The following is a 56,309-nucleotide window of genomic DNA, read 5'->3' as shown; positions in this document are numbered from 1 at the left end:
CGCCCGCCAGCAGCATCGTCTGGACCGGCGTAGCCAAGTTCAGCAGACGCAAGAGGTTCGATACGGCGCTGCGCGAGCGCCCCACCGACTCAGCCGCTTGCTCATGCGTGAAGTCGAACTCGTCGAGCAGACGCTGGATGCCCTGCGCCTCTTCCAGCGGATTGAGATCCTCGCGCTGAATGTTCTCGATCAGCGCCATCGCAGCGGCCGCCTGATCGGGCACGTTCTTCACGAGCACCGGCACCTCGTCGAGTCCGGCAATGCGCGCCGCGCGGAAACGTCGCTCGCCCGCGATGATTTCGTACTGCTCCGGCCCGATCAAGCGCACGAGAATCGGCTGCATCAGGCCCTGCGCGCGAATGCTTGCGGCGAGTTCCTGCAGCCCGCCCTCGTCCATACGCGTGCGCGGCTGATACTTGCCCGCCTGCAGCTTCGACAACGGCAGCACGCTCGGCACGCCTTCGCTGCGCACGGCCTCCGTGATGTCGACACTGCCGCCCAGCAACGCGTCGAGTCCGCGGCCCAAGCCCTTCTTTTTCATTACAGCGCTCATCTCGGTTCCTCCGGCAGCCTTTGCCGCGTCGATTGGGTGTGGGTCAGAGCGCGCGTACGCGCTCCATCATTTCAGTGCCGAACTGCATGTAGGCCTGCGCGCCGCGAGACGACTTGTCGAACACCACGCCCGGAAGGCCGTAACTCGGCGCTTCGGCGAGACGCACGTTGCGCGGAATAACCACGTCGAACACCTTGCCGCCGAAATGTTCCTTCAACTGATCGGAAACCTGTTGCTGTAGCGTGATCCGCGGATCGAACATGACCCGCAGCAGGCCGATCACTTTCAGGTCGCGGTTCAGATTGGCGTGAACCTGCTTGATGGTATTGACGAGATCCGACAGTCCTTCGAGCGCGAAATACTCGCACTGCATCGGAATGACCACGCCGTCTGCCGCGCACAGCCCGTTGAGCGTCAACAGGGAAAGTGCCGGCGGACAGTCGATCAGCACGAAATCGTAGTCTTCGATGACATCGGCCAGCGCCGCGCGCAGCACATGCTCGCGATTGTCGATGCCGACCAGTTCCACTTCCGCGCCGGCCAGTTCGCGATTGGCCGGCAGGACGTCGTAATTGACGGCTTCTGAACGCGTGCGCGCATCGCGCAACGTGACGCCGTCCACCAGCACTTCATAAACCGTGTTTTCGCACGCTGACTTGTCGATACCGCTGCCCATCGTGGCATTGCCCTGCGGGTCCAGATCGATCAACAGAACCCGCTGATCGAGCGCCGCAAGGCTCGCTGCGAGATTGACCGCTGTCGTCGTCTTTCCAACGCCGCCCTTCTGATTCGCGACGCAGAAGATTTTTGCCATCGTTTAGTGTCCTCGTTTCTTCGCTGCCAGAAGATCAGCGTTGTTTCGGCGTGCGTGGAGTATTTCAATACCGTTTGCGGCACTCATTGCGGTGCGACAGCGATTTCAACCAGATGCCGTTCCGCGTCGAGCATCGGTACGTTCAACCGCTCGATGTCGAGCACGGTTGCGCCTTCCGGAAGTCGCGCGATTTCGGCTTCCGGTCGGATGCCTTTCATCGCGAAGATGCGGCCTTCGTCGGCAACCAGGTGACGCGCAAGTGTAACGAAATCGGTGAGCTCTGCGAACGCGCGCGACACGATTACATCGAATTTCCCAGGCACTTCGACCCCGGGCCGCAAATTCTCGACGCGGCCGGTGACCACGGAGAGATTTGTCAGACCAAGCTGCACCTTCACTTGCGACTGGAAGGCGGTTTTTTTATGAACGATGTCGTTCAACGTGACCCGCAAGTCGGGCAAGACGATCGCCATGACGATGCCCGGAAGGCCGCCGCCCGAACCGACGTCGAGCGCAGTCGACGGTCCACGCCTGGACAGCGCGGGAATAATCGCGAGCGAATCGAGAATGTGCTGGATCAGCATCTGGCGCGGATCGCGGATCGCCGTCAGGTTGTAGACGGCGTTCCACTTGGCCAGCATGGCGACGTAGTCGATCAGCTTCCGCTGCACGGCGTCGGACAACGAGAGCCCCAATTCGGCGGCGCCTTCCCGCAGGAGCGGTTGAAGGGCTTCCGCACCGGGCATTCCGCCCGTGCGACCCGTCATTGGGCCGCCGGCGCGTTACCGCTGCCGGTGTCCGTGCTGCCAGCCGCAGCGCGCCGTCCGAGGCCGCGCTTTAGATGAACCATGAGGAGTGAAATCGCGGCAGGCGTGATCCCCGAAATGCGCGAGGCCTGGCCTATCGTCTCCGGCCGATGCTGCGTGAGCTTTTGGCGGGCTTCGAACGACAATCCGCGCACCTCCGCATAGTCGATTCCTTCTGGAAGGCGCGTGTTTTCCTGCGAACCGTTTCGCTCGATCTCACCGGCTTGACGATCAATGTAGCCCTGATACTTCACGCCGATTTCGATTTGCTCCCTGATCTGCGCGAGCAATACCGGATCGTCAGCGAGAGCGGCTTCCGGGCCACATGTGCCGTCACGAAGTGCGCAAATTCCTTCATAAGAAACGCCCGGGCGGCGAAGTAACTCCGCAAGACTGTATTCGTGGTCGATTGGCTTTCCGAGGAGCGCGGTCGCCTCTTCCGGGGGAAGCTTTTTGGGGTTGACCCATGTCGTCCGGAGACGCTCTGTTTCACGTGAAACAGCCTCGCGCTTTCGACTGAACGCGTCCCAACGCACGTCATCGACAACGCCGAGCTTCCACCCGATCTCGGTCAATCGCATGTCGGCGTTGTCTTCTCGCAGCGAAAGGCGATACTCCGCGCGGCTAGTGAACATGCGGTATGGTTCGGAAACTCCACGCGTCACCAGATCGTCGACCAGCACGCCTAAGTAGGCTTCGTCACGACGCGGCGTCCACGCTTCCTTCCCTTGCGCTTGCAACCCTGCGTTGATCCCCGCCAACAAACCCTGTGCGGCCGCCTCTTCGTAGCCCGTGGTCCCGTTGATTTGTCCGGCGAAGAACAGACCACCGATCGCTTTGGTCTCGAGGGAGGCCTTCAGCGCCCGCGGATCGAAATAATCGTACTCGATGGCATAGCCCGGTCGCAGAATGTGTGCGTGTTCGAGTCCGACCATCGAGCGCACGAGTTCCAACTGGACGTCGAAGGGCAAACTTGTTGAAATGCCATTCGGATAAAACTCGTTCGTGGTGAGGCCTTCGGGTTCCAGGAAGATCTGATGCGCGTCTTTAGACGCAAAACGATGGATTTTGTCTTCGATGGACGGGCAATAACGCGGGCCCACCCCTTCGATCACGCCCGTATACATCGGTGAGCGATCCAGTCCTGCACGAATAATGTCGTGCGTGCGACCGTTCGTATGCGTAACCCAACACGGCATTTGCCGCGGATGCTGCGCCACTCGGCCCAAAAACGAGAAAACCGGGATCGGATCGAGATCACCGGGCTGCTCTTCGAGCTTCGAATAGTCGATTGTTCTACCGTCGATTCGCGGCGGTGTTCCCGTCTTGAGCCGTCCTTGCGGCAGCTTCAGCTCCTTCAGGCGAGCCGACAGAGAAACCGCAGCCGGATCGCCCGCTCGACCGCCCGTGTAGTTATTCAGACCAACGTGGATTTTTCCATCCAGAAACGTACCGGCGGTTAGCACAACGGCGGGCGCTCGGAATTGGACACCTACTTGGGTCACAGCGCCCACCACCCGATCGCCTTCCACGATCAGATCGTCGACAGCTTGCTGGAACAACCAAAGATTGGGCTGATTTTCGAGGCGATGCCGAATCGCTTGCTTGTACAGCAGACGGTCCGCTTGAGCACGCGTCGCCCGCACAGCCGGCCCCTTCGACGAGTTGAGGACGCGGAACTGTATGCCCGCCTCGTCCGTCGCGGCAGCCATCGCGCCGCCGAGGGCGTCGACTTCCTTGACCAGATGTCCCTTGCCGATGCCGCCAATCGACGGATTGCAGCTCATTTGGCCGAGCGTCTCGATATTATGGGTAAGCAGTAGTGTCTTGCAGCCCATTCGAGCCGAAGCCAACGCGGCTTCCGTGCCTGCGTGACCACCGCCAACGACGATCACGTCGAATTCTGTCGGAAAAAGCATGAGAATTTCGCGTGCGAATGACGCGAGCCTTGAGAGAAATATCTCGCGATTATATCGCTTATGCTTTGCACTCGAATTCAGGCCGGTCGGCTAACGATAAAAAAACGGCGTGTTTCACGTGAAACACGCCGTCAAAAATGGGCTTGCGCTGTCCTAAACGGCTTTCTTCGCAAGGCCAAGATAAGTTTCGATGACTCTCCGATTGTGCGCCAGATCGGTCGCCTGCCCTTCCATTGCGAATTCGCCGGTTTCCAACACGTAGCCGTAGTCGGAAATCTGCAGCGCGGCACGCGCGTTTTGCTCGATCAACAAGGTCGCGACGCCCGTTTCACGTAATGCACTGATGATATGGAAGATTTCCTTCACGATCAGCGGCGCCAGTCCAAGGCTCGGCTCATCGAGCATCAGCAGTTGCGGTTTTGCCATCAAGGCGCGTCCTACCGCAAGCATCTGGCGCTCGCCCCCCGAGAGCGTGCCCGAAGCCTGCTTCCTTCGCTCTTTCAGCCGCGGAAATAGTTCGAAGACATGCGGCAACTGATCGAGATAATTTCGCTCGCCGGCACGTTTTCGACGATACGCGCCGAGAACCAGATTGTCTTCTACGGTCATGCTGGCGAAGAGCTCGCGTTTCTCGGGCACCAGGCACATTCCGCGTGAAACACGGCGCTCGATTTCCAACGACGAAATGTCGTCGCCGAGATACCGGACTACGCCCTTGGCGTGTCCCGTCGACGGCAAAGCGCCCATGATCGCGTTGAGCAACGTGGATTTACCCGCCCCGTTCGGCCCGATCACCGAAACGATCTGCCCCGCGCCGACCGACAGCTTGCCTTGGTGCAATGCCTCGACTTTCCCGTACCGCACTGACAAGTCGCTGACCTGCAAAATCGGCTCGGTCGCGTTGATTGCTTGATTCATCTCACTCCACCCCACCCAGATACGCTTCGAGAACCGCCGGATCTTTCTGCACGTCTTGCGGCAGACCTTCTGCGATCCGCGTGCCAAACTCCATCACGACCAAGCGGTCCGTCAGATTCATCACGAAATCCATGTCGTGCTCGACAAGCAAAACGCTCATCCCTTCCGTCTTCAGTTTCCGAAGCAGCTCCGCAAGTTGAAGTTTCTCCTGATAACGAAGTCCTGCCGCCGGCTCATCGAGAAGCAACAGCGTCGGATCGCAACACAGCGCCCGCGCGATTTCCAGGATGCGCTGCTGACCCAGCGCCAAGCTGCCAGCTTCGTCGTATAGATGCTTTGCCAAACCGACGCGTGCAATTTGCTTCGCGGCCTCCGCCATGAGGCGCGCTTCCTCAGCTGCGTTCAGCTTCGCGATGCTTCTCCAGACGCCCGTATTGCCGCGCAAATGCGCCCCGATCGCGACGTTCTCCAGCACAGTCATGCCCGGCAGTAACTTCACGTGCTGAAACGTCCGCCCGATGCCGCGTTTCACGATTTCACGTGAAGTCAGCGAGTCGATTCGCTCGCCGTGGAAGGTAATCGAACCGCTCGTCGCCTGAAGCACGCCCGTGACGAGATTGAATGTCGTCGACTTTCCCGCGCCGTTCGGTCCGATCAGGCCGATGATCTCGCCCGCCTTGACCTCGAAACTCACGTCGTTGACCGCGACGAGGCCGCCGAACTCCTTGCGCGCCTTATCGACGACGAGAAGCCGCTCGCCCGTCGCCGGCTTGTTGCGCTGCGGCAGTGCCTCAGCGTGGTCCGGCACATGCGCGCGCGGCCCGCGCGGAAACAGCCGCGACACGAACGGCCAGACGCCTTGCCGCGCGTACTGGAGCAGCAGGACCATCAGCACGCCGAACACGATGATTTCGAAGTTGCCGTTCGCGCCAAGAAGCTTCGGAAGCAGCGTCTGGAGATAGTCCTGCAGAACGGTGAGAATCGTCGCACCGAGAACCGCACCCCACACATGCGACACCCCGCCCACGACCGCCATGAACAGGAATTCGATGCCGTGGTTCAGGCCGAACGGCGTCGGATTCACCGCACGCTGAAGATGCGCGTAAAGAAAACCTGAAATCGCCGCCAGCACCGCCGCATACACGAAGATCACGACGCGCATCCACGCCGTGTTCACGCCCATCGCTTCGGCCATCGTTCCGCCGCCACGCAGCGCGCGAATGGCGCGGCCCGGCCGACTATTAAGCAGATTCTGAACAGACACGACCGACAGCAGCACCACCACCCAGATCAGGTAGTAAATGCTGCGGCCCGATTCCAGATGCCACCCGAACAGGTTCAGCACAGGAATACCGTTGATGCCGTCGTACTTGCCGAGCAATTCGAGGTTGCCGAACAGGAAGAACAGCGACAGTCCCCAGGCAATCGTCCCGAGCGGCAGGAAGTGGCCGGACAGCCGCATCGTCACCATGCCGAGCAGCAGCGCGATGAACGCCGTGAGCACGATGCCGACGATCAATGCGAGCCACGGCGACACGCCGAACTGCGTCGTGAGGAAGGCCGTCGTGTAGGCGCCGACGCCCACGAATGCCGCCTGCCCGAAGCTCGTCATCCCGCCGATCCCGGTCAGCAGCACGAGGCCGATCGCGACGATGGAGTAGAGACCGATGTAGTTGAGCAGCGTCACCCAGTATTCGGGCACGCGGATCGGCTGCGGCAAGACCGGCAGCGCGAACACCACCAGCAGGAAAATCCAAAAGAACTTGTTCCGGATCAGGAATTTCATCGCTTCACTCCTCTTCTTCTTCCGAATGCGGACTTGCCAGACTCCGCCACAGCAGCACCGGAATGATCAGCGTGAAAACGATCACCTCCTTGTAAGCACTCGCCCAGAACGACGAATACGATTCCAGCAGGCCGACGAGTAGCGAACCCGCCGCCGCCAGCGGATAACTCACCAGACCGCCGACGATTGCCCCAACGAACCCCTTCAGGCCGATCAGGAAGCCCGAGTCGTAGTAAATCGTCGTAATCGGGGCCACCAGGACGCCGCAGAGCGCGCCGAGACCCGCTGCGAGCGTGAATGCCAGCCGCCCGGCCTGCGTCGTTCCTATGCCTACCAGAAGCGCGCCCAGCCGGTTCACCGACGTCGCCCTGAGCGCCTTGCCTGAAATCGAGCGATCGAAGTAGAGATACAGCGCGACGATCAGCACGACAGCCGTGCCGACCACCCACAGGCTCTGGCCCGAAACCATTACCGAGCCGAGCGTGAAGTTGACGTCCGAGAACGGCGTCGTGCGCGATCCTTCCGCGCCGAACATCACGAGTCCGAGTCCGACCATCGCGAAGTGCACCGCCACCGCGACGATCAGCAGCAAGAGCGTGCTCGCCTCCGCGATCGGTTCATAGGCGAGCCGATACACGAACGGCCCCATCGGCACGACGATCAGAAGCGTGAGCCCGATCTGCGCGACCATCGGCAGGGTCTGCATGAACACGCCCTGCGCGAGCGCGTAGACCGCGACCGGGAACAGCAGATATTTGCCCGCGAGCGCCACGAGCGTGCGCGCAATGTGCCGATAGCGCGACGGGTGTCGCACGATGCCGGCCAGTTCCGCGACGAAGCAGCCCGCACCCATTGCCAGCAGCAGATAGCACGTCGCGGGGAGTTTCTGGGTTTGCAGCGCGGCGAGCGTGAGCGCGCCATACGCGACGAACTCGCCCTGCGGAATGAAAATGACGCGTGTCACGGAAAAAACGAGCACCAGTGCGAGCGCGAGCAACGCGTAGATCGCGCCCGTGGTGATCCCGTCTTGCGCGAGAATCGCCGCAATCGATAAGTCCATACTTCCTCTTTGAAATCGGCTCGCCGCAGGAAAAAGCGCGGCAAAACATGGGAAAGCGGCGCGCCGATCCACCCGGCGCGCCGCTTTCGACAACGAGACGCGCCCGGTCAAAGGCGCATCGAAAACGCGTCAGTCGTTCTGCAGCTTCCACTTGCCGTCGACGATCTGCACCATCACGCGCGCGCGGTCGTCGAAGCCGTTGTGATCGGTCGGCGTCATGTTCATGATGCCGTGCGCGACCGGAAGATCCTTGAGACTTTCCAGCGACGCGCGCAACGCCTCGCGGAACGCTTCCGTACCCGGCTGGGCCTTCTTCAGCGCTTCGGGAATCGCGCGCTGGAGCATCTGGCCCGCATCCCACGCGTGACCGCCGAACGTCGAGAGCGAACCCGCGCCATAGGCTTTCTCGTAGGCATTCTTATAGGCGGCCGACGACTTCTTCACCGGGTTGCTGTCCGGCAACTGATCGGTCACGAGAACCGGACCGGCGGGCAGCAGCTCGCCTTCACAATCCTTGCCGCACACGCGCAGGAAGTCGTTGTTCGCGACGCCGTGCGTCTGATAGACCTTGCCCTTGAAGCCGCGCTCCTTGAGCACCTTCGCCGGCAGCGCGGAAGGCGTGCCCGCGCCCGCGATCAGCACCGCGTCCGGATTCGCGCCCATCGTCTTCAGCACCTGGCCGGTTACCGACGTATCGGTGCGGTTGTAGCGCTCGCTCGTGACGATCTTCAGCTTGTGCGCCGTGGCGGCCGCGCTGAACACGTTGTACCAGCCGTCGCCATAGGCATCCGCGAAACCGATGAAGCCGACCGTCTTCACGCCGTGCTTTTCCATATAGCTCGCGATGGCGTCGGCCATCAGCGCGTCGTTCTGCGGCGTCTTGAAGACCCAGGCCTTCTTCGCGTCCATCGGCGAGATGATCGCCGCCGACGCCGCCATCGAGATCATCGGCGTCTTCGCCGACGACGCCGCGTCGATCATCGCCAGCGAGTTCGGCGTAACGGTCGAGCCGATGATCGCGTCGACGTGGTCTTCGTCGATCAGCTTGCGGGTGTTCTGCACGGCGCGGCTCGTGTCGGAGCCGTCGTCGAGCACGATGTACTCGACCGACTTGCCGCCGATTTCCTTCGGCAACAATGCGATTGTATTTTTCTCGGGAATGCCAAGCGATGCCGCCGGCCCCGTCGCCGAAAGCGTGACGCCGATCTTCACCTGCGCGAACGCGGCGCTTGCGCCCGTGAGCGCGATGCCCGCGATTGCCAGTGCGATGCTCGTGCGTACCCAGTGTTTTGTGGTTTTCATGACCTGTCTCCAAACGCGAATTGCTGTCGCGCACCCCGACGGTGCGCTGCTGCGAGTTGTTATCGAGTTACCGCCGTTGCTGCTGCGTCAATCTATGTAGCGCATCAAAGCGTGCCTAGCATCGTTTTCCCTGACCGTGCACGCTTGCGATCACTGCCCTGCTCTCTTTTCACGGCCCGCTTTGCTCGATGCGTTCGGGCTTCTCGTTGCGCAGAAAAAAAAGGCGCGTATGAAGCAACGCGCCTTTGTTCTCCGGGTTCAATTCATGGTGTCGACGGTCAGTTGCTGACGAGCTTCCACTTCCCGCCGACGATCTCGACCATCACGCGCGCGCGCTGATCGAGGCCCGAGTGATCGTTCGCGCTCATGTTGACGATGCCATGCGACACGGCGAGATCCTTCGTGTTTTCGATGGCCGCGCGCAATGCCTCGCGAAACGCGGGCGTGCCCGGCTGGCCCTTCTTCAGCGCGAGCGGAATCGCGCGCTGCAGGATGAGACCCGCGTCCCATGCGTGACCGCCGAAGGTCGAGACCGAACCCGCGCCGTTCGCGGCTTCGTAGGCCTTCTTATAAGCAAGCGCAGCGCTCTTCACGGGATTCGAATCGGGCAGTTGCTCGGCGACCAGAAGCGGTCCCGCCGGCAGGAACGTGCCCTCGCAATCCTTGCCGCACACGCGCAGGAAGTCGTTGTTCGCGACGCCGTGCGTCTGATAGATCTTGCCCTTGTAGTTGCGCTCCTTGAGCGTCTTTTGCGGCAGCGCGGCCGGCGTGCCGGCGCCGGCGATTAGCACCGCATCGGGATTCTGCGAGACGATCTTCAGCACCTGCCCCGTCACCGACGCGTCGTTACGCGCGAAACGTTCGTTCGCCACGATCTTGATCTTCGCGAGATCGGCCGCCTTGCCGAACTCCTTGAACCAGCTCTCGCCATAGGCGTCGGAGAAGCCGATGAACGCCACCGTCTTCACGCCATGATTGGACATGTGCTGCGCGATGGCCGTCGCCATCAGGATATCGTTCTGCGGCGTCTTGAAGACCCACGCGCGCTTCGCGTCCATCGGCTCGACGATCGAAGCGGCCGCCGCCATCGAGATCATCGGCGTCGACGTTTCCGCGGCGACGTCGATCATCGCGAGCGAGTTGGGCACGACGGTCGAGCCGATCAGCGCGTCGACGTGATCTTCGCTCGTCAGCTTGCGTGCGTTCTTGACGGCCTGCGTGGAATCCGTGGCGTCGTCGAGCACGATGTATTGCACCTTTTGTCCCGCGATTTCCTTCGGCAATAATGCGACCGTATTTTTCTCCGGAATGCCGAGCGATGCAGCCGGACCCGTCGCGGAAACCGTTACGCCCACTTTGATGTCTGCGAAAACCGGCGTGCTGATGAAAACCGAACTACCCGCAGCGATCATCGCCGCCGCGGTCCAGCGCAATGCGAACTTCATGCGTTTCTGCCCCGTGATTATTCGTGTGATTACCGACGGATTGCGCAAATTGAATCACCGACCATTCGGTCGGCGAATGGCGAGTTTAGCGGAGGCGAGCTGCGCCTAGCAAGCATTTTGAAGGGGTATTGGCCGCTCGCCGCCGCTTTTGAAAATGCCGCGAAATCCGTCCAAAATGATAAGGGAAAACGCGCATTAATCGGCGTCGAATTCAGCCGACAAAAGACAAAACGATAGCGCGAAAAACAAATAAAAAAGCGCTGTTGGAATCATCCAACAGCGCTTTCGGTCGGGCACTTAGTGCCTCGTTGTCTCCTCGTTCTCCACCTCAAAAATTCGGTGCAGCAGAACTAGGACGCATAGTAAATGGCGAACCGGTCCGTCACAACCTAGCATTTACCCTAGTGGTGCATAAAAGCACCTTAAATGGGCGATGTTTTATCGACGTCCGCTAAACGCAGATAATCCTTTGCGGCAGTTGATTCGGATCGCCAAGCAATTCTGCCTATCCCTGCAACGGCCGCACACGCGCGATGATCTCGCCGACGATACCGCGCCGGAACGCGAGCACGCACGCGATAAAAATGAGCCCCGTCACGATGGTCACCGATTCGCCGAACGAATTGAACCAGTCGACGCCTGTGAGCCTCGCGAGCGCGCTGCCGATATCGCCGAGCCGGTTCTCCAGCGCCACGATAATCGCCGCACCCAAGAGCGGCCCGAACATCGTGCTCATGCCGCCGACGAGCGTCATCAGCACGACGAGGCCCGACATCGTCCAGTACGCGTCGCCGAGCGTCTCGAAACCGAGCACGACCACCTTCAGCGACCCGGCCAATCCCGCCAGCCCCGCCGACAGGATGAACGCCAGCAGCTTGAAGCGCGCGGTGTCGTAGCCGAGCGAGATCGCGCGCGGCTCGTTCTCCTTGATCGCGATCAGCACCTGCCCGAACGGCGAATGCACGATCCGCACGATCAGCGCGAATGCCAGCACCATCACGACGAGCAGCACGTAGTAGAGCGTGAGGTCGGAACCGAGGTCGATCGCGCCAAAGAGCTTGCCGCGCGGCACGCCTTGCAGGCCATCTTCGCCATGCGTGAACGGCGCCTGCAGGAACACGAAGTAGACCATCTGCGCGAGCGCGAGCGTGATCATCGCGAAGTAGATGCCCTGGCGCCGGATCGCGAACAGCCCGACGACGAGCCCGAGCAGCGTCGCGACCGCCGTCCCCGCGATCACGCCGACCTCGGGCGTGGAGCCGAGCGTCTGGATCACGTAGCCGGTCGTGTAGCCGGCGCTTGCGAGGAACATCGCGTGACCGAACGAGAGCAGCCCCGTGTAGCCGATGAGCAGGTTGAACGCCGCGGCGAAGAGCGCGAAACACAGCACCTTCATCATGAACACGGGATACACGCCCGCGAACGGCGCGGCGATCAGGCCGATCAGCAACAACGCGTATAGCGCTTTTCTCTGCATCATTTTTCCTTGCCGAAGAGTCCTGCCGGGCGCACCAGAAGGACGAGCGCCATGATGACGAAGACGACCGTCGCGGACGCTTCCGGATAGAACACGCGCGTCAGGCCCTCGATCACGCCGAGCAGCAGCCCGGTGAGGATCGAACCCATGATCGACCCCATGCCGCCGATCACGACGACCGCGAACACGGTGATGATCATCGACTGCCCCATCAGCGGCGAGACCTGGATCACCGGCGCCGCGAGCACGCCCGCGAACGCCGCGAGCGCCACGCCGAAGCCGTAGGTGAGCGTGACCATCAGCGGCACGTTGATGCCGAACGCTTCGACGAGCTTCGGGTTCTCCGTGCCCGCGCGCAGGTAGGCGCCGAGGCGCGTCTTTTCGATCACGAACCAGGTCGCGAAGCAGACGATGAGCGATGCCACCACCACCCACGCCCGATAGTTCGGCAGGAACATGAAGCCGAGATTGGTCGCCCCGGACAGGAGCGCCGGCACGTCGTAGGGCTGCCCGGAAGAGCCGTAGACGGAGCGGAACACGCCTTCGATCACAAGCGTGATGCCGAACGTGAGCAAAAGGCCATAGAGGTGATCGAGCTTGTAGAGCCAGCGCAGCATCGTGCGTTCGATCACCATGCCGAACACGCCGACGATCACCGGCGCGAGCAGCAGCATCGCCCAGTACGGCACGTTGAAGTACGAAAAGCCCATCCAGGTGAGCATGGCGCCCAGCATGAACAACGCGCCGTGCGCGAAGTTGATCACGTTGAGCAAGCCGAAGATCACCGCGAGCCCGAGACTCAGGATCGCGTAGAACGAGCCGTTGACCAGCCCGAGCAGCAACTGGCTCATCATCGCGGCGAGCGGAATGCCGAAAATTTCCATCGAATCTGCCGTCAGAGTGGTTTTGGCGCGGAAACGGCACGCGGCAACTACAGCCGCGCGCCGTTGCGTCCCGCTCGTGCACTACTCATGCAGAACTACTTCCAGAGCTTGCAACGCGACTCTGCCTTCGTCCCGAACGCCTGCTCGCCGGGAATCGTCGCGGTGACCTTGTAGTAGTCCCACGGCTCCTTCGATTCCGACGGCTTCTTCACTTCCATCAGGTACATGTCGTGGATCATGCTGCCGTCTTCGCGAATGTAGCCCTTCGCGTAGAAGTCGTTGATCTTCGCCTTGTGCAGTTGCTCCATGACCTTGTCGCTGTCGGTCGTGCCCGCTGCCTGCACCGCCTTCAGGTAGGTCGTGACCGCGGAGTAGTCGGCGGCCTGCAAGCTCGACGGCATCTTCTTCATCTTGCCGAAGTAGCGCTGCGCCCACTTGCGCGCTGCATCGTCCTTGTTCCAGTACCAGCTGTCGGTCGCGACGAGACCTTGCGTCGTCTCCAGTCCCAAGCTGTGGATGTCGTTGATAAAGATGAGCAGCGCGGCGAGCTTCATCGTCTTCGTGACGCCGAATTCCTTTGCGGCCTTGATCGAGTTGATCGTGTCGCCGCCCGCGTTCGCGAGGCCGAGCACTTGCGCCTTCGACCCTTGCGCCTGCAACAGGAACGACGAGAAATCCGACGCGGACAGCGGATGACGCACCGCGCCGAGCACCTGTCCGCCGTTGGCCTTCACCACGTCGGACGTGTTCTTTTCGAGCGCCTTGCCGAACGCGTAGTCGGCGGTGAGGAAGTACCACGACTTGCCGCCCTGCTTGGTCACGGCCGAGCCCGTGCCCTTCGCGAGCGCCATCGTGTCGTAGGCGTAGTGGACCGTGTACGGCGAACACTGCTCGTTGGTCAGGTTGTCCGCGCCCGCGCCGATGTTGATGTACGGCGTCTTCTTCTCTGCCGCGACCTGCGCGGTGGAAAGCGCCGTCGCCGAGTTTGTGCCGCCGATGATGACGTTCACGCCGTCGCGGTCGATCCATTCGCGCGAACGCGAGGCCGCGATGTCCGCCTTGTTCTGGTGATCCGCGTAGACGAGTTCGATCGGCTTGCCGTTGACCTTGCCGCCGAAGTCGGCGATCGCCATGCGGATCGCTTCGAGGCCACCTTGACCGTCGATGTCGGCATAGAGACCCGACAAGTCCGTGACGAAGCCGATCTTCACCGTATTGCCGTCGGCGGCCTGAGCGCTGCCCGCCGTCAATGCAACGCCCGCCGCCGCAGCCGCAAAGCAAAGGGAAGAGAGGCGCGCGAGAGTCTTCTTTTTCATTCCAGTCTCCATGGGTTTATGGTTGTTGCTTGTGCGCTTGCCGCGCATGCACGCGCGCGGCGCTGGTGCTGAGCCACTGCGAACCGTTGAACGGTCACACCCCGAGCAGTTCGTGCAGCACCGGCATCTTCGCTTCGAGTTCCCCTGCGTTGAAATGCTCGACGATATTCCCGTGCTCCATCACATAGAAGCGATCGGCGAGCGGCGCCGCAAAGCGAAAATTCTGTTCCACCATCACGATCGTGTAGCCGCGCGACTTGAGCATCAGGATCATGCGCGCGAGCGCCTGCACGATCACGGGCGCGAGCCCTTCCGAGATCTCGTCGAGCAGGAGCAGGTTCGCGCCGGTGCGCAGGATGCGCGCGACCGCGAGCATCTGCTGTTCGCCGCCCGAGAGCCGCGTGCCCTGGCTCGCGCGGCGTTCCGCGAGGTTCGGGAACATCGAATAGATCTCGTCGAGCGACATGCTGGCCTTCTCGTCGCCGACGAGCGGCGGCAGCATGAGGTTTTCCTCGCACGAGAGGCTCGAAAAGATTCCGCGCTCTTCCGGGCAATAGCCGATGCCGCAATGCGCGATCTTGTGCGTCGGCATGCCGATGGTTTCGCGCCCGCCGACGCGGATCGATCCGGTGCGGCGGCCGGTGAGGCCCATGATCGCGCGCAGCGTCGTGGTGCGTCCGGCGCCGTTGCGTCCGAGCAGCGTGACGACTTCTCCGCGATTCACCTTCAGGTCGACGCCATGAAGGATGTGCGATTCCCCGTACCACGCCTGGAGCCCGGCGATTTCGAGCGCGGGATCGTTGCCCGTTGCGCCGCGCTTGTCGAGCGGGCGTCGTTCCTCCACGATCGTGCTCATGCGTGCGCTCCTGTCAGCGCGGCGTCGGCGCTGCCCATGTAGGCTTCCATCACGAGCGGATTCTTCGACACTTCTGCGTAGTTGCCTTCGGCCAGCACTTCGCCGCGTTGAAGCACCGTGATGGTGTCGGAGATGCCGGCGATCACGTTCATGTTGTGCTCGACCATCAGGATCGTGCGGCCGACCGAGACTTTCTTGATGAGCGCCGTCACACGATCGACATCTTCGTGGCCCATGCCTTGCGTCGGTTCGTCGAGCAGCATCAGTTCGGGCTCCATCGAGAGCGTGGTCGCGATTTCGAGCGCGCGCTTGCGACCATACGAGAGTTCGACTGTCTTCGTGTCGGCGAAATCGGTCAAGCCCACTTGCGTGAGCAGGTCCATCGCGCGGTCGTTGAGGCTGTCGAGCGAGCGCTCGCTGCGCCAGAAATGGAACGACGTGCCGAGTTGCCGTTGCAATCCGATGCGCACGTTTTGCAACACGGTCAGGTGCGGAAAAACGGCGGAGATCTGGAACGAGCGGATCACGCCGCGTCGCGCGATATGCGCGGGACGTTCGCGCGTGATGTCAGTGCCGTTGAAGACGATTTGTCCGGCGGTCGGTTCGAGGAATTTCGTGAGCAGGTTGAAGCAGGTCGTCTTGCCCGCGCCGTTCGGTCCGATCAGCGCATGGATCGAGCCGCGGCGCACGCGCAGGTTCACGCCATTCACGGCGGTGAAGCCTTTGAATTCTTTTGTGAGGCCACGCGTTTCCAGAATCGTGTCGCCGAGAATCATGTCCCCTTCCATGCGAAGTGAGGGCGAAGCAAAGTGTTCGCCCGCGCGTTGTTTTGGTTTCTTCGCGCGTGCCCGAACGTGCCCGAACGTGCGTTAGTCAGGATCTTCGGTGCTGTCGCCGCGGATTGCGTGCTGCACAAACACAGCACGCGACAAACCGGGTAAGCATTGGCCCGGTGCCATTGTCGCGCCAATGATGCAGCGCAATCATCGGGATTTGCACTTAGTAAGCTGGGACGATTTAGAGCGCTTATTCCAACGTCAGCAATACAAATGATGCGTCGGATAAAGAAATGCGAGCGGCCCCGCGAGAGGGGCCGTTTCGACAATGGCGCGACGATTGCTGACGCAGGCCGGTCAGCGAGCTGTCGCGCGTGTCATGCAAGCGCGGTCGCGATCACTTCCTGCACATCGACACGGCGCCGGTCCGCGCGGATCATTTCGCTTGCACGTTCCGCGATCATGAGTGTCGGCGAGTTGGTGTTACCCGATGTGATGGTCGGCATGACCGATGCATCCACGATGCGCAGTCCGCGCAGCCCGATCACGCGCAGGCGGCTGTCGACCACGGCGGCGGGATCATTGTCGGCGCCCATGCGGCACGTGCCGACCGGATGGAAGATGGTCGTGCCGATCTTGCCGGCCGCCTGGGCGAGTTCCTCGTCGGTCTGGAAAGCGATACCCGGGAGGATCTCCTGCGGCGAATAGCGCGCGAGCGCCGGTGCCGCCGCGATGCGCCGCGTGAGGCGCAGCGCATTGGCGGCAACCTCGCGATCGCGCTCCGTCGACAGATAATTCGGTGCGATCAGCGGCGCCTTGTGCGCATCGGGCGAGGCGATGTGCACGCTGCCGCGCGAGGTCGGACGCAACGGACACACCGACGCCGTGAACGCATTGAACGCATGCAGCGGTTCACCGAAGCGGTCGAGCGACAGCGGCTGCACGTGATATTCGAGGTCGGGCCGCGTGATCGACGCGTCGCTTGCATTGGACTTCGCGAACGCGCCGAGCTGCGACGGCGCCATCGACATCGGACCGCTGCGCATGAGCGCATATTGCAGTCCGATGAGAAGCTTGCCCCACCAGTGTGCGGACAGCGTGTTGAGCGTGCGCACGCCGTTCACCTTGTAAGCCATGCGCAACTGCAGATGGTCCTGCAGGTTTTCGCCGACGCCGCGCAGATCGCGCACCACGTCGATGCCGAGCCGCTGCAGCCGCGCGCCATTGCCGACGCCGGACAGTTCGAGGATCTGCGGCGAATTCACCGCGCCCGCGCTCAGGATCACTTCGTAGCGCGCCTTCGCGAGGTAGTCGACATCGCCGCCGCGATAATCCACGCCGACGCAGCGATTGCCTTCGAAGATGAGCCGCTGCGTATGGGCGCCCGTGATCGTCGTCAGGTTCGGGCGCTTCATCGCGGCGCGCAGGAAGGCCTTCGACGCGTTCCAGCGGATGCCGCTCTTCTGGTTCACGTCGAAATAGCCGACGCCCGTGTTGTCGCCGCGATTGAAGTCGTCGGTGGCGGGGATGCCGGTTTGCTGCGCGGCCTGCGAAAACGTTTCGAGGATCTTCCACTTGAGCCGCTGCTTCTCGACCCGCCATTCGCCGCCCGCGCCATGGAATTCGCTCGCGCCGCCGTGGTGATCTTCGCTGCGCCTGAAGACCGGCAATACCGAATCCCACGACCAGTTGGGGTCTCCCGTGATGTGCGCCCAGTCGTCGTAGTCCTCGCGCTGGCCGCGCATGTAGATCATGCCGTTGATCGACGAGCAGCCGCCGAGCACGCGTCCGCGAGGATAAGAAAGCGCGCGGCCATCGAGACCCGGCTCGGCTTGCGTCTTGTAGAGCCAGTCGGTGCGCGGGTTGCCGATGCAATACAGATAGCCGACCGGCACGTGAATCCAGTGATAGTCGTCCTTGCCGCCGGCTTCGAGCAGCAGCACGCTCACTTCGGGATCTTCGCTCAGGCGGTTCGCCAGCACGCAGCCGGCCGTTCCCGCGCCGACGATGATGTAGTCGAATTCGCCTTCGAGCTTTCGCGCGTTCTGTTTCATTCTTGTCTCCTTGTCGGGCAGCGTTGGCGCTTACCCTGCTCTCATGCAGAGCGTTCTTATTTCGCAACCGGCATCGTGAACTCCGCGCCCTTCGCGATGCTGTCCGGCCAACGCTGCATCACGCTCTTGTAGCGCGTGTAGGAGCGCACACCTTACTCGCTGTAGGCGTGGTGGTCACCGAAGAGCGAGCGCTTGCAGCCGCCGAACGAGTGCCATGCCATCGGCACCGGCATCGGCATCGGCACGTCGATGCCGACCTGAACACCTTGCGTTCTCGCGCGTGCCTTCGGTTCGCCGACCACCGGTGAAATGCGTCAGCCCGGCAGCGCGCGTTTCGCTGTTATGCGTCTCGCTCATGTGCCGGCCTTTGACCGATGAAGAAGCGTACTGCCGCAGCCGTCCCCGAATCCAATGAGATATGTTCAACAGAGATATAAGACGCGCTAATATCAGCGCATGGACTACACCCTACTCCGCGCTTTCGTCACGGTGGCCCGCGAAGGCAATCTCACGCGGGCGGCCGCACATCTGCATCTGACGCAGCCCGCCGTGAGCCTGCAAATCAAGAATCTGCAGGAGTTGCTCGGCATCGGACTGTTTTCGCGGACCTCGCACGGGCTGCTGCTCACGCGCGACGGCGAAGCGCTCCTGCCGCACGCCGAACGCGCGCTCGCGGCGGCGAACGAGGTCCAGCGCGCCGCCTCCGCACTGCGGCACGAAGTGCGCGGACGGCTGCGCATCGGCACGATTCTCGATCCGGATTTCCTGCGGCTCGGCGGATTCCTGCGGCAACTCGTCGAAACCCATCCGCAGATCGAGACGGCGCTCAGGCACGGCATGTCCGGCTGGGTGCTGGAGCGCGTGAAGGCGCGCGATCTGGACGTCGGGTTCTATATCGGCGATCCGGACACGGACGATCCGCGCGACGCCGGTCGGTTTCACGTCGTAACGCTGACGTCGTATTTGTATCGCGTGCTGGCGCCGGCCGGCTGGCACAACCGCGTGAACAAGGGCAAGCGCGACTGGGCGGCGCTCGCCAAGCTGCCGTGGATCTGGACGCCGCCCGAATCGGCGCACAACCGGCTGCTCTCGCGCGTGTTCGCGGCGGCGGGCGCGACGCCGGTGATCGTCGCGGAGGTGGATCAGGAGCCGTCGATGCTCGATCTCGTGAAATCGGGCGTCGGCCTCACGCTCGCCCGCGATTCGATCGCGCTCGCGCAGGCGCATGCGCACGCGCTGACGATCGTCGAAGGGATGACCGTGCCGACGCAGCTCTCGTTCATCGCGCTCGCCGAGCGTCGCGAGGAGCCGGTGATCGCGGCCGCGCTGCGCCTGATCGACGATCAATGGTCGAGGTGAGCGCCGGTTCAAGCGCCGGTCATCGAAACTTTGCTAGTCTGAGTCTCTTTCTCCAATCGGCTTCCAGGAGCTTTTGCCCATGGCACGCAACATCGAAATCAAGGCCCGCGCCCATCAGTTCGACGCGCTTCGCGAACGTGCCGCCGCACTCGCTCCCGACGCACCGCTCATTTTTCGCCAGCAGGACTTTTTCTACGACGTCCCGACCGGACGCCTGAAGCTGCGCCAGTTCGACGATGGCACGCCGTCCGAGCTGATCTTCTATCAGCGCGACGACCGCGATGGTCCGAAAGTCTCCTATTACTCGCGCAGCCCGGTGACTAACGCCGAAGCGATGCACACGCTGCTCGCGCAGGCACTGACGACGCGCGGCATCGTCTCGAAGGAGCGTCACGTCTACCTGGTCGGGCGCACGCGCATTCATCTGGACCGGGTCGACGGTCTGGGCGATTTCATCGAACTGGAGGTGCTGCTCGGCCAGGACGACGACGAAGCCGCCGGCGAGCAGGAAGCGCACGAGATGTTCGCGCGGCTGGGCATCGGAGAGAGCGACCTGGTGCCGGTCGCTTACGTGGATTTGCTCGCGCAGCCGGCGTGAGTCAGGACGCGGTGTCGCTGCCGGAGAGATGTCCGAGCGGCAGCGGCCCGTTGCGCTTGAACGTGGTCAGCACGATGTTCGAGCGCACGCTGTCGACGCCCGGCACGCGCATCAGCTTCTTCATCACGAACGACGAAAGCGCGGAAAGATCGGGCGCGACAATGCGCAACAGATAGTCGGCGTCACCGACCGTTGCGTGGCATTCGAGCACTTCCGGCAGCGATTCGATCTGCTGCTGGAACTGCTCGATCACGGAATCACCTTGGTGCTTGAGCTTCAGGCTCGTGAACGCCGTCACGCCGAGGCCGAGCTTTTCGGGACGCAACATCACGCGATATCCCTCGATCACGCCCGTCGATTCCAGCCGTTGCAGGCGACGTCCGATCTGCGACGGCGACAGCGGCACTTGCTCGCCGAGCTGCTGATGCGTTGCGCGCCCGAAGCGCTGAAGGACGTCGAGAAGCGCGAGATCGAAGTGATCGAGATCAATCATGAGGAATTTGTGCATGTACCGGCCGAATGCGCGAGTTTAATGCACAGGAGCGCCGAGGCCTAAATCTCGCCCTACATTCGCAAGGTTCGTAACGTCCCTATTACCAACGGTAACAAGCCTGAAAGCGTTCGAAACAGCCAATAATCAGGAAAAATGGGTATTCCGAAAGCAAAATAGCGTGCTTTCGAAAGCTTGAAAGGCCGCCAGGCTTTCACCCGGAAAGGCCTGTCCTCGCCCGCTCGTAAGCTTCCCACGCCGCCCGGGCTTTGGGGTCTAAACGCTCTGCCGGCATCGATGTGGCACGCTGTACAATCAGCAGCGCGTAAGGCCTGGACAGCGCGCTCGCCTCGTCGCACAGACTCAGTTCGTCCCCGCTCGACGGCAAGCGATTGCGCCAGAAGTTGATCGCGGCTTCGAGTTCGTGAATCGGGATGTCGGACATGTCCGGGCAGAAAGTAATCGGTTCACGACTTCCGCGGCCCTGAGCGCCGCGCGTGCCGCCTTTGACGTAAGCGTTTTTGATCTGGCCCGAACCCGCGCCGCCGCGTCGATCCTTCTCGCCGGCCTGGCGCCCGTCCGAGCTCAACCCATTGTACTTGAGCGACTTTCATGCGAATCCTTCTGATCGAAGACGACCGCCCCATCGCGCGCGGTATCCAAAGCAGCCTGGAACAATCCGGCTTCACCGTCGACATGGTTCACGACGGCATCTTCGCCGAGCAGGCGCTTGCGCAAAATCGCCATGAACTGGTGATCCTCGATCTCGGCCTGCCGGGCATCGACGGCATGACGCTGCTCGCGCGCTTTCGCCAGAGCAACCGCCATACGCCGGTCATCATCCTCACCGCGCGCGACGAACTGCACGACCGCGTGCAGGGCCTGAACAGCGGCGCCGACGACTACATGCTCAAGCCATTCGAAGCGCAGGAACTGGAAGCGCGCATTCGCGCCGTGATGCGCCGAAGCGGTCCGCACGGCGACGTGCCGCGTCCCGAAGTGACGCTCGGCGGACTGCGCCTATCGGGTGTCGACCGCCGCATCTTCAACGACGAGAAGCCGCTCGAACTGTCGCCACGCGAATTCGCGGTGCTCGAAATGCTGCTGCTGCGTCACGGCCGCGTCGTCAGCAAGGCGCAGCTTCAGGATCACCTCACGCATTTCGGCGGAGATCTCGGCGATACCGCAATCGAAGTGTATGTGCATCGCGTGCGCAAAAAGCTCGAGAACACGCGGGTGGAGATCGTGACGGTGCGCGGCTTCGGCTATCTGCTGCAGGAAATCCGGCAGGCCGCGTGAGCGCCTGTCCGTAGAACGCCGTGCGATTCCCCACCCGGCGCGCGAGCGACGAACGTTTCGCTCGCGACGACTGGCTTCACCTGGCGCGCACGAAGGTGACCAGTACTTCCCCTCCGCCGAGCCTCCGGCGGTCCCTGCTGCGCCGTCTCGCGGCGCCGCTGTCCCTGCTCGCGCTGATGAGCGGACTGATGGCGTACTGGCTCGCGTGGCAGTACACGCAGCACGTCGTCGACCGGTCGCTCGCCGATCTCGCCACCGCCATCTCGCGGCAAATTCAGCTGGCCGGCGTCGATGCGCCCGTGACCGTGCCGCCGCTCGCGCAGGCGATGTTCTCCGATCCCGTCGAGCAACTGATCTACCGCATCAGCGACGGCGAGAACGAAATCGCCGGCGAGCCCGATCTGCCGCTGACCGGCACGAGCGTGCGCCGCATCCATTACGCTTATGTCTTTGAGACGCACTACCAGGGCACGAGCGTGCGCGCGGCGCAGGTGCGCGTCGACCAGCCGCACGGCAATCCGATCGTCGTGGAAGTGGCGCAGCGCGTCGGCTCCCGATACCGGATCGCGGTCGAGTTTCTGGTCGCGATCATGATGCCGCTTCTGCTGCTGCTGCTCGCGGGCTGGGTGATCGTGTGGCGCGTTGTGAACCAGCAGCTCAATCCGCTGACCGATCTCGCCGATACGCTCAACCAGCAGACCCACACGTCGCTCGAGCCCGTCGACGAAACGCTCGTGCCGGTCGAAATCCGGCCGCTCACGAGCGCGATGAACGCGCTGCTCGATCGCCTGAAAACCGCGCTCGATGCGCAGCGCAAGTTCATCGCCGACGCCGCGCATCAGTTGCGCACGCCGCTCACCGCCGTGAAGCTGCACGCCGATCAGGCGATGACCGTCCGCGATCCGGCGAAGGCGCTCGAAGCGGTGAAGGAACTGCGGGCCTCCGCCGATCGCGCGGTGCGGCTGTCCAATCAGTTGCTGTCGCTCGCGCGCGCGGAACCGGGCGAACAGGCCGCGCGCTTCGCCGATTTCGACCTCGCCGCGCTCGCGTTCGAAACCGGCGCGGAATGGGTGCCGCGCGCGCTCGCCGCCGGTGTCGATCTGGGCTTCCAGCACCTCGACGATCCCGACAACGAACATCCGCTGATCGTGCGCGGCAATGTCGTGCTGGTGCGCGAGGTGATCGCGAACCTGATCGACAACGCGCTCAAGTACATTCCGCCGTTCCGCCAGGACGGCGCGCGCGTGACCGTGAGCGTGACAGCATCGCGCGACGAGGCGGGCCGGCCCTTCGGCGAGATCGTGGTGGAAGACAACGGCCCGGGCGTGCCGCACGACCAGCAGCCCGATCTCTTCAAGCGCTTCTTTCGCGGCGACGGGCAGACCATCGAAGGCGGCGCCGGCCTGGGACTTGCGATCGTCCACGACATCATGGCGCTGCACGGCGGCAGCGTGCATTACGAAGACGCGCCCGAAGGCGGCGCCTGCTTCGTCGTGCGCATGCCGTTGAAGCCACGCGCGCCCGCAGCGGCGAGCGCCGCATAAAAAAATGCCACGGCATCGCTGCCGTGGCATTCGCTCTGACTAAGAGCCCGGACAACACCCGGAAGCGCCGAAGACCCTACTTCTTCTTCAGCGCGAGCATCGTTCCCCGGCACTTCTTCGATCCGCAACGGCACTCGTATTCCTTCTTGAGCTTCTTCGTGATGCGACCGTCGATGACGAGACCGTAGTCGTAGTACAGCTCTTCATCCGGCTGGATGTCGCGAAGCGCGTGAATGAATACGCGGCCTTCCACTTCCTCCGCTTCGCAATTCGGCGCGCAGGAGTGGTTGATGTATTTCGCGCTGTTGCCGTCGATCTTGCCGTCGATCACGTGGCCGTCGTCGAGCGCGAAGTAGAACGTGTGGTTCGGTTCCTCCGGATTGTGCGGATGACGGCGCAGCGCCTCTTTCCACGAGATGCGCTCGCCCTTGTATTCCATCACCTGCTCGCCCGCCGCAATCCGCCTCGCGGCAAACACGCCCTTGCCATGCACGCCCGAGCGGCGAACGGTGACCCTGCGTGAACTCATCGAATGAATCCTTAAATAACGATCGGTGGGGAGGGTTGAGTGAAGCCCGCGCCGCCGCTTCGCGCGCGCGTCCCATCGGAGACGCGGAAGGCGTGCATTGGTCAAGCGGGATGAAAAAAACGCGGCGGCCTGATAGGCGCCGCGTTCATCTTGCCCGGCGCATGGTGCGCTCGAACATTCGGCATCGTACACGGTAGGCGCGTTCGAATTCAACCGTCCGCGGCGCGCCTTCGGGCGACACGCATCGCAACGACTCAGCGCTGCCCGAACGAGATATCGCCGAAGAGCGCCTTCTGGTCGCGCGGCTGCGAGCGCCAGTATTGCGGCGGCGCCTCGACCGTCGCGCCCAGTTGCGCGGCCGCGTGCCACGGCCAGCGCGGGTTGTACAGCAGCGCCCGGGCGAGCGCGATGAAATCGGCCTGGCCGCTCTCGATGATCTCTTCCGCATGCATCGGATCGGTGATGAGACCGACGGTGATCGTCGGAAGGCTCGTCGCTTCCTTCACGGCCTTCGCGAACGGCACCTGATAGCCGGGGTTGAGCGGAATCTTCTGCAACGGCGACACGCCGCCCGACGACACATCGATCCAGTCGGCGCCGCGCTGCTTCAGTTCGTTGGCGAACGCGACGGTGTCTTCGATGTCCCAGCCGCCGTCGACCCAGTCCGACGCCGAGACGCGCACGCCGACTGGCCGGTCGTCCGGAAACACGGCGCGGATGGCGTCGAAGACTTCGAGCGGGAAGCGCATGCGGTTTTCGAGCGAGCCGCCGTATTCATCGGTGCGCTGGTTCGCGATCGGCGAGAGAAACTGATGCAGCAGATAGCCGTGCGCCGCGTGCAGTTCGAGACCGTCGATGCCGAGCCGCGCCGCGCGCTTCGCGGACGCCACGAACGCTTCGCGCACGCGGATGAGCCCAGCGGTATCGAGCGCGAGCGGCGGCGTTTCGCCGTCCTTGTGGGCAATCGCCGACGGTGCGTGCGGCATCCAGCCGCCTTCGGACACCGGAATCAGCTGGCCGCCGTCCCACGGCACGTGGCTCGACGCTTTGCGGCCGGCGTGCGCGAGCTGCATCGTCACGGCGATCTTCGAATGCTTGCGGATCGCGGCGAGCACCGGTTTCAGCGCGGCTTCGGTGGCGTCGTCCCAGAGGCCGAGGTCGCCGGGCGTGATACGGCCGTCGGGCTCGACGGCGGTGGCTTCGATGAACAACATCGCCGCACCTGAAAGCGCGAGGCTGCCGAGGTGGATCATGTGCCATGCCGTGGCTTCGCCGCGTTCGGCCGAATACTGGCACATCGGTGACACGACGATGCGATTGGGAAGCGTGACGCCACGCAGCGTGGCCGGGGAAAACAACGCGCTCATGACGATGTCCGGTGAGGAGAAAGACCAGAATGAGCGATCGAGAATAGCACTTCGTTTTCCTTCCTGCAGACCCCGCGTGCCTCGCTCGAAGCGCTGGGCGTGCTTCAGTCGTCGTCGCTCTGGCTCTTTGGCGTATTGAGCCGGCTCGACCACGATTCGACCTTGCCGCTTTCGAGGCGCTTTGCCGCCGTCTTGCGCCACGACGGCGTCAGCGCGTCGAGCATCGCCATCTGTTCGAGCGACGCGCGGTCGTCGCGATCGACGTAGAGCACGCGCAACAGCCTGTCGACGCTCCATTCGGGATGCGGCCGCGCGAGCCGCTCGACGGCATCGCCCGCGCCCGCGACGCCCGGTTCCAGCACGCGGTAGTACCAGCCCGTGCGGCGCGTGTCCTGCACGCGGCGCGACATGTCATCGCGGGAGAAATGGAGGTTGAGTTTCCAGCACGGCTGCCGAGGCTGCGACACCTGCACGATCGCCGTGCCGATGCGATACACGTCGCCGACACAGACGCCGCTTTCATCGAGACCGCGCGTCGAAAGGTTCTCGCCGAAAGCACCGGGCGCGTCGAAGCGTTCGAGTCCCGCATGGTCCGCGCGCCATTCCTCGCGCCACGCAGCGTAGTGGTCGAACGCATAGTGAAGCAGCGCCTTCTCCGGGCCGCCGTGATGCTTGCGCTCGACCTGTTCGTCGCCGTCGAGACCGGTTTCGCCGATGCACACGCGCGCCAGAACCGGCGTCTTGTGAATCGCGCTGCGCTTGCCCTGCGTTCCGAGCGGCGCGGCCTGGCCGACGAGCACGGCATTAAGAATGATCTGCATGAACTTGCTTAAGACGAAGACTGCGGTTGGCCTAACGCTGGCGGGTGAAATCGAACTGGTCGAGCCATTCGCCGAACATCGCGCGCGCGGCGCGTTCGAGGCCCGGGCCGAAGCGCGCGGTGTCCTCCCGCAGACGCGGCGCGCTCGTCCCGCTTTGCGCGATGTCGCCGGGATACGCCACCAGCCAGTTTTCGAAGCGGTTTGCGAGCACTTCCGGGTGGCACTGCAACGCGAGCACATGCTCTCCCCACGTGAACGCCTGATTCCGGCACGCGGGCGTCGATGCCAGATGTGTGGCGCCCTCGGGGAGATCGAAGGTGTCGCCGTGCCAGTGGAAGACCGGCGTCGCGACGCCTTCCGCTTCCAGATGCCGAAGCGGCGAAGCGCGTCCGGCTTCGGTCAGCGTGAGCGGTTGCCAGCCGAGCTCCTTCTGCTCCGCGGGATAAACCTTCGCGCCGAGCGCGCGCGCGATCAGCTGCGAGCCGAGACAGATGCCGAGCGTCGGCAGCCCCGCCGAGAGGCGCTTTTCGAGCATCGCGAGCAGTGGCGCGAGGTGTGGATAGCTCGCGTCGTCATACGCGCCGATCGGGCCGCCGAGCACGACCATCAGCGACGGATCGAGCGGATTCGGGGCATCGATGCGGCCACGGCCGACGTCGAGATAACGCACGAAATGACCGCGATCGCCCAGTACCAGTTCGAGATTGCCCAGATCTTCGAAATAGACGTGGCGAATCGCCAGGACTTCATGTTTCATCGGCAGGATTCCGTGGCTTGGGGGCGGCGGGTCGAGTCTGCAAGTCGGGTTCGCGAATGCACAACCGGCCGCGGCCCATCAATGGGGCGCGACCGGCACAGTCTAACCGACTCGCAGCAAGCACACATGCCTGCCGGACGGACAAGAGCGGACGGGAACGGACAACGTTCCCGCCAGGTTTTACGCGATCTGGGCGAAAATCTTCCAGCTCTTCTTCTGCGTGGCGATGTCCGCTTCTTCGTATACCGAACAATCCAGACGCAGGTCGGTATCGGCCATCGAAATCTGCAGAAGCGCGCAGCGATGCGGCGTCTTCTTCGGATTCTTGCTCGCCTCGAAGTGCGAACAGGACAGGCACATGCGGTGCGCCGGAATCTGCTCCTGCGTTTCCAGCTGACGGATCGTCTTGAGCAGCGTCCGGTAGAACGCGGCCTGTTCGTCGTCGCGCAGCGTGCCGACCGCCTTCGCGAGGAAATCCGGCCATTGCAGCGCGCGCTTGGCCGCCGTGCGTCCGCGTGCCGTCAGACGGACCGCGAGGGCGCGGCCATCGTCGATCGCGCGACGCTTTTCGACCAGGCCCTTGCCTTCCAGCGTGCTCACCGCATCGCTCGTGGTCGCCGCGGTGAGCGCGGTTTCGCGTGCGATCTCGCCAAGCCGCATCGGCCCCTTGCGCTGCATCAGCAGCACGAGAATTTCACCCTGGGTCGGCGTCAGCCCCGCGCCTTCCGCCCATTCCCATGCCTGGCTGCGCATCGCCGTGCTCAGCCGCAGCAGACCGTGGGTCACCCGCCCCGTGGCCTGCTCTCCGTAAACGCCTTCGCTCATAGTCTTCGCTTCTTGTTCCGCTTATGTGTTTTGACAGCGGGCTCCGCGACCGATTCGCGGGCGTCATGCATGCTCGCCCGGCGAACGGCCGCTGGCTTCGCCGCCGGCCGTTTCCGGCCAACGGTCCCACCGTCTCAAAATTCCGGCGTACCGAACCAACTTCGTACTGCCCAATGGGACGTTGCAACTCTCTTTCGCGCCTTATCGTGTTCTTGCTGGCGCTTTGGTCTTTTCGCTGGCCCGTACCGCAGCCTGCAAAGTCGACATTCTAAGCGACACGGAACAAACGTACACCTTACTTATTCACGCAACACTGTGGATAACCCGTGGGAAAACCGTTCTGTTCCGATGTGCGCGGATTCTTGATAACCCGTCGTCCGCCGCGGCGCGCTCCCGGGATATCCACGAATCCCCCTCGCAACGCGCACCGGGCCCCGTACTTTTCCCCGCGCTACCACTTTGACTTTACAAGGCTTTTTCCCGTTGTCCACAGAAAATGCCGATGCTTGTTAACTACTATTACGTATGTATACGGCCTATTGGATGTAAACCTTAGAGGCGTTCCATCGGCGAAGGTATCCGGTCCCCGGCTGCAAGAATTCGTAAAAAAACCCGCTCGAAAGCGGGTTGATCTGCCGACGCCACATCGCGTCGACGACGTTACTGCCGCCACTGAAGGCACTGCTGGCGCACTGCTTCGTGCAGCGACTTTTCCTTGTCGAACACGCCGCGCAGCCACGTCGCGTCGTTGTTGTTGCCGCGCGCGATGTCGCCGACCATCTTCAGCGCTTCGGTCGAACCGAGCGCTTCGGCGTGCGGCGCGAGGACGTCCAGCGTCTCCAGGATGTCTTCCGCGATGGTGCGGCGCTCGCCCGTCTGCGGGTTGACAGAGACGCCTTCCAGTCCGAAGCGGCACGCCTCGAAGCGGTTGAAGGTGTAGACGAGGTAATCGTCTTCCTTGAGCGTGAGCGGCTTGTCGAGCAGCAGGTAGCGGGAAAGCGTCTGGATGTAGCACGCGATCGCGGCCGCCCGGTCGACCGACAGCGGCGTGTCCATCACCCGCACTTCGATCGTGCCGAAGCCGGGCTTCGGCCGGATGTCCCAGTAGAAGTCCTTCATGCTGTTGACGACGCCCGTGCTCACCATCTTCGAGAAGTATTCCTCGAAGCTGTCCCAGGTGAGCGCGAACGGCGCGCGGCCCGACAGCGGAAACGCGAACACGGAATTCAGGCGCGCCGAGTGAAAACCGGTATCGACGCCCTGGATGTACGGCGACGAAGCCGACAGCGCGATGAAATGCGGAATGAAACGCGACATCGAATGAAGCAGGAAGAGCGCGCTGTTCGGGTCCGGGCAGCCGATGTGAACGTGCTGGCCGAACACCGTGAACTGCTTCGCCAGATAGCCGTAAAGCTCCGAGATGTACTGGAAACGCGGGGTATCGAAGATCTGCCGCTCGCTCCATTGCTGGAACGCGTGCGTGCCGCCGCCGCACAGGCCGACGTTCAGATGGTCGGCCGCGGCGACGAGCGTATTGCGGATCTTGCGCAGGTCGGCGACCGCCTGCTCGTGCGTCGTGCAGATGCCCGTCGACAGCTCGATCATGCTTTCCGTGATCTCGGGCGTGATGTTGCCCGGGATCTTTTCGTCCTTGATGAGACGCATCAGGTCGGAAGCCGCTTTGGTCAGGTCGTAGTCGTGCGTATTGACGACCTGGATTTCCAGCTCGACGCCGAACGTGAACGGTTCAGAGTTGATGAAAGGTTCGAGTGACATGACGCCTCTTGGTTAAGCAATGCTTTTCAATGACTGCATCTGTTTCATTCGCGCCGCTCGCCGACGGCCGACAGGCTCCGGTAGACCACGAACGGCGCCACCACCTGCAGCACGACGATCGAGCACAGCACGATCGCGCGCAGCTTCGGGTCATAGTCGGGATAAAGCACGTACATGTCGTCGACGAGCAGATACGCGAGCGCGGACATCGGCGTGAGCGACACGCCGAGCGCCGCGCCCTGCTTCCAGTTCAGGCCGCTCGGCTTCGCGAAGATCAGCACGCCCGCCAGCTTCCCGACGAAACGCGCGGCGATCAGCGAGAGCGCCGCGACGCCGCCGAGCACGATATCGCCCCATTCGAACGCGGTCAGCGTCAGCGCGAACAGGATCACGGTGAGAAGCCAGCCGGCCGAGCCGAAATGCGCGGGCCAGAGCTGCGGACGCTCGTCGGCGTTCTTCACGATGATGCCGGCGGCGAGCAGCGAGAGAATCGTCGAGAGCTTGAAGAGATGCGCCACCGCGATCGCGAGCAACACGAGCCCGAACAAGGCGACGAACGAATGTTCGTCGCTCACGTTCAGGCGCCGGTACAGCAGATTGCAGGCGCGCGCGAGCACGAACGCGAGCACGAGCGAGCCGATCAGCAGATAGAGCGGCTGCACGATGGTCGCGAACGTGTTGCCGTAGATCTCCTGATGCAGCACGCCTGCGGCGAGCTTTTCCACCACGACCGCATACATGCTGTTGAGCGCGGTCAGTGTAAGGAGACGCTGTGTCACCTGTCCTTCGGCGCGCAGTTCGGTCTTCAGCTGGATCACCATCGCGGGCGAGGTCGCCATCGCGATGGCCGCGATCACGACGGACTGCATCGTCGGAACGTTGCAGAGCATCAGCGCGATGAGGACGAAACCGAACGTCAGCGTGGATTCGGCGATGCTCGACAGGATCAGGTACGGATTGCGGCGAATCCAGCGCAGGTCGAGCCGGCTGCCGAGTTCGAAGAGCAACAGGCCGAGCGCGACGTCGAGGAGCGGGCGCGACAAGCCGGCCGCGCTCACGTCGATCACGCTGAATCCCGCGTTGCCCGCGATCAGTCCGATCACCGCGTAGCCGGTGATGCGCGGCAGGCGCCAGGCGCGCCACAGCAGCTCGCCGCACAGGCCGGCTGCGACGAGCGCGATGCCGGCCCAGAAGATGGCGTCGGGCACCAGCGGCCAGGCGGGTAGAAACGAAAATGCCGAATTCATCGTGTTGGCTTCTCCTTCACAGCTTCCAGCAGATGGAGCACGTGCGCTTTCTCGTGACTTGCGCGTGTACGGCGAAACGCCCGCGAACAAACCGACTCGTCCGGCCTATCGAGCGTTGGTTCAGAGCGTTGGTTCACTCAGGCGAAACGAAATTCGAACCGAACACGGCGTCACGGACAGGCCGTGCATTGATCAGGGCGTGCGTCGGCCGCGCGGCGAGACCCGAGGCGCCCTTCGTCGACACGACGGCGGCCACGCACGGTCCCGGCTCGGAATGCATGGCCGGACACAGTAAACGATGGCGTCGGCATGGGTGATCAGATTCTGACCGCACGACCATCGTTCCGTTGAAGGCGAACACCGCGCGAACGGTGCCGCAGGAAGAAGGGCGATTGTGCCATAGGTGGAAACGCATGACAGTGCGCTGCCAGGTGATTGATTCAATGAGGTAAAACGGACCGCTTCCTGCGTGCGAGACAGGAAAAAAAGACCGCACGCCGCGGCGAACGGCCGGTTTGCCTCTGCCGATGACCCTCGCTTTAGAGGTTTACCTGTTTCCCGTATGTATACGTAGTAGTAGTTAACAAGGCTGCACCGTTTCTGTGGATAACCCAGGTTTACCGCGACCGATCAATGGCTTGAAGAAAGAAAAAGCGGATCGTGAAGGTGTGAGCCGACGCTCCGTAACTCCGAACAACTTTGTCGCGCGGCGCGCCGCGCGCGAGTTGTCCCGTTTACACCCACAAGCCGTTCACAGCGCTTTCGATTCTTCCTCGCGCGGTTATCCACAGGTCCTCGTGGATAACTCCGCGTCCCAGCTCCGCACGCTTACGTGAAATCGCCGTGACGCAACGCGCGCAAGAGAAAACGCGCGGGATCGAGCGCTTCGGCCAGTTCGCGTTCGATCGGCCACGGCTCGCCTTCGATCTGCGAGGCGATCAGTTCCGCAGCAAGCGCCGACCATACGAGCCCGCGCGAGCCGAACGCAAACGCGCCATAAAGACCCGCCGCTCGCGGCAGATCGAGCGGCCATGCGCCAGACAAACGCTTTGCATCCGCGCGTGCGGCGATTTCGTCGGCAAGCTGGCCGATCATCGGCATGCGGTCGCTTGTCACGCAGCGAAACGCGACGCGTCCTTCGAACGGTTGCGTGGCGTCGAACTTCGATGCCGGCAGCATCCGCGCGATACGCTCGAGATTCTCCCGATGGCCCGCCGCGCGGATTTCGCGGTCGGTGCTGTCGATGTCGTAAGTCGCGCCCGTCAGCGTGCGATGCGGCGCGAGCGGCAGCGCGTAGCCGTCGCCGATCACCGGCACGCGCAAGGCGTCGAGCGGCGTGTCGTCGAGGATCGTCAGCTGGCCGCGCACGCTGCGCGTCGGATCGCCGTGCAACGCGGCGAGGCGCTTCGCATCGTGGGCGTTCGCCAGCACCACGATCGGCGCCTGCGCGATCAGCGCTCCGGCGGAATCGAAAGCGCGCCACGCGTGGCCGTCATGCGCCACGCGCGCGACTTCCGTGCCGAAGCGGCGCGTGAGCCGTTCGCCCGAGATCGCGCATTGCGCCGCGCAAACCGAAGCCGGCGAAATGGCGCCGCCACGCGGGAAGAACCAGCCGCCGCGCGCGACCTCGACGCCCGCGATCCGCAACGCGTCCTCGCTTGTCGCGGCGACGGCGTAATCCCGCGGCAAGCCGAAGCGCCCGATTGCATCGGCGATGGCGAGCGCGTCGTCGGGCGAATCGGCGATCTGGAGCAGACCGTCGCGCGTGCGCCGGAGTTCGTGGCCCGCGTCTTCGAGTTCGGTCCAGTGGCGCAGCGCGTACAGAAACGCCGCTCGCGTGAGGCGCGCGGCGATGCTGTCGTCTCGCCAGACGATCGGATGGAACACGCCTGCCGGATTGCCGGATGCGTCGCGGGCGACGTCAGCGTTTCGGTCGACGAGCGTCACGCGCCAGCCGCGCGCGGTGAGGCGCGCGCTCACCGCGCAACCGGCCAGACCCGCGCCGATCACGATGGCATGGCGGTCCCCGTCGATGCTGGCCGGCAGCGGCGGCTCGTGACGGCGCACCCGCCAGCGCGGCGCGAAACGGGCGGTGAGAATCGCTTTCGTCGCAGGATCGCAGACGAAACCGGCCGCTTCCAGCGCGCGTTGCAAGGTCGGCTGCGCTTCGGCGGCGAGCGTCGCGTGATCGGCGGCGACGCGCGCCAACGCCTTACAGGTCGCACTTGGATCGACGGTGCGATCGGCGCGCAGATTGAAGGCGTCGGCGCGCAGCCAGAGCTTGTTCAGCACGTCCGCGTTTTCGCCAACGATAAGCGTCAGTACGACGCGCCCCGCTTCGAACTCCAGCCGATGCACGTTGGCGACGCGCATCGGCCAGGCGTTCGCGAGCAGGGTCGTCAGCGGTCCGACATCCGCGGGAGGTGCCCGGTCGAGCGTGGCGATCGACCCGGCCGAGACGAAATGCAGGCGTTCGCAGCGCGCGGGATCGGCGCGCCATGCGGCCCATGCCGCGAGGAAAGCGCGGCCGTCGCCGAACTGCGTATCGGCAATGGTGAACGTGCGCCGTCGCGCCCAGGCGCGCGGCAAGTCATGGGCTTGCAGGAAGGTATCGGTCATTCAATCAGTGTGAAGGGCGCGCAACGAAAGGCGTCACGACGAAGCCATGCGCTGCATCGCATCGCGCGCGGCGGCGTCGATCAGCAAGGGCTCAAGCGTATAGCCCGCCGCGCGCCAGGCTGCGAGACCGCCCGCGAGCGGCGCGACATCGGCGAAGCCATGCGCCTTCAGTTCTTCGCTGGCTAACGCCGCCGAGATCTCGTTGGGACAGTCGCAATACATCACGAGCTTGCGGTTGCGCGCAAGCGCGGCGAGTTGCGGCACGACGTCGCCATCGCGCAGCGTGAGCGCGCCGGGAATCACGAACGGATCGACCGCGCGTCCCATCTCGCGGCGCACGTCGACGATTACCGGCGGCGGCTCGCGTTCGAGCAGCGCGCGCAGCTCGGCGATGTCGATGCGTGTCATGCGCAGGCGCCGGATCAGCGTCATGCGGCGCCACCAGCGCGCGGCGACATAGACCGCGAGCGCCACGCCGACGACCGCGATCGCGCCGCGTCCGAGCCAGTCGAGCCACGCGAGGATCGTATCGACGGCGGTGGCGAACATCGTCCCGAGCGCGACGCCGAGCACGGCCCAGAGCGCGCAGCCGATCGCATCGTAGAACAGGAACGTGACGAAGCTGACGCCCGTCGCGCCCGCCACGGGAATCGCGAGCGTCGAAAGGCCGGGGATGAACTTCGACACGGTCAGGACGCGCACGCCGAAACGTCCGAAGAAGTCGAGGCTGCGCGCGACGCAGGTATCGCGCGACATCGAGAGCTTGCAGAGCAAGCGCAGCACGCGCGAGCCATAGCGCTGGCCGAGCCAGAACCAGAGGATGTCGCCGATCAGCGCGGCCCCGACCGCGACCGCGACGATGGCGATCAAGGGCAATTGAGGAAGCCACGCAAAGGGTGAAACGGGGCCTTGACCGAGGCTCGCGGCGGCGGTGATCGCACCCGTCAAAACCAAGGTGGGCAAGGCCGGAAGGGGTAATCCCAACGACTCCAGGAGAACGTTGGCAAAAACCAACGGCAATCCGTATTCGACGATCAGCTCACGTAGCATGGACTGGACCCCGGGACAAAACGGCTTCCAAAAGGCAAAACGGGCTCAAAAATTAAGGGTAAATCTTTGAAACCCTTATCCTGATTGGGTTTGCGCTGCGTTATGATACCAAGCGCCGGATGGAGAGACGGCAGTACGGGCATGGTGTGGAGCGCGAAGCCAGATTAGCGGCCGGGGACGCCGGGATGCCGCTACCACTCGACTGCATGGCCCGCGCACGTATAATCGGCGCGTTCGCGCTGTTCGTGTCAACCTAAACTGATAAAGGAACCTTAATGAACAAACAGGAACTGATCGACGCCGTGGCCGCTCAGACCGGCGCCAGCAAGGCCCAAACCGGCGAAACGCTGGACACGCTGCTCGAAGTGATCAAGAAGGCTGTATCGAAGGGTGACGCGGTGCAGTTGATCGGCTTCGGCAGCTTCGGCTCGGGCAAGCGCGCAGCGCGCACCGGCCGTAATCCGAAGACCGGCGAATCCATCAAGATTCCGGCGGCCAAGACCGTCAAGTTCACGGCTGGCAAGGCGTTCAAGGACGCAGTGAACAAGCGCTAAGGTCTATTGCCGATCGTCGGCGACCGGCTGTCGGTTGACTGACCGGGCCGCCCTGACGGGCGCCAGGCAGCACGTTGTACCCGTTGGAAATGACCCGCCGCAGCCGGCGGGTTTTTTTTGCTTGGCGAATCGAATCGAATCGAATCGCAGCGCAAGCGCCTAGTGCACGTGATGACCGCAATCGCAGTCGTCGCCGTGATCATGATCATGTTCGTCGATGTCCCATGAAGGGAACGGGTCGGCGAACTGCTTCCATCCCTCGGGCCCGAGCGCCCATTCTTCGTCGGTGAGCAGGCAGGCGTCGAACTTGTCGTGCCACGCGTACTTGTCCAGATCGATGCCGATCAACACCAGTTCCTGACGACGGTCGCCGACTGTCATGTCGTCGGGGTCGCCGTGCCAGTCGGCGACGATTTCCGCCTCCAGTTCCGCATCGCCCGTCGGCCATTCGCTGCGGTCCTGCGCCGCCCACCAGATGCCCGCCGGGTCCTGACGGCATACGCCACCCGCCTGCGACAGCGAGCCGCCGACATCGTTGCGCGTCGCGAGCCAGAAGAAGCCCTTCGCGCGCAACACGTGCGGCCATTCTTCGTTCAGAAGCGCCCACAACCGTACGGGATGAAACGGCCGGCGCGCGCGATACACGAGATGCGCGACGCCGGTCTGCGCGGCTTCGGGGTCCTCGTCGAGCTGATCGTGCAGCGTCATGAGCCAGCCGGCAGCGCTCGCGGTTTCGTCGAAATCGAAGCGCTCGGTGTTCACGACCTCCCTCACCGGCACATCGGCGTAGCGCGCGTCGATCAACACGGCGCGCGGGTTCAGCGCGTGCAGGACGTGCCTGAGCCGCGCCAGCGCTTCGGCCGTGACGAGATCGGTCTTGTTCAAGACGATCACATCGCAGAATTCCACCTGCTCGACGAGCACCTCGACCACCGTGCGATCGTCGTCTGCATCGTGATCCGCGTCGCGCTCGACGAGCGAACCCGTGTGTGCGTAGTCGCGCAGAAAGCTCGATGCATCGACGACGGTCACCATCGTGTCGAGGCGTGCGATGTCCTGGAACGCGACTTCGCCTTCGCTCTCGGCAAGCGCGAGATGTTCGGCGACGCGAATCGGATCCGTCGCGCCCGACAACTCGACGACGATTGCATCGAAACGGCCTTCTGCGGCGAGCCGTTCGATCGTGGCGGCGAGATCGTCGGAGAGGACATGGCGCTCGCATCCTTCCGACATCTCGGCGTGTCCGGCGTCGCCCCGGTCGCTGACGATGGCAGCGATTCGCAGTCCCTCGCCGTTGGTGAGCAGGTGATTCAGGAGCGTGGTTTTGCCCGCGCCGAAGAATCCGGACAGCACGGTGACTGGCAATGGCAGAGAGTTCATCACGATGAGGGAAGTGAAAGTGGGGCAAAGGCGCGCAGGGTCGACGCGTGGCGTCGCCGGGCGCGAGCGCGGTCAGGGCTCGACGAGGGAATTGTGCATCAAAACGCGGGTGGCGCCGTCGCCTGCAACAGCGCAATCTCCCGAAGGCCGTTGCGGCCTTTCAGCGCGAAGCCTGGAGCAGCTTCCAGCGGCTCAGGATGTCGATGATCTGGCGGGAGTACTTGTCGCGCAGCGCGGGCGTCTCGGAATGATAGGCGCCGACGGCCTGCCAGGTATTGCCGTACTTGTTCATCTTCTGGCGCAGATGCCATGCGGCGACGTAGACGCTCTTGCACGGCTCCATCAGCGTGCCGCTCGAAATGCCGTACTGCGAAAGCGTGTTCAGATGGATCGAGTTGATCTGCATCAGACCGTAGTCGGTCGAACCGTTGGCGTTCTTGTTGATGGCATCGGGCTTGTTGTGCGATTCCTGCCACGCGATGGCGCGCAAAATGAGCGGATTGACCTTCTGATACTTGGCGGCTTCGTCGAAACAGTCCGCGTGCGCGGAAGCCGCCGCCATCCAGGCACCGAAGCCGATCGCAAACCATCGCAGGAATTTTTTCATCGTATTTCCATTCACTCGCCCGCTCGGAGCGCAACATCATCTCTTGCCGCACGGAGCAACGCCGGGAGCACTCCCGCCGCGCGTTGCGCGCCATCGGGAAAAACCCGCCTCGACAGCCGCCTCCCGTGAACCGCATCCGCCCGTATCATAACGGCACACTATTGTCTGGATAAGTTAGCCATCAGACATACGCAAGGAGTCGCGCGCCAAAAGCGCCAGGCGGCCGGGGCCGGCGAAGGATAGCCGATACGGCGGAAAAGCGGGTTTGGCGAGGGCCAACTTGTAAACGTCTGAATAATAAGCCCTCCAGAGCGGTTAAAATTCACGCTCTCGGCATAAATGCGTGGCAAATCCGCAAGGCCTTCCATTTGTCTGACGGCAATCTTCGCGGAACCTTGAGAGTTTCGCCGGTTTGGAAGCGGCCGCGCTCAGCCGGTTCATTGTGACAATGCAGACATCAAAAGCTGCTAAGGTTCACGTTTTTAGGATGCGGGCAACGACGGCGGAAACGCCTGAAATCGTTGCCGGCTGGCGCTTTCGGCAGGTTTGACGGCACGTTGCAGCCGGCCTCGGGCAAGATGCGCCCAAGGCCTTGAAATCACACTCCATGAGAAGAAAACGTATGGCACTGCGTCGCACCGCGACGGCACTGCTGGTAGCAGGACTTATCACGGCGCAGATTGCACACGCGCAGGTGACGCTGAATTTCGTCAACGCGGATATCGATCAGGTCGCCCGCGCGATCGGAGCGGCGACCGGCAAGACGATCATCGTCGACCCGCGCGTGAAAGGGCAGTTGAATCTGGTGTCGGAGAATCCGGTCCCGCAAGATCAGGCGCTGAAGACGCTGCAGTCCGCCTTGCGGATGCAGGGCTTCTCGCTCGTGCAGGATCATGGCGTGCTGAAGGTCGTGCCCGAAGCCGACGCGAAGCTGCAGGGCGTGCCGACCTTCGTCGGCGACTCGCCTACCGCGCGCGGCGACCAGGTGATCACGCAGGTCTTCGCGTTGCGCAACGAGTCGGCGAACAACCTGCTGCCGGTGCTGCGCCCGCTCATCTCGCCGAACAACACGATCGCCGCGTATCCCGCCAACAACACGCTCGTCGTGACGGACTACGCCGACAACGTGCGGCGCATCGCCAGCATCATCGCGGGCATCGACACGGCCGCCGGCCGTTCGGTCGATGTCATCCAGCTGAAGAACGCGAACGCGATCGACGTCGCCGACCAGTTGAACAAGCTGCTCGATCCAGGCGCGGTCGGCAGCAACGATGTCACGCTCAAGGTGACCGCCACGCCCGACCCGCGCACCAATTCGCTGATGCTGCGCGCATCGAGCGAAACGCGCCTGCGCGCGGCCAGACAACTCGTGCAGAAGCTCGACTCGCCGACGACTCAACCCGGCAACATGCACGTCGTCGCGCTGCGCAATGCGGACGCCACGCGCCTCGCGAAGACGCTGCGCGGCATGCTGGGCAAGGGCGGCGGCGGCAACGACACGTCGAGCAACACGTCGGGCGGCTCGAACGCGTCCAACGCGTTTAACCAGGGCGGTTCGGCGAACTCGACGGGCATCTCCGGCACGCCGCCGCTGCCGGGCGGATTGTCGGGCAGTTCGGGTTCGGGCTCGGGCAACAACCCGATGTCCGGCGGCGGCACCACGAAGGACAGCGGCTTCTCGAACAACAAGGACAGCGACACGAGCGGCGACCAGCAGCAGGGCGGCATGATCCAGGCCGATTCCGCGACCAATTCGCTGATCATCACCGCGTCCGAGCCGGTTTACCGCAACCTGCGCTCGGTCATCGACCAGCTCGACGCGCGCCGCGCGCAGGTGTACATCGAGGCGCTGATCGTCGAACTCTCGGCGACGACGAGCGCGAATCTCGGCATTCAGTGGCAGGGGTTGCTGATGTCGAACGGCGGCAACAACGCGGTCTACGGCAGTTCGAGCTTCGGTTCCGGCAATTCGAACATCGTCGACCTGACGCTTTCCGGCAACGCGATCGCGCAGAATCCGTCGGCGCTCTCGGGCGCGACCGGGCTGCTCACGCAGGGGCTGAACGTCGGCCTGCTGCACAAGTTCGGCAATTTCTTCGGGCTGGGCGGCCTGTTGCAGGCGCTGTCGACGTCGTCGGACGCGAACATCCTCTCGACGCCTAACCTCATCACGCTCGACAACGAAGAAGCGAAGATCGTCGTCGGCCAGAACGTGCCGGTGGTGACGGGCTCCTACGCGACGCCGACCGCCAACACGGCCACGTCCGTGACGGCGTTCAACACGTTCGACCGGCGCGACGTCGGCGTGACGCTGCACGTGAAGCCGCAGATCACCGATGGCGGCATCCTCAAGCTGCAGCTCTATCAGGAAGATTCCACCGTCGACGCGACGACGACCAACAACCCCGGCGGCGTCACGATCAACACGCGCTCGATCCAGTCGACCATCCTCGCGGACGACGGCGAGATCGTGGTGCTCGGCGGCCTGATGCAGGATCAGTACAACGCGGGCAACAGCAAGATTCCGCTGCTCGGCGACATTCCGTGGATCGGCAGCCTGTTCCGCAGCGAAAACAAGACGCGCACGAAGACCAACCTGATGGTGTTCCTGCGCCCGGTGATCGTGCGCGACCAGGCGACGTCCGGGCAGATCGCGACCACGCGCTACGACTATCTGCGTCAGCAGCAATATGGATCGACGACGGACAACCGCCTTATCCGCGACAAGGACGTGCCGGTGATTCCGCCGCCGCCGCCGGGTCCGAGCCAGGGCGCGGTGCCGGCGCAGAACCTCTTCAACTGGAACGACACGACGCGTTCGCAGAACGGCAGCACGACGCTGCCGCAGGACCCGAACGCCGGACCGGCACCCGGCGTGCCGCCGATGCAGCAGGCACCCCAGGCGCCGCAAGGCCAGCCGCTGACGCCGGGCGCGAACGGCGTGAACAACTACGCGGTGCCGAACAATTCGGCGCCCGGCATGCCGCTCAACGGCGACGCGGGAGCGCGGCCGTGAGCACGACGCTGAACGGCGCGACCGTCACGGGCAGCGGCGTTCCGTCGCCGCTTGCCGCGCGGCTCGTGCCGTACGGCTTCGCGCGCACCGGCCAGATTCTGGTCGCGCATCAGCACGCGGACAGCATCGAAGTCTGGATCAGCGACAAGACCAGCGACGCCGCACTCGCCGAAGTCGCGCGCAATTTCGGCGCGCTCACGATCGTGCGCGTGAAGAGCGACGAACTCGCGGCCGCGATCAATTCGGCGTATGCGCGCAACGACGGCAGCGCGGCGCAGGTGGTCGGCGAAGTGGAAGGCGAGGTCGATCTGTCGCGGCTGATGCAGGACATTCCGGAAGTCGAGGACCTGCTCGAATCGGAAGACGACGCGCCGATCATCCGCATGATCAACGCGCTGCTCACGCAGGCCGCGCGCGAGCAGGCGTCGGACATTCACATCGAGCCGTTCGAGAACGCATCGGTGGTGCGCTTTCGCGTCGACGGCACGCTGCGCGACGTCGTGCGTCCGAAAAAAGCGCTGCACGGCGCGCTGATCTCGCGGATCAAGATCATGGCGCAGCTCGACATCGCGGAAAAGCGGCTGCCGCAGGACGGGCGCATTACGCTGCGCGTCGGCGGCCGTCCGGTCGACGTGCGTGTTTCGACGCTGCCGACCGGCCACGGCGAGCGCGCGGTGTTGCGTCTGCTGGAAAAAGACGCGCAGCGCCTGAATCTCGAAACGCTCGGCATGGCGCGCGACACGCTCGTCCATTTCGACAAGCTGATCGGCCGTCCGCACGGCATCGTGCTCGTGACCGGCCCGACCGGCTCCGGCAAGACGACCACGCTCTACGCCGCGATGTCGCGGCTCGAAACGACCACCACCAACATCATGACGGTGGAAGATCCGATCGAATACGACCTGTCGGGCATCGGCCAGACGCAGGTCAACGAGCGGATTGGCATGACGTTCGCGCGCGCGCTGCGCTCGATCCTGCGGCAGGACCCGGACATCATCATGATCGGCGAAATCCGCGACCTCGAAACGGCGCAGATCGCGGTGCAGGCGTCGCTGACGGGCCACCTCGTGCTAGCGACGCTGCACACGAACGACGCCGCGTCGGCCGTCACGCGTCTCACCGACATGGGCGTCGAGCCGTATCTGCTGGCTTCGTCGCTGCTCGGCGTGCTGGCGCAGCGGCTCGTGCGGCAGTTGTGTCCGGTCTGCAAGGAAGCGCGCGTCGAAAACGGCGTGACGCACTGGCATCCGGTCGGCTGCGATCGTTGCGGTCAGTCGGGTTACTCGGGGCGGCGCGGCGTGTACGAACTGCTGCTGATCGACGACGTCATCCGCCCGCTGATCCACCGCAACGCCGCCGACGCCGACATTCTCGCCGCCGGCCGCGCGCAGGGCATGCGCACGCTGCGCGAGGACGGCGATCGCTGGATCGAATCGGGCGTGAGCTCGCTGGAAGAAGTGCTGCGCGTGACGGGCGGAGATTAGCGCGATGCCGGCTTTCCGTTTCGAAGCGATCGATCAGGCGGGCAAGACCCAAAAAGGCGTGCTCGATGCCGACAGCGCCCGCGCCGCGCGCGGCCACCTGCGCACGCAGGGTTTGACGCCGCTCGTCGTCGAACCGGCGGGCAGCCGCACGCGCGGCGAACGCCAGCAGCGTTTGTCGCTCGGACGGCGGCTGTCGCAGCGCGAGCAGGCCATTCTGACGCGCCAGCTCGCGAGTCTGTTGATCGCAGGATTGCCGCTCGGCGAGACGCTCGCGGTGCTCACCGAGCAGTCGGAACGCGACTACATCCGCGAACTGATGGCCGCGATCCGCGCGGAAGTGCTCGGCGGCCATTCGTTCGCGAACGCGCTCGCGCAGCATCCGAAGGACTTTCCCGAGATTTATCGCGCGCTGGTCGCGGCGGGCGAGCACACCGGCAAGCTCGGACTCGTGCTCTCGCGTCTCGCCGATTACATCGAGCAGCGCAACGCGTTGAAGCAAAAGATCATCCTCGCGTTCACCTATCCGGCGATCGTCACGCTGATCGCGTTCGGCATCGTCACGTTCCTGCTGAGTTACGTGGTGCCGCAGGTCGTCAACGTGTTCGCGAGCACCAAGCAGGCGCTGCCGGTCCTGACCGTCATGATGATGGCGCTCTCCGGTTTCGTGCGAAATTACTGGTGGGCCGTGCTGCTCGGCGTCGTGCTGTTTTCGTGGATCGTCAAGAGCATCCTCGCGCGGCCCGGCCCGCGCATGGCGTTCGACCGGTGGCTCCTTACCGCGCCGCTCATCGGCAAGCTCGTGCGCGGCTACAACACGGTGCGCTTCGCCAGCACGCTCGCGATCCTGACGGCCGCCGGCGTGCCGATCCTGCGCGCGCTGCAGGCGGCGGGCGAAACGCTCAGCAACACGGCGATGCGCGAAAATGTCGACGATGCGATCGTGCGCGTGCGCGAAGGCACGTCGCTGTCGCGCGCGCTCGGCAACACGAAGACGTTTCCGCCGGTGCTCGTGCACCTGATCCGCTCGGGCGAAGCGACCGGCGACGTCACGACGATGCTCGACCGCGCGTCCGATGGCGAAGCGCGCGAACTCGAACGGCGCACGATGTTCCTGACGAGCCTGCTCGAACCGCTCCTGATCCTCGCGATGGGCGGCGTCGTGCTGGTGATCGTGCTGGCGGTGATGCTGCCGATCATCGAACTGAACAACATGGTGCAGTAATGAACGCCCTGCAAACCCGCCTTCTGACGCTGGCCGCGCTGGCCCTTTTCTGCGTGACGATGACTTACTGGGTCGTCACGCTGGGTTCGCGCCAGACCGCACCGCTGCCTGCCGCCGAGGCGACGCGCACGCCGTCGGTCGAACAGGCGGCGACGATTTTCGGCGGCCAGTTGCAGACGCAGGCGAATCAGGACGTGCATCTGTTCGGCATTCTCTCGTTGCAGCACGGCGCGGCCGCGATCGTCAGTTACGGCGGGGAGCCGGCGCGCGCGATCTCGCTCGGCGGGCCGCTCACGCAGGGCGTGAAGATTTCCGAAGTGCGCGCGCGCTCGATCATCATCGACCGCAATGGCGTGAAATCCGAGGTCTTTCTGCCCCAAAACGCGCCCGGCCCGACGATTTATGTGCGCTGACACGATCCCCGTCAAGCCGTTTGAAAGCGGGCGCCGGCCGGACCTATAGAATGCTTTCCTTCCCACGCGCGTGAAGCCGCGCGGGGTGTTTCGCTGGCGCATCGGGCGCCTTCGAACGAACAACATCTTCATCGAAACGAGGTAGTAGTCATGCAAATGTGGACGAAACGCCGCATGGAACTTTCGACGGCGCAGGCACGCCGCCAACGCGGGTTCACGTTGATCGAAATCATGGTGGTGATCGCGATTCTCGGCATTCTCGCCGCGCTCATCGTGCCGAAGATCATGAGCCGTCCGGACGAAGCGCGCCGCGTCGCGGCCAAGCAGGACATCGGCACGATGATGCAGGCGCTCAAGCTGTACCGGCTGGACAACGGCCGTTATCCGACCCAGGAGCAGGGCTTGCGCGCGCTGATCGAAAAGCCGACCAACGATCCGATCCCGAACAACTGGAAGGACGGCGGCTATCTGGAGCGCCTGCCGAACGATCCGTGGGGCGGCCAGTATCAGTACCTGAACCCGGGCGTGCACGGCGAAATCGACGTATTCAGCTACGGCGCCGACAGCAAGGCGGGCGGCGAGGGCAACGACGCCGACGTCGGGTCCTGGCAGTAAGCTTTTGGCGAGCAAGTGTGAGTGAACGGCCGCGACCCATCCGCGTGACAAGAAGCGCGCTCCAGCGAACTGGAGCGCGGCGTACGGCCGGCTTCACACTGCTGGAAATGCTCGTCGTGCTGGTGATCGCGGGCTTGCTCGTGTCGCTCGCTTCGCTGCAACTCACGCGCAATCCGCGCACCGATCTCAACGAAGAAGCGCAACGGCTCGCGCTTCTGTTCGAATCCGCCGGCGACGAAGCGCAGGTTCGCGCGCGGCCGATCGCGTGGCAGCCGGTCAACGGCGGCTTTCGCTTCGACGTGCGCACCGACGACGGCTGGCGTCCCCTGCGCGACGATCTGTTTCGCGCGCGTCGCTGGGAAGGCGGCGTGACGAACGTCGAAATCCAGTTCGCCGGCACCGACAAGTCGGTCGGCCGGCTCGTCTTCGGCACCGAAGCCATCGACGCGCCGATGGAAATCACGCTCGTCTCGGCCGTCGGACGCGCGACGATCGTCGGCAACGGCAACGGCCGCTATCAGGTGCGGTGATGCCAGCGACCAACCGGACCACTTGCCGCGCGAAGTCCCGCGGCTTCACGATGATCGAGGTGCTGGTCGCGCTCGCGATCATCGCGGTGGCGCTCGCCGCGTCGCTGCGCGCGGTCGGGTCGCTCGCGACGGGCGAAGCGGACCTGCATCGGCGGCTGCTCGCCGGCTGGAGCGCGGACAACGAACTCGCGCAGTTGCGGCTCACGCGTGCATGGCCGCCGATTGGCTCGCGCAGCTTCGACTGCTCGCAGGGCAACCTGAAGCTCGTCTGCACGCAGCGCGTTTCCGCGACGCCGAATCCGATTTTCCGCCGCGTCGAGATGTTCGTCGCGATGCCGGGACGTTCCGGCAATCTCGCGCAGATGGTTACGGTGGTGGCGAATGAAACGAATCGTTCGCTCTGAGCGCCGCGCCCGCGCCGGCGGTTTCACGCTGATCGAGATGATGATCGCGATTGCGATTCTCGCGGTGATCGCGGTGCTGTCGTGGCGCGGGCTCGATCAGGTGATCCGCGGCCGCACCACGATCACGAACGCGATGGAGGACGAGCGCGTCGTCGCGCAGTTGTTCGACCAGATGCGCATCGACGCGCGCCAGGCCGCGACCGACGACCAGGCCGGCCAGCCCGCGATTTCGATGGGCGGCAACCGCCTGCAGATCGTGCGCGGCGTGTACACGCCGGGCGGGCCGCCGCGGTTGCAGGTCGTGCGCTACCGGCTGACGGACGGGCGCATCGTGCGTTTTGCGTCGGCGCCGCTTGCGAACGTCGGCGAAGTGCGCCGCGCGCTCTCGGCCGCCGACAGCGCCGACGGCTGGAGCGCCGTGCCGCTGATGGGCGGCGTGGGATCGTTCGCGACGCGCGTCTACGTCACGCAGCAAGGCTGGACGACGCAGATGAGCGACGTGGCGTCGAAGGTGACCGAGAACGACAATAACGTGAAAGTGCCGCAACTCGGTGACGGCCCGCTTCCGCGCTCGGTCACGGGCGTTCAGGTCGCGGTCGGCGCGCATAATTTGCAGGCGCCGATCACGCGCGTGTTCCTCGTCGGAGAATGACGATGCAGGCCAGCAAGCGTTCGAACCAGCAACGCGGCGTCGCGATCATCAGCGCGCTCTTGGTCGTCGCGCTTTCCGCGATTCTCGTCTCGGGCATGCTGTGGCGTCAGGAAGTGCAGATTCGGCGGATCGAGAACCAGCGTCTGCTCGCGCAGGCCAACTGGATTTCGCGCAGCGCGCTCGACTGGACGCGGCTCATCCTGCGCTCGGAGGCGGACACCTCGCCGACGGTGACTTATCTCGGCGGCGTCTGGGGCGTGCCGATCGCGAAGACGCGGCTGTCGGATTTCCTCGGGCAGATCGGCGAAGTGCGGGCGCAGCAGGGCGCGCAGACGTACTTGTCCGGCTCGATCGAGGACGCGCAGGCGAAGTTCAACCTCCGCAACCTCGTGTCGACGCCGACGCCGGGCGTGCTGACGATCAACGTCGAGCAGATCGCGTCGTTCCAGCGGCTCTTGACGCTCCTCGGGCTGAACGGCTCGCTCGCGAAGACGACCGCGCTGCAGATTCGCGCGGGCCTCGCGCAGTCGGCGACGCGGTTTCAGGTGGCGTCGGGGGCGGCGGCTTCGTCGCCGGAAGCGGCGATGGCCGCGATCGCGCAGGGCGGCGGCACGGGCGGCGGCAATTTCACCGACGATCCGGGCCTGAAGGACGCCGACAGCAACGCGCCGGTCGCGCCGTTGCAGGTGATCAGCGTCGATTCGCTGCTCGACGTGCAGGGTTTCACCCCGGAAGCGGTGGAGCGCTTGCGCCAGTTCGTGACCGTGCTGCCGACGACGACCGCCGTCAACATGAACACGGCGCCGCCCGAAGTGATCGCGGCCGTGGTGCCGGGGATGAATCTGTCGCAGGCGCAGGCGTTCGTCGCGCGCCGCGAGACCGTGTTTTTTCACGATGTCGGCAATGTTCAGCTCGCGCTGAACGGGACGGGCGTCAAGGCGAGCTCGATCGATCCGAACCTGCTCGACGTCACGACGCGCTATTTTGTGATTCATGGGCGCGTCGAGCACGAGCGCGCGCAGGTGGATCGCACGACGCTGATTTATCGCGACCCGACGACGCACACGACGCGCGTCGTCTATGTCCGCGACCAGCAATGACTGTTTCACCGCATGTTTGAACGTCCAACGATGAGAGAGAGCGGCCCTTGAGCACACTGATCGTCCAACTTCCGCCGCGCGATCCGGCGGTGCGCTCGGAAGAGTGGCAACTGCCCGAGCTGCCGTTTTTGCTCGTCGACAAGCGCGGCGGGACGCAGCGCACCGGGCGCGCGTCGCTCGGCCTCCTGCCGCGCGCGGGCGCGACGGTGCTGATCGTCGCCGCGCGCGACCTGCTGCTGCTTGCGGCACCGCTGCCGCCCCTCAAGGGGCAGAAGCTGCGGCAGGCGTTGCCGAACGTCGTCGAGGATCAGCTGATCCAGGATCCACAGACCTGCCATATCGCCGTCGATCCGGTTGCGCTCGAAGGCGGCCGGCGCGTGGTCGCGATCATCGACCGCGGCTGGTTCCGCTTCGTGCTGAACGCGTTCGCGTCGAGCGGGCATCGCAACGTCAAAGCCGTGCCGGCGATGCGCTGCCTGCCGCTGACGGCGACGGCCCCGGCCGCGGCGGTGACGCCGGAACCGGGCGACGCCGCCGAGGCGTCACCGCTCCCGCTCGATCCGTTCATCGTCGGCGTGCTCGGCCACGTCGTCTCGACTGCGCCGGCGCTGCTCGGCGAAGTCGCCACGCCGGCCGCCGCGCCTGCCGCGACGGCGGTGGCGACGTCGCCGCTCGTCGAGATCGCGATTGCGCGCGGTGAGCATTCGGCGCTCGGCGAAGGTCTCGCGCTGCCGGCCGCCGCCGTCATGCAGACGCTCGCCGCGCTCGCAGGCGATCATCCGGGCGCGCTCTACACGCTTTCCGATTTGCCCGGCGACGAACCGCGTCTGGCCGCCGCTTCGGCGACGGGCGCGTTCCACGGCGCGCAGGCGCTTCCGTTCGAGCAGTTCGCGCGCAACGCGCTCGCCAGCCGCTTCGATCTGTGCCAGTTCGAGTTTGCCGCGCAGCCGTGGCGCCTCGACCGCGCGACGATGCGGCGCCTGCGCGTGCCGATCGCGCTGGTGGCGGCGTCGGTGATCGTGTCGATCATCGGCGTGAACGCGCAGTGGCTGCAGCTCGCCCGCCAGCGCGACGCGATCCGCGCGCAGGAAACCGAACTGCTGCTCAACGCGTTTCCGAAGACGACGGTCGTCCTCGATGCGCCCGACCAGATGGCGCGGCAGCTCGAACGTCAGAAGGTCGCGGCGGGCGAGCTTTCGCCGACCGACTTTCTGTCGCTGACCGACGGCCTCGCGCGTTCGCTCGGACCGGTGCCGGTGAACGGCATCGCGGCGCTCGACTATCGCGACCGTCGGCTGGAAGTGACGTTCAAGCCCGAAACGAAGGTGGACCCGGACCTGCAAAAGCGCCTCGCGGCGAACGGTTTCTCGGGCAGCATGGACAGCGGCACCGGCAAATGGACGATCAGGAGCGGTCAGTGAAAAAGCAAATCGGCGATTTGTGGGCCGAGTTCTGGGACGGCCGGACTCAGCGCGAAAAGACGCTGCTGATGTGGGGCGGGCTCGCGGTCGGCATCGCGATCGTGTATCTCGTGCTGTGGGCGCCGGCTTACGAGGGACGTGCGCGTCTGCGGGAAAGCCTGCCCGGCATGCAGCGCCAGCTCGCGCAGATGACCGCGCAGGCGAACGAGGCGCGCTCGCTCGCGGGCGTGGTCGAAGGCGTGATGCCGACGGGCCAGGTGCTGAAGGACGCGCTCGCGAAGTCGCTCGCGGACAGCGGCATGCCGCCGACGCAAATCCAGCTCGTCGGCGCGGCAATCCAGATCCAGTTGAAGAACGCGTCGTTTCCAATGTGGACGGCGTGGCTCGACGACGTGCGCCGCCAGTACAAGGTGCAGGTCGCCGAGACGCAAATCCAGGCGCTCAAGCCGGACGGCCAGGTCGATCTGACCGTGTCGCTGCAGCCGGCGAGCGCGAAATGAGGCGGCGCCCATGAGCTACTGGACGCGCCGCGCGCGCGCCGCGCTGCCGATCATCGCGGTGGCGCTGCTGTCGGTGTTTTTCACGCTGCTCGCGATGATGCCGGCCGCCTGGATCGTGCCGCAGTTCTCGAAGACGACGGGCGGCCACGTCAATCTGGTCGATCCCGCCGGATCGCTCTGGCAGGGGTCCGCCTCGCTGATGCTGGCGGCGGGCACGGACGGCAGCGGCGCGACGCTGCTGCCGGGGCGGATCGAATGGACGACGGCCTTCTGGCCGCTCTTCACCGGCCGCGTTCACATGACGATGCGCCAGACGCAGGCGATGCCCGATGCCGTCACGGTCGATGCGACGCTGCGCGGCGCCACGGTGTCGCCGGGCGCGATCGTCGTGCCGGCGGCGCTTCTGAGCGGACTCGGCGCGCCGTTCAACACGCTCGACATCGACGGCGACGTGCGTCTGTCGTGGACCGACTGGCGCGTGTTCGGGCGCAATACGTATGGTCAGCTGGTGGTATCGCTCAACGATATCGGCTCGCGCGTGTCGCGCGTGAAGCCGCTCGGGTCGTACCGGGTGGTATTGCAGGCGCAGGGCGCGTCCGCGACGATCGATCTCTCGACCAGCAAGGGCCCGCTGATGCTCGACGGCCACGGCACGCTTTCGCCGCAGTCGACCGAGTTCCACGGCACGGCGAGCGCCGCGCCGGAAGCCCGCGAAAACCTCGCGGGCCTGCTCAATCTGCTGGGCCGGCACACGGACCCGGATACAGTCGCGCTGGCGTTCGTGCGTTGACGCAATCGAAGGCGCGGTTTCAGAGCCCGTTTCAGAGCCCCATCACGCCCGGCACGCGCCCGTCGGGACCATAGAAGCCCGATTTCGCCGGCGTAACGCGCAGTTCCGCGAGCGCGCGCCGGTTGTATTCCATCCGCGTGCGGATCAGGACGCCGTTGCTGTTGTTTCCCTGCCGCGCGCGCGTGGCGGCGGCCCGCAGCCGGTTCCAGTGATCGACGAGCCGTTCGTCCGCGGCGACCGCCGCTTCCATTCCGGCAAAGCCGGTGGCGAATCCGAGCGCGGCCAGCTGCGCGTCGCGCTGCTGTTCCAGCGCCGCGATCTGCTCGGTCAGTGTGGTTTTCTGCTCGATGATCGGCGGCAGGGCTTCGAGCGGCGAGGCCGCGATCAGCGCCTTTTCTTCAAAGGCCAGGAGCGACTCGAACGCCTCGACGGCGGTGAGTTCATCGATAACAGTGGCAAGCAGGGCGTCTTTCATTGCGACTCGCTTAAACGCTCGACCGCAATCGCGCGGTCAGGGTCAAAAAAGCCGCCCGGCAGCACCGTCATGACGATGCGAGAGCGTCGTGCGTCACCGCGCGCGTCTTGCCGCGCGCGGTGTCGTCACTCGTCTCAGCCGCCGGTCGGCGGGGTTTTCGTTTGCAGCAGATCGCGGGCCGTGCCGAGCATGCCGTCGGCGATCTTGCCCGAGTCGGCCGAGTAGCTGCCGTCGCGAAGCGCGGCCTTGATCGACTCGACTTTCGCCGTATCGACATCGGACGCGTTCGAGGCGCGCAGGTCGGCCGACAAGGGCGACAGGCTCACCGTCGACTGCGGCGTGCTCGCCGTACCCGACTGCTGCGTGGTGCTCACGGCACCTTTTGCATCGCTTTGCGATGCGCGTTGCGTTCCTTCTTGAAGGGCCGCGAGACTGGTGTTGCTATTCGAATCGATTTTCACGATGTGCATTCCCGAACGAGTTGATTCCTTTATCGGCGTGACAGTGTAAAAACTTTAACCTGCCTCGCGTCCCGGAACCACCCCGTCAGGTGCCGTATCGTGCAACGCCTTATCCAGTAAGGCTTTCGCGCATTTGAAACCAGATGCAACAAATTGCAACAAATGCGCGATACCGCTCATTCCGCGCCTTCAGAGCCGGATTTCGACCGTCTGGCTGTCCTTCACGACGCCGGTGATGATCTGTCCGGCGGACGTTTTCACGCGAACCTGCTGGCCGGGCGCGGCGTTGTTCATCACGCTGCCTTCGGCGGAAATGGAGAAGCCGGAGCCGTCGGCGACGACGCGCACGTTCTGCCCGATCGACACCGAGGTCGCGCCGCGCAGCATGTCCGTGCGCAGCGGCAGGCCGGCGGGCACGCGCGAGAGCGCGACGGCGCCGACCGCCTGAGTCGGATCGGTAACGATGGCTTGCGGCATCGAGGTGAGGTCGCCGTCACGGGCGATCAGGTCCGCGGCCGAGAGCACTTCGCCGGGCGCGATGGCGCGCGCGGCGAGGTAGTACGTCGCGTTGATCGAGACGCGCACTTGTAGATAGAGCGTCCAGGGGCGCTCGCCCACGCAGCGCACGCCGACGGTCGTGCGGCCCCACAGGCGGGCGCCGGTCGGCATGAACGGATCGAGCGCCGTGCAGGGGGCGAGGCCGCGCGGGAACACCGGCATCACGGTGATTTCCGGCTTGCCGGGCAGGCCCGCCGCCTGTTGCTGGACGAAGGCCAGCGCAGCTGCGCGGATGGCCTCGCCGTCCTGCGTGGCCTGGGCGTTTGGATGCGGGTTCGGATTCGCGTTTGGATTCGAGTTCGCCACGCTCGCCGTGGCGATGCGCGCGGCGCTCGGCGCAACGCGCGTCGCGACGGGCGCGGCCGCTGCCGCGGCAATCGGCCGCGCCGCACTGGCGTTGGCCGCCGTCGCGGAAAACGCGCTCTCGGGCACGACGACCACGGGCGTCACCGCGCGCGCCGCCGTCACGGACTGCACGCGCGGCAGGCTCGCGGAACCGGCGCCCGGCGCCTGATTGGCGACAACCTGCGGGCTCTTCGCCTCGCCCGGTCCCGGAATCACGATCATGCCGTTTGCGTCCGACATCGTGTCGTCGGCGGCTTCGGCGTGCGCGTCGAGTGCGCGGGCGGCGCTTTGCAGCGCGGCGTCGGCGGCGGTCGCTGCGGACGTGTAGCCGCGCGGACGCGGCGTATTCATCGTCGATACGGCCGCAACGCTCGATACCGCGGGCGCCGCCGCCGTCTCCGACATGCCCGCGTTCTTCGCCATCGCGTTCAGCGCGGCGGGATTCGTCTCGGCGTTGCCGGGAATCATGATGGGCCCGCCTTCCTGCGCGATGGCCTGACCGGCCATGCCGAAAGCGAGCGCGACGCCGCTCGCGAGCGAACGCGCCGACCGGAGCGACCGGCCGGACAGGCGCCCGGCGCGGCGTAAAGCCTTCCCGGCGGCGACAACCCCGGCGTCCGGCCGATGCGAAGCGGACCTGCTCATTACATCTCTCCCTCGGCACAAGCGGCCAAACCAGAACTTCCCGGGTCGTCGAATCCATGCGGCGAATGCGGCGCCCCGGCCACGAGAAGAATTCTAGATACCGGCCGCCGCGCCCAAGCCCCGAATAGAGGCCCGCTTCCCCGGTTATTCGTCTGATTGGATCTTGCGGCGCGCTTCTAATATTCGTGACATGCAAAAAGGTCTCGCGAGCGGCATCGACGCGGGACCGGATGAGGAAACGGTCTAGGAAACGCGAAAGGAGCGACCCGGGATGCTGGACAAACTCGACAAGGAACTGGCTTTCGGCCGCGAAGCGCTCGACGTGCGCGCTTACCGGCAGGAATTGCTGTCGTCGAATATCGCGAACGCCGACACGCCGGGCTACAAGGCCCGCGACGTCGACTTCGCGAGTTCGCTCGCGGGCGCGCTCAAGAAGACGGGCGGCGCGACGGCGGGCACCGCGACATCGAACTCGGCACCGCTCGCGATGGCGCAGCCCGTGAGCGTGTCGAGCGGGATGTCGATGGCGGCGACCGCGGCGGGTCACATGCCCGGCACGACGACGCTCAAGTCCACGGGCGGCTCGGCGGACGACTACGGCCGTCTCGCCTATCGCATTCCGAGCCAGCCCTCGCTCGACGGCAACACGGTCGATCTCGACGCGGAGCGCGTCCAGTTCGCCGACAACGCACTGCACTTCGAAGCCGGCATGACGGTGATCTCGGGGCAGATCAAGTCGATGCTCTCGGCGATCACGTCGAATAGCTGACAGTAAAGGAAGGAAGAAGCCATGCCATCCCTGATGAACATTTTCAACGTTGCCGGCTCGGCGATGTCCGCGCAGGCGCAGCGCCTGAACGTGACCGCGTCGAACCTGGCGAACGCCGACAGCACGACCGGCCCCGACGGCCAGCCGTACAAGGCGAAGCAGGTCGTGTTCGCGGTCGATCCGCTCGGCGGCGCGCGCACGGCGTCGGGCCAGCAGGTCGGCGGCGTGCAGGTGACGGGCGTCATCGACGATCCGACGCCGATGAAGACGAGCTACGACCCGAGCAACCCGGCGGCCAACGCGGACGGCTACGTGACGCTGCCGAACGTCGATCCGGTGCAGGAAATGGTCAACATGATTTCCGCCTCGCGTTCGTATCAGGCGAACGTCGAGACGCTCAATACCGCCAAGCAGCTGATGCTCAAGACCCTGACGATCGGCACCTGAACCCAAGGACAACTCACGTGACTACCAGCACCACGATCGGCAACAACGGCACAGGCGTGTCGCAGACGCTGCTCGACACCATGAACGGCACGTCGTCGTCGTCCTCGACGACCTCGACGACGAGCGCCAAGACCGGCGCGCAATCCGCGTCGGATTTGCAGAACACGTTCCTCACGCTGCTCGTGACGCAGCTGAAGAACCAGGACCCGACCAACCCCGCCGACAGCTCGCAGATGACCTCGCAGCTCGCGCAGATCAACACGGTGACGGGCATCGGCCAGCTGAACACGTCGCTCAGCTCGCTCGCGACGCAGCTTTCCGCGGGCCAGTCGACCCAGGCGGCGCTTTTGATCGGCTCGACCGTGCTGGCTTCGGGCAGCGACGTGACGGTGTCGAGCGGCAAGTCGTCGAGCTTCGGCGTGCAGCTCGCGAACGACGTCAGCGACCTGAACCTCGTCGTGAAGAACTCTGCAGGCCAGATCGTCAACACGATCAAGCTCGGCGCGCAGTCGGCCGGCGTGGTGCCGGTCACCGGCTGGACGCCGACGGACACGACCGGCGCGACGCTGCCGGACGGCAGCTACACGATCACCGCGCAGGGCACGATCAACGGCGTCGCGGCCACCGCGACGACGCTCTCCGCCGCGCAGGTGCAAAGCGTCGTGCAGCAGGCGGACGGCACGCCGGGGCTCAAGCTCGCGAACGGCAAGACCGTCGGGCTGACGAGCGTCGCGTCGATCCTCTAAATCTCATCAACCGAATTTTCGAAATTTCCGAGCGGAGACCGTCATGGGTTACCAACAGGCATTGAGTGGATTGTCGGGCGCATCGAGCGACCTCGACGTCATCGGCAACAACATCGCGAACGCGAACACCGTCGGCTTCAAGCAGGGTTCGGCGCAGTTCGCCGACATGTACGCCAGTTCGATGGCGACGGCCGTCAACAACCAGATCGGCATCGGTTCGCGCCTTTCCGAAGTGCAGCAGCAGTTCTCGCAAGGCACGATCAGCACCACCAACCAGGCGCTCGACGTCGCGATCAACGGCAACGGCTTCTATCAGTTGTCGAGCAACGGTTCGACCGTGTATTCGCGCAACGGCGTGTTCCACCTCGACAACACCGGCAAGATCGTCAACAGCGCCGGCCTGCAACTGATGGGCTACGCGGCGGATTCGAAGGGCGTCGTCAACAGCGCGAGCACCGTGCCGCTGAGCGTGCCGACCTCGAACATCGCGCCCTCGGCGACCACCAAGGTCCAGACGCAGTTCAACCTGAACTCGCAGGACGCGACGCCGACCACGACGCCGTTCGACGCCAACGACGCGAACAGCTACAACACGTCCACCTCGGTGGATGTGTACGACTCGCTCGGCGGCACGCAGAAGGTCTCGGTCTACTTCGTGAAGAACTCGACCGGCTCCTGGGACGCGTACACGGGTTCGGGCGATCCGGTCGCGAACGCCACCAAGATCAGCACGCTCGCCTTCGACAACTCGGGCAACCTGCAATCGGGCGGCAAGGTTTCGTTCTCGATTCCGAACGGCGCGGACGGCGGCGCGACCAACCAGACGATGACGATGGACTTCACGGGCACGACGCAGTACGGCGCGAAGAGCGGCGTGAACAACGTGATCCAGGACGGCTACACGTCGGGCGAACTGACGGGCTTCTCGGTGGGCACCGACGGCACGCTCACCGGCAATTATTCGAACGGCAAGACGCAGGCGCTCGGCCAGATCGCGATCGCCAACTTCAACAACCAGAACGGCCTGCAGAACCTCGGCGGCAACGTGTTCGCGCAGACGTCCGCTTCGGGCGCGCCGCAGGTTTCGGTGCCCGGCTCGACCAACCACGGCATGCTGCAGGGCGGCGCGGTCGAGAATTCGAACGTCGACCTGACGAGCGAACTCGTGAACCTGATCACGGCGCAGCGCAACTATCAGGCGAACGCGCAGACGATCAAGACGCAGCAGACCGTCGACCAGACGCTGATCAACCTGTAACGCAAGCAACAAGCTTCACGGCTGACACGAGAGAGAGTCACACATGGACCGTCTGATCTACACCGCGATGACGGGCGCCGCACAGGCGCTCGAACAGCAGAGCGTGGTCGCCAACAACCTCGCGAACGCATCGACGACGGGCTTCCGCGCGCAACTCGCCGCGTTCCGCTCGGTGCCGATGACGTTCGAGAACGAGTCGGCGGATGGCACGACGCGCAGCTTCGTGCTGTCGTCGACGCCCACGGCGGACTACACGCCGGGCCCGATCCAGCAGACCGGCAATCCGCTCGACGTCGCGGTCCAGGGTCCGGGCTGGCTCTCCGTGCAGGCCGCCGACGGCAGCGAGGCGTACACGCGCGCCGGCAACCTGCACGTCGACCAGAACGGCCAGCTCGTCACGGCGAACAACCTGCCGGTGCTCGGCAACGGCGGTCCGCTCTCGATTCCGCCGGGGGCGCAGGTGACGATCGGCAAGGACGGCACCGTCTCCACGCTGATGCCGGGCGACCCGCCGACCGCGATTGCGATCGTCGATCAGCTGAAGCTCGTGAACCCGGATTCGTCGACGCTCTCGCGCAGCGACGACGGCCTCTTTCGCACCGCCGGCGGCGACCCGGCCGACGCCGATCCGAGCGTCGTGGTGGCGCCGGCATCGCTCGAAGGCAGCAACGTGAACCCGGTCGCCGCGATGGTCTCGATGATCACCAACGCGCGGCAGTTCCAGATGCAGACGAAGCTGATGGAATCGGCGGACCAGAACGAGCAGTCGGCCAACAAGCTGCTCAACTTCAGCAACTGACAGACGCAGCGCACACAGGACATAACGCAACATGAACCGCTCTCTTTATATCGCCGCGACTGGCATGAACGCGCAGCAGTCGCAGATGGACGTGATTTCGAACAACCTCGCCAACGTGAGCACCAACGGCTTCAAGGGCTCGCGCGCGGTGTTCGAAGACCTGCTGTACCAGACCGTCCGCCAGCCGGGCGCGAACTCGACGCAGCAGACCGAACTCGCGTCCGGCAGCCAGCTCGGCACCGGCGTGCAGCAGGTCGCGACCGAGCGTCTCTACACGCAGGGCAACCTTCAGCAGACCGGCAACTCGAAAGACGTCGCGATCAACGGCCAGGGCTTCTTCCAGGTGACGATGCCCGACGGCACGACCTCCTACACGCGCGACGGCTCGTTCCAGACCAACTCGCAGGGCCAGCTCGTGACGTCGAGCGGCTATCAGGTCAGCCCGGCGATCACGATCCCGCAGAACGCGACGTCGGTCACGATCGGCTCCGACGGCACCGTCTCGATCACGCAGCAGGGCAGCACGGCGAGCGTGCAGGTCGGCGCGATCCAGGTCGCGACCTTCATCAACCCGGCCGGCCTCAATGCGCGCGGCGAAAACCTGTTCTCCGAGACGGGCTCGTCGGGCGCGCCGAACGTGACGCAACCGGGCCTGAACGGCGCCGGCTCGTTGCAGCAGGGTTACGTGGAAGCGTCGAACGTGAACGTCGTGCAGGAACTGGTCAACATGATCCAGACCCAGCGCGCGTACGAGATCAACAGCAAGGCCGTGACCACCTCGGACCAGATGCTGCAGACGCTTTCCCAGATGCAGGTTTAAGGCTCGCCGGTTTCGAGCCTCGCAAGATCAGACGGACCATCAAGATGTCGC

The 56,309-nt window shown here is 64.4% G+C and carries 55 protein-coding genes and 1 pseudogene (2 of these 56 running past the window's edge); 24 read left to right on the top strand and 32 right to left on the bottom strand.

Features of this window, described 5'->3' with window-relative positions:
* The 16 genes and pseudogenes from AWB66_RS19385 to AWB66_RS19310 all read right to left on the bottom strand — a co-directional run.
* Nucleotides 1-553 carry the 5' portion of a ParB/RepB/Spo0J family partition protein gene (locus AWB66_RS19385; RefSeq protein WP_087631792.1) on the bottom strand. The gene continues 344 nt to the left of window position 1, outside the view, so 553 of the gene's 897 nt are visible here — the first part of the coding sequence; the start codon lies at nt 551-553; the stop codon falls past the left edge of the window.
* A 43-nt stretch (nt 554-596) separates the two neighbouring features.
* Nucleotides 597-1,367 (bottom strand): ParA family protein, encoded by a 771-nt coding sequence (locus tag AWB66_RS19380; protein WP_087631791.1) that lies wholly within the window; start codon nt 1,365-1,367, stop codon nt 597-599.
* Nucleotides 1,368-1,450: 83 nt separating this feature from the next.
* A complete protein-coding gene (gene rsmG / locus AWB66_RS19375; protein ID WP_087631790.1) occupies nt 1,451-2,134 on the bottom strand; it encodes a 16S rRNA (guanine(527)-N(7))-methyltransferase RsmG in 684 nt (227 codons plus the stop codon).
* Nucleotides 2,131-4,092, bottom strand: a complete 1,962-nt coding sequence (mnmG, locus tag AWB66_RS19370) for a tRNA uridine-5-carboxymethylaminomethyl(34) synthesis enzyme MnmG (protein ID WP_087631789.1) — start codon at nt 4,090-4,092, stop codon at nt 2,131-2,133. The genes rsmG and mnmG overlap by 4 nt, the downstream gene beginning before the upstream one ends.
* A gap of 153 nt (nt 4,093-4,245) precedes the next feature.
* Complete coding sequence (locus tag AWB66_RS19365) at nt 4,246-5,010, bottom strand: ABC transporter ATP-binding protein (protein WP_200819018.1); 765 nt, start codon at nt 5,008-5,010, stop codon at nt 4,246-4,248.
* Nucleotide 5,011: 1 nt separating this feature from the next.
* Entirely contained in the window at nt 5,012-6,796 is a 1,785-nt protein-coding gene (locus tag AWB66_RS19360; protein WP_087631788.1) for a branched-chain amino acid ABC transporter ATP-binding protein/permease, read from the bottom strand.
* Nucleotides 6,797-6,800: 4 nt separating this feature from the next.
* The gene (locus tag AWB66_RS19355) at nt 6,801-7,856 is read right to left on the bottom strand and encodes a branched-chain amino acid ABC transporter permease (protein ID WP_087631787.1); all 1,056 of its coding nucleotides are present in this window, start codon (nt 7,854-7,856) and stop codon (nt 6,801-6,803) included.
* A 129-nt stretch (nt 7,857-7,985) separates the two neighbouring features.
* Nucleotides 7,986-9,158, bottom strand: coding sequence for an ABC transporter substrate-binding protein (locus AWB66_RS19350; protein WP_087631786.1), 1,173 nt, complete (start codon nt 9,156-9,158; stop codon nt 7,986-7,988).
* Nucleotides 9,159-9,436: 278 nt separating this feature from the next.
* The gene (locus tag AWB66_RS19345) at nt 9,437-10,603 is read right to left on the bottom strand and encodes an ABC transporter substrate-binding protein (RefSeq protein WP_087631785.1); all 1,167 of its coding nucleotides are present in this window, start codon (nt 10,601-10,603) and stop codon (nt 9,437-9,439) included.
* Nucleotides 10,604-11,108: 505 nt separating this feature from the next.
* Complete coding sequence (locus AWB66_RS19340; RefSeq protein ID WP_200819023.1) at nt 11,109-12,080, bottom strand: branched-chain amino acid ABC transporter permease; 972 nt, start codon at nt 12,078-12,080, stop codon at nt 11,109-11,111.
* Nucleotides 12,080-12,964 (bottom strand): branched-chain amino acid ABC transporter permease, encoded by an 885-nt coding sequence (locus AWB66_RS19335; RefSeq protein WP_087631783.1) that lies wholly within the window; start codon nt 12,962-12,964, stop codon nt 12,080-12,082. Before AWB66_RS19335 ends, AWB66_RS19340 begins: the two co-directional genes overlap by 1 nt.
* Nucleotides 12,965-13,059: 95 nt before the next feature.
* Nucleotides 13,060-14,280, bottom strand: a complete 1,221-nt coding sequence (locus AWB66_RS19330) for an ABC transporter substrate-binding protein (protein WP_087631782.1) — start codon at nt 14,278-14,280, stop codon at nt 13,060-13,062.
* A gap of 94 nt (nt 14,281-14,374) precedes the next feature.
* Nucleotides 14,375-15,136, bottom strand: a complete 762-nt coding sequence (locus tag AWB66_RS19325) for an ABC transporter ATP-binding protein (RefSeq protein ID WP_087631781.1) — start codon at nt 15,134-15,136, stop codon at nt 14,375-14,377.
* Nucleotides 15,133-15,912 (bottom strand): ABC transporter ATP-binding protein, encoded by a 780-nt coding sequence (locus AWB66_RS19320; RefSeq protein WP_087631780.1) that lies wholly within the window; start codon nt 15,910-15,912, stop codon nt 15,133-15,135. The genes AWB66_RS19325 and AWB66_RS19320 overlap by 4 nt, the downstream gene beginning before the upstream one ends.
* Nucleotides 15,913-16,289: 377 nt before the next feature.
* Entirely contained in the window at nt 16,290-17,966 is a 1,677-nt protein-coding gene (locus tag AWB66_RS19315) for a GMC family oxidoreductase (RefSeq protein ID WP_087631779.1), read from the bottom strand.
* A gap of 56 nt (nt 17,967-18,022) precedes the next feature.
* Nucleotides 18,023-18,202, bottom strand: a pseudogene (locus AWB66_RS19310) (methylmalonate-semialdehyde dehydrogenase (CoA acylating)); the annotation flags it as partial.
* Between the two features lie 220 nt (nt 18,203-18,422).
* Here AWB66_RS19310 and AWB66_RS19305 point away from each other — a divergent pair.
* Both AWB66_RS19305 and AWB66_RS19300 read left to right on the top strand, forming a co-directional pair.
* A complete protein-coding gene (locus AWB66_RS19305; RefSeq protein WP_087631778.1) occupies nt 18,423-19,325 on the top strand; it encodes a LysR family transcriptional regulator in 903 nt (300 codons plus the stop codon).
* Nucleotides 19,326-19,404: 79 nt separating this feature from the next.
* Nucleotides 19,405-19,923 carry a class IV adenylate cyclase gene (locus AWB66_RS19300; protein WP_087631777.1) on the top strand — a complete coding sequence of 173 codons (519 nt, stop codon included), beginning with the start codon at nt 19,405-19,407 and terminating at the stop codon, nt 19,921-19,923.
* A 1-nt stretch (nt 19,924) separates the two neighbouring features.
* On the opposite strand, the gene AWB66_RS19295 is transcribed toward AWB66_RS19300, so the two are convergent.
* Both AWB66_RS19295 and AWB66_RS19290 read right to left on the bottom strand, forming a co-directional pair.
* Nucleotides 19,925-20,416, bottom strand: a complete 492-nt coding sequence (locus tag AWB66_RS19295; protein WP_200819017.1) for an Lrp/AsnC family transcriptional regulator — start codon at nt 20,414-20,416, stop codon at nt 19,925-19,927.
* Between the two features lie 211 nt (nt 20,417-20,627).
* Nucleotides 20,628-20,858, bottom strand: coding sequence for a DUF3717 domain-containing protein (locus AWB66_RS19290; protein ID WP_087631837.1), 231 nt, complete (start codon nt 20,856-20,858; stop codon nt 20,628-20,630).
* A gap of 167 nt (nt 20,859-21,025) precedes the next feature.
* Between AWB66_RS19290 and AWB66_RS19285 the strand changes: the two genes are divergently transcribed.
* Entirely contained in the window at nt 21,026-21,712 is a 687-nt protein-coding gene (locus AWB66_RS19285) for a response regulator transcription factor (RefSeq protein ID WP_087631775.1), read from the top strand.
* Nucleotides 21,713-21,732: 20 nt separating this feature from the next.
* Complete coding sequence (locus tag AWB66_RS19280) at nt 21,733-23,256, top strand: sensor histidine kinase (RefSeq protein ID WP_087631774.1); 1,524 nt, start codon at nt 21,733-21,735, stop codon at nt 23,254-23,256.
* Nucleotides 23,257-23,332: 76 nt separating this feature from the next.
* Here the strand turns inward: AWB66_RS19280 and AWB66_RS19275 are convergent, their stop codons facing one another.
* The 9 genes from AWB66_RS19275 to AWB66_RS19235 form a co-directional block, all read right to left on the bottom strand.
* Complete coding sequence (locus AWB66_RS19275; RefSeq protein WP_087631773.1) at nt 23,333-23,785, bottom strand: SET domain-containing protein; 453 nt, start codon at nt 23,783-23,785, stop codon at nt 23,333-23,335.
* A gap of 254 nt (nt 23,786-24,039) precedes the next feature.
* Nucleotides 24,040-25,152, bottom strand: coding sequence for an NADH:flavin oxidoreductase/NADH oxidase (locus AWB66_RS19270; protein ID WP_087631772.1), 1,113 nt, complete (start codon nt 25,150-25,152; stop codon nt 24,040-24,042).
* A gap of 104 nt (nt 25,153-25,256) precedes the next feature.
* The gene (locus tag AWB66_RS19265) at nt 25,257-25,973 is read right to left on the bottom strand and encodes an MOSC domain-containing protein (protein ID WP_087631771.1); all 717 of its coding nucleotides are present in this window, start codon (nt 25,971-25,973) and stop codon (nt 25,257-25,259) included.
* A gap of 31 nt (nt 25,974-26,004) precedes the next feature.
* On the bottom strand, nt 26,005-26,730 hold the full coding sequence (locus tag AWB66_RS19260) for a glutamine amidotransferase (protein ID WP_087631770.1): 726 nt from the start codon (nt 26,728-26,730) through the stop codon (nt 26,005-26,007).
* 180 nt (nt 26,731-26,910) lie between these two features.
* Nucleotides 26,911-27,555 (bottom strand): MarR family winged helix-turn-helix transcriptional regulator, encoded by a 645-nt coding sequence (locus tag AWB66_RS19255; RefSeq protein ID WP_087631769.1) that lies wholly within the window; start codon nt 27,553-27,555, stop codon nt 26,911-26,913.
* Nucleotides 27,556-28,215: 660 nt separating this feature from the next.
* The gene (locus AWB66_RS19250; RefSeq protein ID WP_087631768.1) at nt 28,216-29,331 is read right to left on the bottom strand and encodes a YbdK family carboxylate-amine ligase; all 1,116 of its coding nucleotides are present in this window, start codon (nt 29,329-29,331) and stop codon (nt 28,216-28,218) included.
* A gap of 44 nt (nt 29,332-29,375) precedes the next feature.
* On the bottom strand, nt 29,376-30,578 hold the full coding sequence (locus AWB66_RS19245) for a cation:proton antiporter (protein WP_087631767.1): 1,203 nt from the start codon (nt 30,576-30,578) through the stop codon (nt 29,376-29,378).
* 828 nt (nt 30,579-31,406) lie between these two features.
* Nucleotides 31,407-33,197, bottom strand: coding sequence for a bifunctional tRNA (5-methylaminomethyl-2-thiouridine)(34)-methyltransferase MnmC2/FAD-dependent 5-carboxymethylaminomethyl-2-thiouridine(34) oxidoreductase MnmC1 (gene mnmC / locus AWB66_RS19240; RefSeq protein ID WP_087631766.1), 1,791 nt, complete (start codon nt 33,195-33,197; stop codon nt 31,407-31,409).
* A gap of 33 nt (nt 33,198-33,230) precedes the next feature.
* Nucleotides 33,231-34,247 (bottom strand): VTT domain-containing protein, encoded by a 1,017-nt coding sequence (locus tag AWB66_RS19235; RefSeq protein ID WP_087631765.1) that lies wholly within the window; start codon nt 34,245-34,247, stop codon nt 33,231-33,233.
* A 275-nt stretch (nt 34,248-34,522) separates the two neighbouring features.
* On the opposite strand from AWB66_RS19235, the gene AWB66_RS19230 reads away from it, so the two are divergent.
* Nucleotides 34,523-34,801: an HU family DNA-binding protein gene (locus tag AWB66_RS19230; RefSeq protein ID WP_008352404.1), complete on the top strand. Its 279-nt coding sequence runs from the start codon at nt 34,523-34,525 to the stop codon at nt 34,799-34,801.
* 159 nt (nt 34,802-34,960) lie between these two features.
* On the opposite strand, the gene AWB66_RS19225 is transcribed toward AWB66_RS19230, so the two are convergent.
* A complete protein-coding gene (locus AWB66_RS19225; RefSeq protein ID WP_087631764.1) occupies nt 34,961-36,181 on the bottom strand; it encodes a GTP-binding protein in 1,221 nt (406 codons plus the stop codon).
* 160 nt (nt 36,182-36,341) lie between these two features.
* Nucleotides 36,342-36,788, bottom strand: coding sequence for a lytic transglycosylase domain-containing protein (locus tag AWB66_RS19220; RefSeq protein ID WP_087631763.1), 447 nt, complete (start codon nt 36,786-36,788; stop codon nt 36,342-36,344).
* 622 nt (nt 36,789-37,410) lie between these two features.
* Here AWB66_RS19220 and gspD point away from each other — a divergent pair.
* From gspD to AWB66_RS19160, 12 genes are all read left to right on the top strand, one after another.
* Nucleotides 37,411-39,804 carry a type II secretion system secretin GspD gene (gene gspD / locus AWB66_RS19215; RefSeq protein ID WP_087631762.1) on the top strand — a complete coding sequence of 798 codons (2,394 nt, stop codon included), beginning with the start codon at nt 37,411-37,413 and terminating at the stop codon, nt 39,802-39,804.
* Entirely contained in the window at nt 39,801-41,288 is a 1,488-nt protein-coding gene (gene gspE, locus AWB66_RS19210; protein WP_235021168.1) for a type II secretion system ATPase GspE, read from the top strand. The genes gspD and gspE overlap by 4 nt, the downstream gene beginning before the upstream one ends.
* Nucleotides 41,289-41,292: 4 nt before the next feature.
* Nucleotides 41,293-42,510, top strand: coding sequence for a type II secretion system inner membrane protein GspF (gspF, locus tag AWB66_RS19205; RefSeq protein WP_087631761.1), 1,218 nt, complete (start codon nt 41,293-41,295; stop codon nt 42,508-42,510).
* Nucleotides 42,510-42,923 (top strand): general secretion pathway protein GspC, encoded by a 414-nt coding sequence (locus AWB66_RS19200; protein ID WP_087631760.1) that lies wholly within the window; start codon nt 42,510-42,512, stop codon nt 42,921-42,923. Before gspF ends, AWB66_RS19200 begins: the two co-directional genes overlap by 1 nt.
* A 150-nt stretch (nt 42,924-43,073) precedes the next feature.
* Nucleotides 43,074-43,538, top strand: a complete 465-nt coding sequence (gspG, locus tag AWB66_RS19195) for a type II secretion system major pseudopilin GspG (RefSeq protein ID WP_087631759.1) — start codon at nt 43,074-43,076, stop codon at nt 43,536-43,538.
* A 38-nt stretch (nt 43,539-43,576) separates the two neighbouring features.
* The gene (locus AWB66_RS19190) at nt 43,577-44,068 is read left to right on the top strand and encodes a GspH/FimT family pseudopilin (RefSeq protein WP_407642300.1); all 492 of its coding nucleotides are present in this window, start codon (nt 43,577-43,579) and stop codon (nt 44,066-44,068) included.
* Nucleotides 44,068-44,472: a type II secretion system minor pseudopilin GspI gene (gene gspI, locus AWB66_RS19185; protein WP_087631758.1), complete on the top strand. Its 405-nt coding sequence runs from the start codon at nt 44,068-44,070 to the stop codon at nt 44,470-44,472. The genes AWB66_RS19190 and gspI overlap by 1 nt, the downstream gene beginning before the upstream one ends.
* Complete coding sequence (locus tag AWB66_RS19180) at nt 44,450-45,124, top strand: prepilin-type N-terminal cleavage/methylation domain-containing protein (protein WP_087631757.1); 675 nt, start codon at nt 44,450-44,452, stop codon at nt 45,122-45,124. The genes gspI and AWB66_RS19180 overlap by 23 nt, the downstream gene beginning before the upstream one ends.
* A complete protein-coding gene (gspK, locus tag AWB66_RS19175; RefSeq protein ID WP_087631756.1) occupies nt 45,121-46,224 on the top strand; it encodes a type II secretion system minor pseudopilin GspK in 1,104 nt (367 codons plus the stop codon). The genes AWB66_RS19180 and gspK overlap by 4 nt, the downstream gene beginning before the upstream one ends.
* Before the next feature lie 47 nt (nt 46,225-46,271).
* Nucleotides 46,272-47,645 carry a type II secretion system protein GspL gene (gene gspL, locus AWB66_RS19170; protein WP_087631755.1) on the top strand — a complete coding sequence of 458 codons (1,374 nt, stop codon included), beginning with the start codon at nt 46,272-46,274 and terminating at the stop codon, nt 47,643-47,645.
* Nucleotides 47,621-48,145: a type II secretion system protein GspM gene (gene gspM / locus AWB66_RS19165; protein WP_407642297.1), complete on the top strand. Its 525-nt coding sequence runs from the start codon at nt 47,621-47,623 to the stop codon at nt 48,143-48,145. Before gspL ends, gspM begins: the two co-directional genes overlap by 25 nt.
* 10 nt (nt 48,146-48,155) lie before the next feature.
* Nucleotides 48,156-48,935 (top strand): type II secretion system protein N, encoded by a 780-nt coding sequence (locus AWB66_RS19160; RefSeq protein ID WP_087631753.1) that lies wholly within the window; start codon nt 48,156-48,158, stop codon nt 48,933-48,935.
* Nucleotides 48,936-48,966: 31 nt separating this feature from the next.
* On the opposite strand, the gene AWB66_RS19155 is transcribed toward AWB66_RS19160, so the two are convergent.
* The 3 genes from AWB66_RS19155 to flgA form a co-directional block, all read right to left on the bottom strand.
* Nucleotides 48,967-49,410, bottom strand: coding sequence for a flagella synthesis protein FlgN (locus AWB66_RS19155; RefSeq protein ID WP_087631752.1), 444 nt, complete (start codon nt 49,408-49,410; stop codon nt 48,967-48,969).
* A 134-nt stretch (nt 49,411-49,544) separates the two neighbouring features.
* The gene (gene flgM, locus AWB66_RS19150) at nt 49,545-49,871 is read right to left on the bottom strand and encodes a flagellar biosynthesis anti-sigma factor FlgM (protein ID WP_087631834.1); all 327 of its coding nucleotides are present in this window, start codon (nt 49,869-49,871) and stop codon (nt 49,545-49,547) included.
* Between the two features lie 189 nt (nt 49,872-50,060).
* Nucleotides 50,061-51,419, bottom strand: coding sequence for a flagellar basal body P-ring formation chaperone FlgA (gene flgA, locus AWB66_RS19145; RefSeq protein ID WP_087631751.1), 1,359 nt, complete (start codon nt 51,417-51,419; stop codon nt 50,061-50,063).
* 271 nt (nt 51,420-51,690) lie between these two features.
* On the opposite strand from flgA, the gene flgB reads away from it, so the two are divergent.
* The 7 genes in view from flgB to AWB66_RS19110 are tightly spaced (at most 44 nt apart) and all read left to right on the top strand, a layout consistent with a single transcriptional unit that may run on beyond the window.
* Nucleotides 51,691-52,188, top strand: a complete 498-nt coding sequence (gene flgB / locus AWB66_RS19140) for a flagellar basal body rod protein FlgB (protein ID WP_087631750.1) — start codon at nt 51,691-51,693, stop codon at nt 52,186-52,188.
* Nucleotides 52,189-52,209: 21 nt separating this feature from the next.
* On the top strand, nt 52,210-52,635 hold the full coding sequence (flgC, locus tag AWB66_RS19135; protein WP_044041731.1) for a flagellar basal body rod protein FlgC: 426 nt from the start codon (nt 52,210-52,212) through the stop codon (nt 52,633-52,635).
* 17 nt (nt 52,636-52,652) lie between these two features.
* Nucleotides 52,653-53,381 (top strand): flagellar hook assembly protein FlgD, encoded by a 729-nt coding sequence (locus tag AWB66_RS19130; RefSeq protein ID WP_087631749.1) that lies wholly within the window; start codon nt 52,653-52,655, stop codon nt 53,379-53,381.
* Between the two features lie 43 nt (nt 53,382-53,424).
* Nucleotides 53,425-54,639 (top strand): flagellar hook protein FlgE, encoded by a 1,215-nt coding sequence (gene flgE, locus AWB66_RS19125; protein WP_087631748.1) that lies wholly within the window; start codon nt 53,425-53,427, stop codon nt 54,637-54,639.
* A 43-nt stretch (nt 54,640-54,682) separates the two neighbouring features.
* Nucleotides 54,683-55,438: a flagellar basal-body rod protein FlgF gene (gene flgF, locus AWB66_RS19120; protein ID WP_087631747.1), complete on the top strand. Its 756-nt coding sequence runs from the start codon at nt 54,683-54,685 to the stop codon at nt 55,436-55,438.
* A 31-nt stretch (nt 55,439-55,469) separates the two neighbouring features.
* Nucleotides 55,470-56,258: a flagellar basal-body rod protein FlgG gene (gene flgG, locus AWB66_RS19115; RefSeq protein WP_087631746.1), complete on the top strand. Its 789-nt coding sequence runs from the start codon at nt 55,470-55,472 to the stop codon at nt 56,256-56,258.
* Nucleotides 56,259-56,302: 44 nt separating this feature from the next.
* A protein-coding gene (locus tag AWB66_RS19110) for a flagellar basal body L-ring protein FlgH (protein ID WP_087631745.1) crosses the window boundary here: on the top strand, nt 56,303-56,309 show its 5' portion. 701 nt of this gene lie beyond the right edge of the window; the window shows 7 of its 708 coding nt (coding positions 1-7); its start codon is at nt 56,303-56,305; the stop codon falls past the right edge of the window.

The organism is Caballeronia telluris, assembly GCF_001544495.1.
Lineage (GTDB): Bacteria > Pseudomonadota > Gammaproteobacteria > Burkholderiales > Burkholderiaceae > Caballeronia > Caballeronia telluris.
The sequence above is the reverse complement of the archived record's forward strand: the minus strand, read 5'-3'. Positions and strand labels throughout refer to the sequence as shown.

Excerpts from the sequence above, each read along its gene's own strand:
- AWB66_RS19380 (WP_087631791.1), bottom strand. The coding sequence starts at position 1,367 with ATGGCAAAAATCTTCTGCGTCGCGAATCAGAAGGGCGGCGTTGGAAAG.
- rsmG (WP_087631790.1), bottom strand. The coding sequence starts at position 2,134 with ATGACGGGTCGCACGGGCGGAATGCCCGGTGCGGAAGCCCTTCAACCG.
- mnmG (WP_087631789.1), bottom strand. The coding sequence starts at position 4,092 with ATGCTTTTTCCGACAGAATTCGACGTGATCGTCGTTGGCGGTGGTCAC.
- AWB66_RS19365 (WP_200819018.1), bottom strand. The coding sequence starts at position 5,010 with ATGAATCAAGCAATCAACGCGACCGAGCCGATTTTGCAGGTCAGCGAC.
- AWB66_RS19360 (WP_087631788.1), bottom strand. The coding sequence starts at position 6,796 with ATGAAATTCCTGATCCGGAACAAGTTCTTTTGGATTTTCCTGCTGGTG.
- AWB66_RS19355 (WP_087631787.1), bottom strand. The coding sequence starts at position 7,856 with ATGGACTTATCGATTGCGGCGATTCTCGCGCAAGACGGGATCACCACG.
- AWB66_RS19350 (WP_087631786.1), bottom strand. The coding sequence starts at position 9,158 with ATGAAAACCACAAAACACTGGGTACGCACGAGCATCGCACTGGCAATC.
- AWB66_RS19345 (WP_087631785.1), bottom strand. The coding sequence starts at position 10,603 with ATGAAGTTCGCATTGCGCTGGACCGCGGCGGCGATGATCGCTGCGGGT.
- AWB66_RS19340 (WP_200819023.1), bottom strand. The coding sequence starts at position 12,080 with ATGCAGAGAAAAGCGCTATACGCGTTGTTGCTGATCGGCCTGATCGCC.
- AWB66_RS19335 (WP_087631783.1), bottom strand. The coding sequence starts at position 12,964 with ATGGAAATTTTCGGCATTCCGCTCGCCGCGATGATGAGCCAGTTGCTG.
- AWB66_RS19330 (WP_087631782.1), bottom strand. The coding sequence starts at position 14,280 with ATGAAAAAGAAGACTCTCGCGCGCCTCTCTTCCCTTTGCTTTGCGGCT.
- AWB66_RS19325 (WP_087631781.1), bottom strand. The coding sequence starts at position 15,136 with ATGAGCACGATCGTGGAGGAACGACGCCCGCTCGACAAGCGCGGCGCA.
- AWB66_RS19320 (WP_087631780.1), bottom strand. The coding sequence starts at position 15,912 with ATGATTCTCGGCGACACGATTCTGGAAACGCGTGGCCTCACAAAAGAA.
- AWB66_RS19315 (WP_087631779.1), bottom strand. The coding sequence starts at position 17,966 with ATGAAACAGAACGCGCGAAAGCTCGAAGGCGAATTCGACTACATCATC.
- AWB66_RS19305 (WP_087631778.1), top strand. The coding sequence starts at position 18,423 with ATGGACTACACCCTACTCCGCGCTTTCGTCACGGTGGCCCGCGAAGGC.
- AWB66_RS19300 (WP_087631777.1), top strand. The coding sequence starts at position 19,405 with ATGGCACGCAACATCGAAATCAAGGCCCGCGCCCATCAGTTCGACGCG.
- AWB66_RS19295 (WP_200819017.1), bottom strand. The coding sequence starts at position 20,416 with ATGATTGATCTCGATCACTTCGATCTCGCGCTTCTCGACGTCCTTCAG.
- AWB66_RS19290 (WP_087631837.1), bottom strand. The coding sequence starts at position 20,858 with ATGTCCGACATCCCGATTCACGAACTCGAAGCCGCGATCAACTTCTGG.
- AWB66_RS19285 (WP_087631775.1), top strand. The coding sequence starts at position 21,026 with ATGCGAATCCTTCTGATCGAAGACGACCGCCCCATCGCGCGCGGTATC.
- AWB66_RS19275 (WP_087631773.1), bottom strand. The coding sequence starts at position 23,785 with ATGAGTTCACGCAGGGTCACCGTTCGCCGCTCGGGCGTGCATGGCAAG.
- AWB66_RS19270 (WP_087631772.1), bottom strand. The coding sequence starts at position 25,152 with ATGAGCGCGTTGTTTTCCCCGGCCACGCTGCGTGGCGTCACGCTTCCC.
- AWB66_RS19265 (WP_087631771.1), bottom strand. The coding sequence starts at position 25,973 with ATGCAGATCATTCTTAATGCCGTGCTCGTCGGCCAGGCCGCGCCGCTC.
- AWB66_RS19260 (WP_087631770.1), bottom strand. The coding sequence starts at position 26,730 with ATGAAACATGAAGTCCTGGCGATTCGCCACGTCTATTTCGAAGATCTG.
- AWB66_RS19255 (WP_087631769.1), bottom strand. The coding sequence starts at position 27,555 with ATGAGCGAAGGCGTTTACGGAGAGCAGGCCACGGGGCGGGTGACCCAC.
- AWB66_RS19250 (WP_087631768.1), bottom strand. The coding sequence starts at position 29,331 with ATGTCACTCGAACCTTTCATCAACTCTGAACCGTTCACGTTCGGCGTC.
- AWB66_RS19245 (WP_087631767.1), bottom strand. The coding sequence starts at position 30,578 with ATGAATTCGGCATTTTCGTTTCTACCCGCCTGGCCGCTGGTGCCCGAC.
- mnmC (WP_087631766.1), bottom strand. The coding sequence starts at position 33,197 with ATGACCGATACCTTCCTGCAAGCCCATGACTTGCCGCGCGCCTGGGCG.
- AWB66_RS19235 (WP_087631765.1), bottom strand. The coding sequence starts at position 34,247 with ATGCTACGTGAGCTGATCGTCGAATACGGATTGCCGTTGGTTTTTGCC.
- AWB66_RS19230 (WP_008352404.1), top strand. The coding sequence starts at position 34,523 with ATGAACAAACAGGAACTGATCGACGCCGTGGCCGCTCAGACCGGCGCC.
- AWB66_RS19225 (WP_087631764.1), bottom strand. The coding sequence starts at position 36,181 with ATGAACTCTCTGCCATTGCCAGTCACCGTGCTGTCCGGATTCTTCGGC.
- AWB66_RS19220 (WP_087631763.1), bottom strand. The coding sequence starts at position 36,788 with ATGAAAAAATTCCTGCGATGGTTTGCGATCGGCTTCGGTGCCTGGATG.
- gspD (WP_087631762.1), top strand. The coding sequence starts at position 37,411 with ATGGCACTGCGTCGCACCGCGACGGCACTGCTGGTAGCAGGACTTATC.
- gspF (WP_087631761.1), top strand. The coding sequence starts at position 41,293 with ATGCCGGCTTTCCGTTTCGAAGCGATCGATCAGGCGGGCAAGACCCAA.
- AWB66_RS19200 (WP_087631760.1), top strand. The coding sequence starts at position 42,510 with ATGAACGCCCTGCAAACCCGCCTTCTGACGCTGGCCGCGCTGGCCCTT.
- gspG (WP_087631759.1), top strand. The coding sequence starts at position 43,074 with ATGCAAATGTGGACGAAACGCCGCATGGAACTTTCGACGGCGCAGGCA.
- gspI (WP_087631758.1), top strand. The coding sequence starts at position 44,068 with ATGCCAGCGACCAACCGGACCACTTGCCGCGCGAAGTCCCGCGGCTTC.
- AWB66_RS19180 (WP_087631757.1), top strand. The coding sequence starts at position 44,450 with ATGAAACGAATCGTTCGCTCTGAGCGCCGCGCCCGCGCCGGCGGTTTC.
- gspK (WP_087631756.1), top strand. The coding sequence starts at position 45,121 with ATGACGATGCAGGCCAGCAAGCGTTCGAACCAGCAACGCGGCGTCGCG.
- gspM (WP_407642297.1), top strand. The coding sequence starts at position 47,621 with ATGGACGATCAGGAGCGGTCAGTGAAAAAGCAAATCGGCGATTTGTGG.
- AWB66_RS19160 (WP_087631753.1), top strand. The coding sequence starts at position 48,156 with ATGAGCTACTGGACGCGCCGCGCGCGCGCCGCGCTGCCGATCATCGCG.
- AWB66_RS19155 (WP_087631752.1), bottom strand. The coding sequence starts at position 49,410 with ATGAAAGACGCCCTGCTTGCCACTGTTATCGATGAACTCACCGCCGTC.
- flgA (WP_087631751.1), bottom strand. The coding sequence starts at position 51,419 with ATGAGCAGGTCCGCTTCGCATCGGCCGGACGCCGGGGTTGTCGCCGCC.
- flgB (WP_087631750.1), top strand. The coding sequence starts at position 51,691 with ATGCTGGACAAACTCGACAAGGAACTGGCTTTCGGCCGCGAAGCGCTC.
- flgC (WP_044041731.1), top strand. The coding sequence starts at position 52,210 with ATGCCATCCCTGATGAACATTTTCAACGTTGCCGGCTCGGCGATGTCC.
- flgE (WP_087631748.1), top strand. The coding sequence starts at position 53,425 with ATGGGTTACCAACAGGCATTGAGTGGATTGTCGGGCGCATCGAGCGAC.
- flgF (WP_087631747.1), top strand. The coding sequence starts at position 54,683 with ATGGACCGTCTGATCTACACCGCGATGACGGGCGCCGCACAGGCGCTC.
- flgG (WP_087631746.1), top strand. The coding sequence starts at position 55,470 with ATGAACCGCTCTCTTTATATCGCCGCGACTGGCATGAACGCGCAGCAG.